This window comes from Streptomyces sp. NPDC029292 (assembly GCF_055569295.1).
The window spans coordinates 383711-441381 of sequence record NZ_JBVHXR010000001.1 but is presented as its reverse complement, the minus strand read 5'-3'; the positions used below and the strand labels follow the sequence as shown (position 1 = coordinate 441381).

The following is a 57671-nucleotide window of genomic DNA, read 5'->3' as shown; positions in this document are numbered from 1 at the left end:
GAGCTGGTCGAGGCGCGGGAATGGGTGGATCTCTATAAGGAGATCCGGCCTGTCGTGCAGCGCGGCGACCTCTACCGGCTGCGGCCCCCGGAGGGTGGACTGAGCGCGGTCCAGTACGTCCACGGCGGCGAGACCGTCGTCCTCGCCTGGCTCCAGGCCCAGCACCACGGGGAGCCGGTCGCCCCGCTCCGGCTGCGCGGACTCGACCCGACAGAACGGTACGAGTGCCGCGAAACGGGCGAAGTGCACCGCGGTGCGGTGCTGCTGCATCACGGGTTGCGTACGGGGCTGCGCGGGGACCTCGATGCGACAGTTATCCGGCTGCGTCGCATGTGACTGTTCTGTCCGAATTGGAGCCTTCGTTCCAACTGGCCCTGGAATAAAGCGTCGTGGGTCGACGTGCGTGAGCAGCGTCATATTCGTGACGATGTGTGGCGGGCCCCTTTTATCAACCTGCCCGAATTCACGGACGGGTTGAGAAGCCGGAAAGATCACCTATCCACGGAGGGTGACGGGAATTCCGGCATGGATCAAGAAAGGCATCGGCACAGAAAAGCCACATGCTTGTCGATGCGCTCTCATCTCGCTTACGTTCGGCCTCAATCCGGACGGACGCCCAATCCTGCCGCCGCCCGGAATCCGCACACTTACCCGCACACGGCAGGAGCGGGGGACCCGCAGGTACCACGCCTGTTCCGGTCTCCGGAACGGCTCGGGGTATAGCCGCGCATTCGCGTGGCCGGGCATCTCCAGCCCGCACCCGACAGCTCACCTCGCAGGCGCCGGAGAGGAATTCGTCATGCCCGCGAAGGGTAAGCACCGCCGTCCCAAGTCCCAGCGTTTCACCCGCTCGATCGCCGTGGCCGGAACCGGTGGCGCCGCACTCGCGCTGCCTCTGATGGGGGCCACCGGTGCGCATGCCGCGACCCCGACGGCGTCCGTCGCGCAGAATGTCGAGAAGACCACCACCGTCGCGAAGAAGACCGCCACCGCCGCGAAGAAGGCCGCGACGAAGACCTATGCGGTGAAGGCCGGCGACTGTCTCGCGAAGATCGCCGACGAGCAGAACGTCAGCGGCGGCTGGAAGAAGCTCTACTCCGACAACCGCACGGCCGTCGGCAGCGACCCGTCGCTGATCCACCCGGGCCTGAAGCTGACGATCGGCAAGAAGGCCGCGTCGAGCAGCGCCACCCAGTCCTCCGCGAAGACGACGTCGACGAAGACGACTTCGACCGCGCCGAAGGCGAGCACGGCCACCCAGGCCGCGGCCGCCACCAGCAACTTGGGCTACACCCTGCCGGTCGACGGCGCCACCGTCGGCACCGGCTACAAGGTGGCGGGCAGCATGTGGTCCAGCGGCTACCACACCGGCGTCGACTTCGTGGTCCCGACCGGCACCACCATCAAGTCCATCGCGGCGGGCACCGTCGTCTCGGCCGGCTGGGGCGGCGCGTACGGCAACCAGGTCGTCATCCAGCACGCCGACGGCAAGTACTCCCAGTACGCCCACATGTCCTCCCTCTCCGTCTCGGCGGGCCAGACCGTGACCGAGGGTCAGCAGATCGGCCTCTCCGGCGCGACCGGCAACGTCACCGGACCGCACCTGCACTTCGAGATCCGCACCACGCCGGACTATGGCTCGGACGTGGACCCGGTCGCGTACCTGCGCTCCCACGGTGTCGCCGTCGCCTGACGCTGTCCCTGTCTCTGAAGCCAGCACTGCCTGTCTCTGAAGGCAGCACCGCCTCCAAAGGCCGGACCCCACGATCCCCGGGGTTCGGCCTTTGGTGTTTCATGATCGATTCATGATGGGCAGATTGCGGTCTTGTGGCAGGGGTGCAAGGGGTATCGACAGCGTGCGAGAGTGACTCCACAGTGATCTCCGTAAGCGCTTTCTATGCCTCCGGAGGTCCCTGTGCCCGGCGTCGACCGACGCACCGTCATCAGGGCGCCGCAGCCGCGGCCGCCACCGCCCAGTTCTCCTGGGCGCTGTCCCGCAGCGCCGCCGCCGCTGACTCGGCCGGAGGCGACACCGAACGTGAGACCCCGAAGACTCGGCGCGGTCACCGCCGCCGCGCCCTCGCAGGCCGTCGGACCGCCCACGCGCCGCGTGGTGGAGAACCCGGACCGCGGTCTGGTCGCCGTCCCCTCCGGAAACGGCCGCTCGCCCAGAACCCCGAGTACCGCCTCGGCTGGACCGTGCGGGGCTACCTCCAGTCGACCTACGCGGACTACTACCTCGGCACCGAGACCCGACGCGTCCCGAAGCCCGCGATCACCACGACCCGTCGTACCGCCACCGAAGGAGACACCTCCCATGACGACCAGTCGTAGAACCTTCGGCGCCCTGGCCGCCGGTGCCGCGCTGGCCGCGCTCGTGCCGGCGCGGGCCGCGAGCGCCTCGCCGCGCCACCGCCGCGGACGGCTGATCGCCGCCGACGACTTCCGGCACGGACTCGGCCAATGGGTCACCGAACTCCAGGACGGCGGTACGGTCACCGCCTCACGCGGCGTCCTGGAGATCGACGTACCGAGCGGCGCGACGGTCTGGTTCAAGCGGAAGCTCGAAGGGCCGTACGTCATCGAGTACACCGCCACACCCGTCTCCGAGGGCGGCGCCAACGACCGGGTCTCCGACCTGAACAACTTCTGGAACGCCGTCGACGTCCGCTCCCCGGACGACCTCTTCGCCACGGCACGGGGCGGCGCCCTCGCGGAGTACGACTACCTCAAGACGTACTACGTCGGATACGGCGCCAACTCCAACACCACCACACGGCTGCGCCGGTACGTGGGAGAGGCGGGCGTCCGTCCGCTGGTCTACGACTACACGCAGCCGCTGCTCGTCGCGAACGAGCCGAACCACGTCAGGATCGTCTCGGACGGTTCCGTCGTGCAATGGTGGAACAAGGGGCAGTTGGTCTTCGACTACAGCGACCCGGAGCCGTACACCAGCGGGCACTTCGCGTTCCGTACGACGTGGAGTCACTTCCGGATCCACGACTTCCGGGTGTGGCGGCTGAGTCAACGCTCCTGATCAGGAGCTTATTCCGAGTTGACCAATACTTGACGAGTGGCTTATCTCACCATCCGTCAACCCCTTCCTACGGTCGCGTAGCTCACATCGAAAGGTGAATCATGGGCCGATGTGGCAGACGATTCGAAGAGTGACAACAGATCAGTGATCGGGTCGTACGTGGCGGTGGGGGACAGCTTCACCGAGGGCGTCGGCGATGCCGGTCCTGACGGGGCCTTTGTCGGCTGGGCCGACCGGTTCGCGGTACTTCTCGCGGACCGGCGGCCCGAGGGCGACTTCAACTACACCAATCTCGCCGTACGCGGCAAACTGCTCGACCAGGTCGTCGAGGACCAGCTCCAGCGGGCCAAGGAGCTCGCGCCGGACCTGGTCTCCTTCTGCGCGGGCGGCAATGACATCCTCCGGCCGGGTACCGACCCCGACGAGGTCGCCGAGCGCTTCGAGCTTGCGGTGGCCGAACTCACCTCCGCTGTCGGCACCGTCATGGTGACGACCGGCTTCGACACCCGTGGCATGCCCGTGCTGAAGCATCTGCGCGGCAAGATCGCCACGTACAACGGACACGTACGGGCCATCGCCGACCGGTACGGCTGTCCCGTCCTCGACCTGTGGTCCCTGAAGACGATCCAGGACCGCCGCGCGTGGGACGGCGACCGCCTGCACCTGTCGCCCGAGGGCCACACCCGGGTCGCGCTCCGCGCCGGCCAGGTCCTCGGCCTCGAAGTACCCGCCGACCCGGACCAGCCCTGGCCGCCACTGCCGCCTCGCGGCACGCTCGAGGTCCGGCGCGACGACATCCACTGGGCGCGCGAGTACCTCGTCCCGTGGATCGGGCGGCGGTTGCGCGGGGAGTCGTCGGGAGACCATGTGGCGGCCAAGGGGGCCCTGTCCCCGGACGACATCAAGATGCGGATCGAGTCGGTGGCCTGAGCCACCGCATTCGGCCCTGAGCCCGCTCGAGATCCCACGCCTGCTGGGCTCGACCGGTGAGGTGACGGCGCGGAGTGGCGCGGGGCGGGGCGCGGACGGCGGTGCTGGTGCGACCGCGAACCGCCCCGGCGTCCCGCCGGGCGTGACGGGTGCAACGGGCTGGCGGGCGGCGGCTCTTGCCGTGCGGAGAATCGCGGTGCCCCATGGCAGCGGACGCCCTGCCCGACGTCGTACCCGGCCAAGGTGTCGAGGAACGCGGCATTCGCATCCCGCGGCACGCTCCTCAGCGCACCGCCGCCATCAACGCCTCCCGCTCGAGCCCCAGTTCCCGCGCGAGCGCCTCGTCCACCCAGTCATGGGTCCGCGCACGCGACACCGCACCGGCGTACGCCGTCATCTGCACGGCCAGCCCGTCCAGCAGTGCCGTGAGCCGCAGGGCGGCGCCCGTGGGATCCGGGCAGCGGAACTCGCCCGCGGCCACTCCCTCCGCGATCACCTCGGTGATCGCGGCCTTCCACTGCTTGTCGAGATCACGCGTGACCTCCCGCAGCGCGGGCTCGCGCAGCGCGGCCGCCCAGCCCTCGATCCACAGCCGCCATCCCTTGGCCTGCCCGGTCGGCGCGTACCAGCGCACGGCGGTCCGCAGTCGCCGCACCGCCGACGTACGACGGCCGAGCAGCTTGCGCAGATGGGCGAGATCGTCCTCGGCGGCGTAGGTGAACGCGGCGGCGACCAGCTTCTCCTTCGTCGAGAAGTGATACAGCACCAGTGCGTTGCTCACCCCGAGGGTCGAGGCCACGTCGGCGATCCGCACCGCCGCCACGCCCCGGGCCTCGATCTGCTCGACGGCGGCCCGCAGCAACTCCTCACGCCGCTCCGCCACGCTCAACCGCACTCTCGCCACGCGGCAACCCTACACAGCCGCTGTGACACCGGCACGACAGGCGTTGACGCCCCCTTGACAGTGCCGCGAGCCAGGGACCACAGTACGGCCACTACTGACTGTTCATTCAGTTAGTAGGAGTGTGTTCCAGGCGATGTGTGCCCCGTCCGTACGTCCCCGTACCGCCGCAGGAGTCCGCCCGTGACCCAAGCACCGAGCACCCCGAAGCCCCTTCCCGAGCCGCCCGGCGCCCCCGACCTCTCCGAGGGCTGGGGCGAGCAGCGCTCCCGGCTGCGCAGGGATCTGCGCCGGCTCGATGTGCTGTTCTTCCTGATCTGCACCCTCGTCGGCCTCGACACGATCGGCTCGGTCGCCGCCCAGGGGCCGCAGGGCCTGACCTGGATGGCGATCCTCGCGCTGGTCTTCTTCCTGCCGTACGGCCTGCTCGTCGCCGAGCTCGGCTCCGCCTTCCCGGTCCAGGGCGGCCCGTACGTCTGGACGCGCCTCGCCTTCGGACGGCTGACGGCCGGCGTCAACCAGCTCCTGTACTGGATCTCCAACCCGGTCTGGGTCGGCGGCAGTCTGTGCATCATCGCGCTGACGACCTGGGAGGAGTTCTTCACCCCGCTGCCGGGCGCCTGGAAGTACACGGCCGGGCTGCTGTTCATCTGGGGCGGGGCCCTCGCCGTCGTCCAGTCGGTGCGGATCGGCAAGTGGGTGCCGATCGCCGGAGCCGTGGCCCGGATCGTACTGCTCGGCTTCTTCCTCGTCTCGGTCGTCGTGTACGCGGCCCGGCACGGCGTCCACGCGCTGCCCGCCGGCGACTTCGCACCCACGTACGCGGGCTTCGTCGCGCTCGTCCCCGTCCTGATCTTCAACTACGTCGGCTTCGAACTGCCCAGCTCGGCGGCGGAGGAGATGAGGAACCCGCGGCGCGACATACCGCTGTCGATCCTGCGCTCGGGGCTCGCCGCCCTGTTGCTCTACGGCGGCCCCATCCTCGGCATCCTCTTCGTGCTGCCGGGTGAACGGATCGGCAGCCTCGGCGGGTTCATCGACGCCTGCAAGGCCGTCTTCACCGTCTACGGAGGATCGATCGCCGCGGACGGCACGGTCACCCTCACCGGGGCGGGCGCGGTCTTCGGCGGCGTCGCCGCGGCCGGGCTCATCGTCGGTCTGCTCACGTCCGGCGTCACCTGGGCGATGGGCGCCCACCGTGCCCAGGCGGTGGCCTGCGCGGACGGGGCCGGACCGGCCTGGCTCGGGCACATCTCCGAGAAACACGGCACCCCGGTCCGGGTGAACCTGCTCTCCGCCGTCCTCGCCTCCCTCCTCTTCGTGGTCGCCCTCAACCTCAGCGGCGGCGACGGTGAGAAGTACTTCGCGGCGGGCCTCGGCCTGACCATCTGCACCACCTTCATCTCGTACGTCATCACCTTCCCGAGCCTCGCGGTGCTGCGCCGCACGTACCCGTCCGTGCCCCGGCCGTACTCCGTGCCGGGCGGACGCTTCGGCGTACGGCTGGTGAGCGCGCTGGCCACCGTGTTCGTCGCCTTCACGGTGGTGGTGCTGATCTGGCCCGGCTTCGGCGTCGGCTGGTTCGGCACGGCGGGCAGCGCCGCGGACTCGCTGCCCGCGTCCTTCGCCGGGCAGCGGCTGCAGTACACACTGAGCCAAGTGGTGCCGCTGGCGCTGTTCGTGGGCATCGGGCTCGTCTTCTACGCCGCGGGCGCGCGGACCCGGCGGGACAAGGGCTAGCCGGGACAAGGGCTGGCCGGGCCGCCACGCCCCGCGCGCGTGGGTCAGTCGACGAACTGGTAGTCCGCCGCGATCCGGCCGTCCTCACCGAGGACGAGGAACTCCAGGCCGCCGCCCGTCACGCGTCCCTCTTCCGTGTGGAAGGACTCCCAGCGGAACGTGATCACATCCCGCAGCTGCCGGGCAGCCTCCTGGACCCTGAACACGTACGTCCCCGGGGTCACGAACTCCTCGTAGGCGCGTGTCACGCGCGCGTGCAGCTCGTCGTGGCCCCGGGCCTCCAGGACGGCGGTGGTGAAGCCGAGGCCCACCGCCGTCTCGTGCATCTCCTGGGGAGGCCGCAGGATGTGCAGGCCGTCCTCCGCCCACAGTGCGTGGACGGTCTTGCGGCGGATCTCGGGGTCGGGCTCGTTCCAGACGCCTATGTAGCGCTCGATCAAGTCCTGTGCGTCGATGTCGGCGGGCATGGTGCTCCTCGTGCGGGTCGGCTGAGCGTTTTCTGACGCCACCGACTCTGCTGCGGCCCGCCTCGCGCCTCAATTCCCCGCAGGGAATGGCCGGGCTGGGCCGGCACCCCGTGCGCGTCCAGGGCGACCGCTCCGCCGGGGTGCACGAGCAGCGGGTTGACCTCCAGCTCGGCGAGTTCGGGGTGCTCGGCGGCGGCACGCGCAACGGCGCACACGGCGCGAGCCACGGCTTCCAGCCGGACGGGCGGCGCGCCGCGCCAGCCGGTCAGCAGGGGCGCGTGCCGGAGCTCGGAGAGCAGGGCACGCGCGCGTGCCTCGTCCAACGGCGCGAGGGCGAGCACCGTGTCGGCGCGCAGCTCCGCGGTGACCCCACCCAGGCCGACCATGGCGACCGGACCGAAGGCAGGGTCCCGGCGTACGCCGACGATCAGCTCATGGGCGTACGGAGGCGTCACCATGGCCTCCACCGCGTAGCGCTCCGCGCCGGTGGCGACCCGCATACGGCGGAACGCGGCCCTCAGGGCGTCCGCGTCGGAGATGCGCAGTGCCACTCCGCCCGCCTCGGTCTTGTGGGCCAGGCCCATGGCCTTGAGCACCAGGGGGTAGCCGACGGCGTGAGCGGCGTCCACGGCCTCGTCGACGGTCGTGATGAACCGGGCCGCCGGGAAGGTGAGTCCGTAGGAGGAGAGCAGCTCGCGGACGGTCTCGTAGGAGCCGTCGGGTATGCGGTACGAGGCCGACCGCGGAGCCCTGTGCGCCGCCGGGGCCAAAGACGGTGCGGCGAGGCGTGCGACTTGGGAGAGTGCCGTCGCCGCCTGATCGATGCGCTCGTACACGGGGATGCCGCGCCGGCGCAGTACGGCGAGGGCGGGGGTGTCGCGGGCCATGGTGTGCACGAGGAGAGCGCGGCCCGACTCGGCCGAGGCGTCGGCGAGTTCACCCGCGACCTCGCACTCCCGCACGGTCTGGGCCGGGTTGGCGCTCGCGTAGTCCCCGAAGTACCCGGTCAGTACGACGGCGTCGGCTTCCTCGCTGAGGAGCAGGGTGCGGGCCACGCGCGCGTAGTTGCCGAGATCGGCCTCGCCCGCGCCCGCGAGGCCGACGGGGTTGTGGCACCCGGCCCCGGGCGGCAGCACCGCCGCGACCTCGTCCGCCGTACGGGAGGACAGCTCCGGCACGTCGAGGCCGCGGACAGCGAACGCGTCGGCGGCGAGGGCGCCCTGGCCGCCGCTGTCACCGACCACGGCGACGCGGTAGGAGCCCGCGCCTGAGCGTGAAGCGGGGGCGGACAGCAGACACACAGCCGTGTCCACCAGTTCACCCGCCGAGTCCAGCAACAGCGCCCCCGCCTCCCGGCACACGGCGGCGACCGTGGCGTACGGACTGACCAGGGCGCCGGTGTGGGAGGCGGCGGCGCCTGTGGAGGCGGGGCTTCGGCCGACCGTCAGCAGGAGCACCGGCTTGCCCGCCGCGTGGGCGGCGGCGAGGGTGTGGGCGAGGCGGCGGCCGTCGCGGAAGTCCTCGATGTACGCGGCGATGACGCGCGTCGGCTCATGGGCGACCAGGGAGTCCAGGGCGTCGGCCGCGTCGATGTCACGCTGGTTCCCCAGGGAGACGAAGCGTGAAAATCCCTGTCCCGCGCGCGCGAGGAGGCGGCCTATCTCCAGGGCCAGGTTGCCGCTCTGCGAGACCAGACCGACGGCGCCCACCGGGAACTCGCCCCAGCTGAGCCGGAGTTCCGTCGTCGTGTCGACCAGGCCCATGCAGTTGGGGCCGAGAAGCCGCGCCCCGCCGCCGGTCACCAGCTCGGCGAGCGCGTGCTCGTCGGCCGTGCGGCTGCCCGAGGTGATCACCGTGAAGCAACGGGCGCCCGCGGCCAGCCCTTCCGTGACGACGGGCCGTACGAACGGGGACGGCACCGCGACGACGACATGCTCGGGCGCGTCCGGCAGGTCATGCAGACCGGACCGGAAAGGCACGCCGTCGACGCTGCCGCCGCGCCGGTTCACCAGATGGACGGCCCGGCGGCCGCGCCCCGAAAGAGCGCCCTTGGCCAGCCAGTAGCCCCACTTCTCGGGGTTGTCGGAGGCGCCCACCACGGCCACGGAGCGTGGGTCGAACAGGGCGGTCAGCGGCGCCTCGGCCGTCATCCGCTCTGTCGTCATCTGTACCACCCGAACCGTTCCGCGATCACCGGCAGCCGGTCGGCGACGATGGCGTGCGCGGCGGCACGCGGCGTCGTCCCGTCGGCCTCCGCGCGGGCCAGCATCTGGTCGATCAGGGCGCGCATCGAGCGCCGCGTGTACGCGAACGCCTCGTCCGCGTCGGCGCCGATGTCGCCGAACAGCGTCCACCACCACCAGGCGTTCGTCCCGGAGTTGACCACCACATCCGGCAGAACGGTGACGCCGCGCGCGGCGAGCAGCTCCTCCGCGTCCGCCAGCACGGGCATGTTGGCCGCCTCGACGATCCAACGGGCTGTGATCCGTCCCTGGTTCGCGGTGTCGATCGCGTACGAGACCGCAGCGGGCACCAGCACCTCGGCATCGGCGGACAGCCAGGCGTCGCCGGGGAGTTCACGGTCGGCCGGGCGCAGCACCGAGCGGTCGACCGTCCCGTACGCGTCACGAGCCGCGAGCAACGCCTCCACGTCCAGGCCCTCGGGATTCACGACCGTGCCCTTGATGTCGGCGACGGCCACGACCGTGAGCCCCGCGCGCGCGAGGAAGCGCGCCGTCGCCCCGCCCATGGTGCCCAGACCCTGCACGGCCACGCGCGTCCCGGCATACGGCATTCCGGCGCGGTCCAGGGCCGCGAGCACCGACTCGGCGACACCGCAGCCGCCGACCAGTTCGTCGAGCCCGATACCGTCCACCTCGACCGCGAACGCGTCCGCGAGCCGCCGCCGGGCCGTCGCCTCGTCGTCGAGCAGCGGGTACACGGCCTGGATGGACGAGACGAGCCCGGCCTCCTCGGCGGCCCGGTCGACCAGGTCCTGGGTGAGGCCGAGATCCTCGCCGGTGGTCCAGAAGCTCTCGATGTACGGGCGCATGGCGCGCAGATAGCGCACCAGAAGGCCGTACGCCGCCGGGTCCTGGGGATCGCAGTCGATGCCGCCCTTGGCGCCACCCAGCGGGATGTAGCGGCCCTCGGGGTTGTAGTGCAGGGCCTCCTTCATCGTCATGCCGCGGGCGAGCCCCGCAACCTCCTCCGGCGTGCAGCCGGGCCGCATCCGCAGCCCGCCGCTGGAGACGCCCCTCACGAGCCGGTCGACCACGAGAAAGCCCTGGCGACCGGTGACATGGTCCGTCCAGGTGAGCGTCATCAGGGGGGCGGTCATGGGGTCTCCTCAGGGACGACGATCAGGGTGGGGCCGGGCGTGCGCAACGCCTCGGTGAGAGCGGCGGCCAGCTCGTCCGGGTGGCACGCGCGCGTGCCGTGTCCTCCGTAGGCGCGGGCCAGGGCGGGCAGGTCGACCGGAGCGAGATCCACCGCCGTGGGGCTGTCGCCGCGGGCCGTCATCTCGTCGCGGATCTCTGCGTAGCCACCGTTGTCGAACACCACGACGGGCAGCGGCAGTCGCAGCTGTGCCGCGGTCGCCAGCTCCTGAACCGTGAACTGGAGGCCACCGTCTCCGCTGAGCGCCACCACCTGACGATCCGGACACGCCACTTTGGCACCGATCGCCGCGGGCAGCGCGTAACCGAGCGTGCCGAAGCCGGTCGGGTGAAGATAGCGGCCCGCGGGACCGAGCGGGAGGTGGGGGAGCGCGCCGTAGTAGCAGCACTGGGCGCTGTCCGAGGTGATGACGGCGTCGTCGGCGAGGACGGAGCGGATCGCCCGGAGGTACGGGATCCAGCGGGCGTCGCGTTCGGCGGTCTCGGCGTCGCGGGCCGCCCGTACGGCGTCCGTGTCGGCCGCCACGCGCGCGTGGTCCCGCATTTCCGAAAGCAGCGCCTTCAGGGAGGCATCCGCGTCCCCCACCAGCGCGATGTCCGTCGCCGCTCCCGCGTACATCTGGTCCGCGTCGATGTCGACCCTGATCAGCGTGCCGTCGAGCGCGGGCGGCCGCGACCAGAGATCGGACTCGGCCAGCTCCGTACCCACGGCTAGGACGACATCGCGACCGGTGAGCCACTTGCGCACCGACTCACTGTGCAGCGAGACCCCGAGCGACAGCGGATGCGTCTCGGGGACGATCCCCTTGCCGTTGGCGGTCGTGACGACGGCCGCGCCCAGCGCCTCGGCGAGTGCGAGACAGGGGGCCGCGGCGCCGCGCGCTCCGCCGCCGAGCACCACCGCGGGCCGCCGAGCCCCCTCCAGGGCGCGCGCGGCCGCTCGTACGGCTTCGGCGTCCGGCACCCCGGGCGCGACGGCCGGCGTGACGCGCATCGGTCCAGCGGCCTCGGCCGCCGCCAGCAGATCGAGCGGCACCTCGATGTGCACCGGGCGCGGGCGGCGCGTACGGAAGAGCGTGAAGGCGCGCGCGACGGCGGCGCCGATCTCAGTCACCGAGGACACCCGGTGGCTGAACGCGGCGATGCCCCGCAGGGCCTCGGTCTGGCTGCGCATCTCGTGCAACAGCCCCGTCGCCAGCCGGGGATGGCGCAGTGGCATCCCCGGCGAGACGACCAGCAGTGGCACGCTGTCCGAGTACGCCTGCCCGACCGCGGCCGCCGCGTTCAGCAGCGCGGGACCCGTCGTCGTGATCACCACACCCGGATCGCCCGTCACGCGCGCGTACCCGTCGGCCGCGTAACCGGCGCCCTGTTCGTGGCGCGGTGTCACATGCCGGATGCCGTACGCCGCCAAGTGCCGGTAGATGTCCAGGTTGTGGGTGCCCGGAATACCGAAGGCGCGGGTCACGCCATGTCCGGTCAGGGCGCGGACGAGGGCTTCCCCGCCGGTGAGCACCTCGTCCATCACAGTCCCCGGGAAATGACGAGCCGCATGATGTCCGAGGTGCCCTCTTCGATCTCCTCCAGCTTGGCGTCGCGCATCCACCGCTCGACCGGGAACTCCCGCGAGTAGCCCCAGCCGCCGAGCGTCTGGACGGCCGCCCAGGTGCAGTACGCGGCGGTCTCCGAGGCCGTCAGCTTGGCCATCGCGGCCTCGGTGGTCGCGTTCAGACCGGCGTCGAGGCGCTTCGCGGCCCGCCAGGTCATCAGCCGGGCCTGCTCCACGCGCGTGCGCATGTCGGCGAGGCGGAACGCCACCGCCTGGTGCTCGATGATCGGCTTGCCGAACTGGTGTCGCCGGCGGGCGTAGTCGCGCGCGTACTCGTACGCGGCCCGCGCCACGCCCGTCGCGGCCGCGCCCAGCACCGTGCGCGAGATGTCGAAGGTCCGCATCAGCCCCTGGAAACCCTCGCCCTCCGCTCCGAGCCGGTGCTCCTCGGGGACGTACGCGTTCTCGAGGAAGACCTCCCGGCAGACGATGGCGCGCTGCCCCATCTTGCGCATCGGCTCTCCGAAGGAGACACCTTCGGTGTCCTTGCGCAGCAGGAACGCGGTGACCCCGCGAGAGCGCCGGGTGGGGTCGGTCTTGGCGAAGACGACGTACTGTCCGGCCTCGCCCGCGTTCGAGATCCACGCCTTCTGGCCGTTCAGGCGGTAGCCGCCGTCGGTGCGGTGCGCCGTGGTGACGATCGACGCGGCGTCGGAGCCCGCGCCCGGCTCGGTGGTCGCCAGGGCCGTCATCGGCGTGTCGGGACCCGTGAGCGGCGTCAGCCACTCCCGCTTCTGCTCCTCGCTGCCGAGCTCCAGCACCGGGTCGGCGAAGAAGCCGTTCGAGCACAGCAGATTGCCGATGCCGAGGTCGCCGACGCACAGCTCCTCCTGCACCAGGCACTGGGTGAACACGTCGGTGAAGCCGCCCCCGCCGTACTCCTCGGGCAGCATGAAGCCGGTGATCCCCACCTTGGCCGCCTTGCGCCACAGGTCCCACGGTGTCTCGACGTCCGCCTCGTCGACCTCGCGCGCGCGTGGCCGAATCTCCTCCCGCGCGAAGGCGCGCGTCAGCTCCACGATGTCGCGTTGCTCCGGGCTGAGCGGGACCAGCTCGGTGGGGAGGTCGGACATGGTGCCTCCAGGGAGGGACGGAAGGGCGCGGCCGACGGGCCATCGGACTGTTACTGAACCCTGAGTCAGTATCGGAACCAGCCCTTCACTCTGTCAACGTACTGAACGATGGATCAGTAGAGAGCTGCCGGGCGCCCGCCCGTCCGACCTGTCGGACGCGCCCCCACGGAAGCCTCAATTCCGTGCCACGGCGGGGCCAAGCCCCTTCCGGTCGAGGCCGCCCCGCTGCCTACACTCCGCACGCGCTCGCTCCAGGCCCGGCCATCAGGGGAGGCAGCCGTGACCACGCGGACCGCAACCGAGGTCCCGGTGCGCAGCGGCGCCGGGCGTGAGGGCCTGGTCCTCGCGATCGTCCTGCTCGGCAGCTTCATGGCCATCCTCGACGTGGCCATCGTCAACGTGGCGATCCCGGCGATCCGCTCCGACCTGCACACCTCGTACGGCGGGGTCGAGCTCGTCATCTCCGCCTACACCATCACGTACGCCGCGCTCCTGGTGACCGGCGGCCGCCTCGGCGACCTCTACGGGCGCAAGCGGCTCTTCATCACCGGGCTGCTGGTCTTCTCGGCGGCCTCCGCGCTGTGCGGGGCGGCCCCCGGCGTCGCGGTACTGGTGACGGCCCGCGCACTCCAGGGCACCGGCGGTGCGCTGCTGTACCCCCAGGTCCTCGCCATCATCCAGGTCACCTTCACCGGCGAGCGGCGCGGGCGCGCCCTGGGCACGTTCGGTGCCGTCATCGGGATCGCGTCCATCGCGGGACAGCTCGTCGGCGGCGGGCTGCTCGCCGCCGACATGTTCGGACTGGGCTGGCGCTCGGTCTTCCTCGTGAACATCCCCGTAGGCCTCGTCGCCGCCCTCGCCGCCTGGCGGGTGCTGCCGGACGACGAGCCCGCCGAGGACACCCAGCTGGACCGCACCGGTGTCGTACTCGCCGCCGCCTTCCTGCTGCTGCTCTCCGTCCCGCTGCTGGAGGGCCGGGACCTGGGATGGCCGCCGTGGCTCCTGGTCTGCCTGGTCGCCGCCCTCCCCGTGGGCGCGTTCTTCGTCGCGTACGAGAAGAACCTGGGCGGGCGCGGCGGGCAGCCCCTCGTGCGCGTCGAACTGTTCCGCAACCGCGGCTTCGCGCTCGGCGTGCCCGTGGCGGCCCTCTTCATGATGTCGTACGGCGGATTCCTGCTGACGTTGGCCGTACACCTGCAGTCCGGGCTCGGCTACTCGCCCCTCCGCGCGGCCCTCACCTACACCCCGGCCGCCGTCGGCTTCTTCCTGACCTCTCTGGCCGCGCCCCGGCTCGTACCCCTGCTGGGCAGGCATGTGCTCACCTTCGGTCTGGTCACCGCGGCGCTGGGGCTGTTCGGCGCGGCGGCCACGGTCGAGGCGGCCGGATCCGGCCTGGAGGCCTGGCAGTTGGCCCCGACCCTGCTGGTCACCGGGCTCGGGCAGGGCTTCGCCATGAGCCCGCTGGTCGGCACGATGATCGCGGGCGTTCCGCCGAGTGAAGCCGGGTCCGGTGCGGGCGTGGTCACCACCACGCTGCAGACCGGCAACGTCCTCGGCGTCGCGCTGATCGGGCTGCTCTACTTCACCGTGCTGGGCGACGCGGGCACGGCCGCCGCGTCCGCGGACGCCTACGCCGTCGTCCTGCCGGTGTGCGCGGCGCTGCTGCTGGTCGCGGCGGTGCTGATGTCGAAGCTGCCCGCGCCCGTGGGAGAGGCGTCCAACGCGCTCATCGAACGACTGCCCGGCTGGGCGAGCGGCTTCGCGTACTCCATGTTCCTGATGACCGGCGGCCGGATCGGGGACCGGCTCTTCGACGACGTCCTGCGACACGTCAGGGAGCGGCGGCTGGCGCGCGTCCAGGAGGCGCCCGAGGCGTACGGCGACTTCCTCGCCTACCACTTCGACCGGCACGTAGAGGAGGACGCCGGCTGGCTCGCCTATCTCCAGCGCGAGGCGCTCGCCTACGGCAAGGGTCCGGTCCCGCACGAGGAACAGCGGACCGAGGTCCTCCAGGCGCAGGTCGGCGAGATCAGACGCCGCCAGCGTGACGGCGTACTCGGGGAGCGGCTCGACCCCGAGCTCCTGCGCATGCTGAGCTTCGCCACGGCCAGCTATCCGCGCCTGCTGCCGCAGATCACGCGGATGGTGACCGGGCTCGACCCGGACGATCCGCGGTTCCGCGAGTGGTGGGCGGAGTTTCTGCGCGCGGTGGGGGAGGCGGTGGAGGAGGCGCTGAGGGAGCGGCGCGATCCTTCTCGGTGACGTCGACGTTGCACCCGGCGCGGGCCGTCTTGGTGATGTCACGTCGCAGCCGGCGCGGTCCTTCTCGGTGACGCACGTCGCACCCATCGCGGTCCGTCGCGGAGATGTCACGTCGCACGCGGCGGGCGTGCGCATCCGTGCGGCGCCTCCGTGCCGGGCGTCCGTGGCGCGGAAGAAGCGCGTGCGCGGTGGGGTTGAGGGGGAGACAGGCCGAGGGGTCGTTGACATCCCGCTGTGACAGGGCCGACCCGGCGCTGTCAGAGGGGGCGACCATAATGGAAAGCCTGACTGACGCCACCTGGAGGCACCGTGACCGGTTTCCGTACCCTGAGCTCCGGGCTCCGCGCGCTGCGGCCCGCCGCCTTCGGCGCGGATCCGGATGGTGAGCGTCTGGAGCGCATTCGCAGGTCGCCGAACTTCGCGGACGGTGTCTTCAAGAACCCGGAGAGTGCCCGGATCCGCCCCGACGGCTCCATGTACGAGTTCGCGAAGGTCTACTTCCAGAAGGAGGAGCGCGTCCACAGGGCCCCGGCGGGCACGGTGCCGGTGCATGCCACGACGCTCGCCGACCTCGCCAAGCCCGCGGCGAGCGGGCTGCGGCTCACCTGGATGGGGCACTCCAGTGTGCTCGCCGAGATCGACGGGCACCGCGTGCTCTTCGACCCGGTCTGGGGCGAGCGTTGTTCCCCGTTCAATTTCGTCGGGCCCAAGCGACTGCACCCGGTGCCCCTGCCGCTGGCCGCGCTCGGCCCGGTCGACGTCGTCGTCATCTCCCACGATCACTACGACCACCTCGACCTGCCCACCATCAAGGCCCTGGCCGGCACGGACACGGTGTTCGCGGTGCCGCTCGGCGTCGGCGCCCACCTGGAGCACTGGGGTGTCTCGGCCGACCGCGTGCGCGAGCTGGACTGGCACGAGTCGACGAAGGTCGGCGGACTCTCCCTGACGGCCACACCGGCGCGTCACTTCTGCGGCCGAGGTCTGCGCAACGCGCAGCACACGCTCTGGGCCTCCTGGGCCGTCGCGGGCGACGAGCACCGGATCTACCACAGCGGCGACACCGGCTATTTCGAGGGCTTCAAGGACATCGGCGCCGAGCACGGCCCGTTCGACGCCACGATGATCCAGATCGGCGCCTACAGCGAATTCTGGCCCGACATCCACATGACGCCCGAGGAGGGCATGCGCGCCCACCTGGACCTCCAGGGCGGGCAGCCCTCCGGAGTGATGCTGCCGATCCACTGGGCGACGTTCAATCTGGCGACCCACCCCTGGGCGGAGCCCGGCGAGGGGACCATCTCCGCCGCGCGCGCGGCCGGTGCGCGCATCGCGCTGCCCCACCCCGGCGAGCCCTTCGAACCCACGGCCGAGACGGTCCCGTCCGAGCCCTGGTGGCGAGGTGTGGCCGTCACCCCGCAGGGCGGATGGCCCGCCGTCGCGCCGGTCACCGCCGACACGCCGGGTGACGTCGCCGATGGGGCCACGGAGGACACCGGAGAGCCGGAGACGGTGCCCGCGGGCTGACATTCCGATCGACGGCGAGGGCCGGGGAGCGAACCGCTCCCCGGCCCTCGCCGTTTTGTTCCCGACCGCTTCTGACCAGCTCTGATCGGATCGATGTCGCACGGGAACGCGCGTCCGAAAGGGTTATCGGTCTGTCGTGCGACGCCTCATACCAGAGCGGGACGCTGTCCGTGGGACTTTGTCAACTGCCCACCGCACATGATGCGTTGGCGACTACTGTCAGTTGCCGTCGGGCGACGCAGGGCCGAATTTTTCGGCTCTCTCGACCGGCACCGCGATGGCGCATGCCCGAGTCGCGCAGACCCGCGGGAGCTCCCACGTTCCCGACGCATCCAGTACGAGGACTCCGATGTCTCACCTTCGCGCACCGGCCGCACGCGCAGACCGCCGTGAGGGCGGGCGGCACGGGCGACCGGTCGCCCACACCGCCCCCTCGCTGCCCGAGACCCACCTGCGGCCGCAGCTGCTGCGGCTGGCGGTGCTGCCGCCGATCGCGGTGGCCCTCAGCGCCTGCGCGGCCGTGCTGTTCACCGTCCGCTCCACCGGAGCCCGGCCCGGCCTCATCCTGTGGGCCGTACTCGCCGGAGCCGTGGGCGTGGCCCTCGCGGGCATCCTGATCGCCGCCGTGGCCGCCGACCGAGCCGCCAAGTCCGTACGGGAGCGCATCGGCGCCCTGCGTCGCACCAGCGCCCGCACCGAAGCCGACCTGCGCACCCTCGTCGAGGGGCTGCGCCGTGGCGAGAGCCCGCCCGCACGCAAGGCGCGCCGCCAACCCGCCGCGGACGCCGACGACTTCGAACTGCTGGCTGCCGACCTCTCCCGCGCCCACGACGGTGCCGTCACCGCCGTCGTGCAGGCCGCGCAGCTCTCCAGCCACGCGGGCAGCGAACAGAAGGTCGAGGTCTTCGTCAATCTGGCCCGGCGGCTTCAGTCCCTGGTGCACCGCGAGATCTCCATCCTCGACGAGCTGGAGAACGAGATCGAGGACCCCGACCTGCTCAAGGGCCTCTTCCACGTCGACCATCTCGCCACCCGCATCCGACGCCACGCCGAGAACCTCGCCGTGCTCGGCGGCGCCGTCTCGCGCCGTCAGTGGAGCAACCCCGTCTCCATGACCGAGGTACTGCGGTCCGCGATCGCCGAGGTCGAGCAGTACTCGCGGGTCAAGCTGGTGCCCCCGATCGACGGCACCCTGCGCGGGCACGCCGTCGCCGACGTCATCCACCTGCTGGCCGAACTCGTCGAGAACGCCACGGTGTTCTCGGCCCCGCACACCCAAGTGCTGCTGCGGGCCAACCTCGTCACCTCCGGGCTCGCCGTCGAGGTCGAGGACCGAGGCCTGGGCATGCCCCTCGGCGAGCAGAACAAGATGAACGCCCTGCTCGCCGACCCCGACCAGGTCAATGTCGCCAGCCTGCTCCAGGACGGGCGCATCGGCCTGTTCGTGGTCTCGCAACTCGCCCGGCGGCACGGCATCCAAGTCCAGCTGCAGACCAATATCTACGGCGGTGTCCAGGCCGTACTCGTCGTGCCGCAGGGGCTGTTGGGTATGACGCCCGGTGCCCCCGGGGACGTGGCGCAGCACCAGGAGACGACCGAGGGGCGGCGTCCACCGGCGAGACCGCAGGCCGCGCGAGCGGTTTCGGTACCCGCGTCGTCGGGAGGCGGTCCGGTGTCCTCCGTGCCACGCCGGCCGCAGCGGGGCCAGGTACCGCCCGTCGCGCCGGGTGTGCCCCTCGCACCGGTCGCGGGCGGTGGTCCGGCGCCGCTGCCCGTGCGCGGCAGCCATGAGGAGCGGCCCAACCCCGCAGAGGCCCTGCCCGGCATCCGCCCGGACGATCGGCGCACCGCCATGGAGAACACGGCCGTGCCGCCCACGCCGCGGGGCGGCGCGGTCCGCGGCACCATGGGCAAGCCCCAACTGCCCAGGCGACGCGCCCAGGAACACATCGCACCCCAACTGCGCGACGGGCCCTCGCCCCGCCAGGACACGGAGTACGTCGCCGGTCACGACCCGGGCCTCATGGCGGCGTTCCAGCGGGGGATCGGACTCGCGGAGGCGGCCCACGCGGAGACGGCGCGAAGGGAGGCGTCGCCCAGGGAGGCGTCCCCCGGGGAGGCATCGCTCATGGATGCGGCGCGGCTGGATCTGGTGCACACGGATCCGCTGCCGCCCCTGGAGGTGGTCCGGGTGGACGTGCCGCGTGCGGGTGCGGACCACCCCATGGGTGCGGACCATCCCATGGGTGGGGATCACCTGGATGCCGGGCACATGGACGCAGTCCGCGCGGAGGCCTCGCACAGGGAGCGACCGCACATGGAGGCGCCGCACATGGATGTGCCGCATAGGGATGGGGTGGCCCAGCTCGACGGGACGTCGTCCACCGGCGCCGTCCCCAGGGACGTACGGCCGTGGGACGTGGCACCGATCGACGGACCACCCGGGGACGGGGCGCCCGGGGCGCCAGGGGCGCCCACGGGCGCGGCGCACATAGCCGACGCGCACGCGGCGCATGCGCCGGCGCCCCATGAGGCGCAGGGGGCGCGCGAAGCCGCGCCCGCGCCCGGACACGACCTCACTGCTCGGCACGACGGGAGCGCACCGGCCGGATGACCACCCCCCTCACCACCCCCCTCACCACCCCCCTCACCACCCCCCTCACCACCCCCACCTCCACCTCCACCTCCACCTCCTCCGCTCCCACAGACCTTCGTACTTCAAGGAGTCGATCCACCATGGCGAGCGATGCGCCGACCGGCCATGTATCCGATCTCGACTGGCTGATGAGCGGCCTCGTACAGCGCGTACCGCACACCACGAGCGCGGTACTCCTGTCCTGCGACGGGCTCGTGAAGTCGGTCCACGGCCTCGACCCGGACAGCGCCGACCACATGGCGGCGCTGGCCTCCGGTCTCTACTCCCTCGGCCGCAGCGCGGGCGTCCGGTTCGGGGACGGCGGCGACGTGCGCCAGGTCGTCGTCGAACTCGACTCGACCCTGCTGTTCGTGTCCACCGCGGGCTCCGGCACCTGTCTCGCCGTGCTCGCCGGCCGCGAGGCCGACGCGGCGGTGCTCGGCTACGAGATGGCGATGCTGGTGAAGAGTGTCCGGCCGTACCTCATGACCGCGCCCCGGCAGGCCACCGTCGAACCCTCGGCGTTGAGGCCTTGAGCGTGGCCGCGGCCGGCGACGGGCCTTGGCTCGATGATGCGGCCGGACGCCTTGTACGCCCCTACACGGTCAGCAACGGCCGGACCCGGCCGACCACCGCGCTCGACCTCCTGTCGCAGGTGATGGCCACCGGCGCCACCCCCCTCGGCTATCTCGGCCCCGAGCACACCCAGGCAATCGAACTGTGCCGGGCCCCCGTCTCGGTCGCGGAGATCGCCGCACACCTGAAGTTGCCGGCGGCGGTCACCAAGGTGTTGCTGTCCGACCTCGTCGACTGCGGGGCGCTCACCACCAAGTCCCCGTCCTTCCACCACAACCCCACTGACCGGTCTCTTCTGGAGGCAGTGCTCGATGGACTACGACGACAGCTCTGACCCCTTCCCCACCGCACTGAAGATCCTGGTGGCGGGAGGGTTCGGGGTGGGCAAGACAACCTTCGTCGGCGCGGTGAGCGAGATCGCGCCGCTCAGCACGGAGGAGCTGCTCACCACGGTCAGCGCCGCGACCGACAATCTCGACGGCATCGAGAACAAGGTCGAAACCACCGTGGCGATGGACTTCGGCCGCATCACCCTCGATCCGGAACACGTCCTCTATCTGTTCGGCACGCCCGGACAGGAACGGTTCTGGTTCATGTGGGACGAGCTCTCCGAGGGCGCGTTGGGCGCGGTGATCCTCGCCGACACCCGCCGCCTGGAGGACTGCTTCGCGGCCGTCGACTTCTTCGAGCAGCGCGGCCTGGGATTCATCGTCGCGGTCAACGAGTTCGACGGCTCGTACCGCTACGACCCCGAGGAGGTGCGCGCGGCCATCGATCTCGACCCCGCGATCCCCGTCGTGCGCTGCGACGCCCGGATCTCCAGCTCCGGTGTGCAGACCCTGCTCACCCTGATCCGCCACCTCCTCGCCCACGCGCCGGCCCACGCCCCCAGCCACGGAGCCCATACATGACGTACGCCCCAAGTCACGGAGCCGGTACATGAGTTATGACCCGCCGCGTCCGGCCGGTCGACTGCTGCTGACCCCTGAGGACAAGGACGCCCCGGCCCGGGTGCGGCGACTGCGCCGACTGGGCCTGGGGGAGCGCCCGGAACCCGCCTTGGACGCCTTCGCGGACCGGCTCGCGGAGGTGGCCGCGGTGCCCTACTCGATGGTCAACTTCATCGACGAGAAGCGTCAGTTCTTCGCGGGCCTGCACACACCCGACGGCACCGGCTCGGTCACCCCGACATCGGCCGTCGATGCCGGGGACGGCACCGAGCATGGTGTGGGCCGCTATATGGCCCGCGAATACGGTTTCTGCCCCCATGTGGTGGTCCGACGCAGGGCGCTGGTCCTGGAGGACGTCCGTGACTACCCGCGCTTCGCCGGGAATCCCGTCGTCGACGAGATCGGCGTCCGCTCCTACCTCGGCGCCCCGCTGATCGACCGCACGGGCATCGCCCTCGGCACGGTCTGCGTCGTCGACGTCGAGCCGCGGCCATGGGGGAAGACAGGTCTGGAGACCATCAAGTCGTTGGCGGCCGAGTTGGTCGAGCAGATCGAACAACGGGAGGACAGGCTGTTCTGACAGTGCACCGGGCAGCCGGTCCCTGGGTTTGTCCGACGTATGTGATGTGCCCGAGACGGGCACCCGGCTGTACGTCGGCTACAACATGCGCCACATGCCGGTGATCCGGCTGATGCGCGACATCGTCCGGCGCGGCGACATCGGCACGGTCAAAACGGTGTGGGTGCGCCATTTCGTCGGCCACGGCGGGGACTGGTTCTTCAAGGACTGGCATGCCGAACGCCGGTACACCACCGGCCTGTTGCTCCAGAAGGGCGCCCACGACATCGACGTACTGCACTGGCTGGCCGGTGGTTACACCCGGCAGGTGCAGGCGCTCGGCGACCTCATGGTGTACGGGGACCTGCCGCACCGGCGGGCACCGGGGGAGCCGAAGACGGCCGACTGGTACACGGAGGACGGCCACTGGCCCCCGCACACGCAGCGGGCGCTGAATCCGGTCATCGACGTCGAGGACGTGTCCCTCGTCAACCTGCGCCTCGACAACGGGGTGTTGGCCGCCTACCAGCAGTGCCACTTCACCCCCGACTACTGGCGCAACTACACCGTCATCGGTGACGCGGGCCGACTGGAGAACTTCGGCGACGGGCCCGGGGGAGTGGTGAAGGTGTGGAACGCGCGCCGCTCGGGACACCGCTCGCACGCCGACGCCGAGTACCCGGTGCCGGACGTCTACGAGGACACCGAACACGGGGGTGCTGACCCGCTGTTGATCGACGAGTTCCTTCGGTTCGTACGGGAGGGAGGGCACACCGACACTTCTCCGGTCGCCGCGCGCATGGCGGTGGCCGCGGGGGTCCGTGCCACGGAGTCGCTGCGGGACGGCGGCACCCCGCGCGAGGTGCCGCCGCTCGCCCCGGAACTGCTCGCCCACTTCGAGCGGGGGCAGGTCCGCCGGGAGGCGTGAAGGAAAGCTGGGGCCGCGCTTAAGAAAACCTCGATGGACCAAGGGCACCGCCGTACGGCAGATTTCTACGGGAATTCACCCCTCTCCCCGGTACGGGCTCCCTTCGGCGTGCCCTGCTCCGGGAACCTCACCCACAGGAGCCGTCGCGTGAAGGCGCTGGTCAAGGAGAAGGCGGAGCCCGGGCTCTGGCTCACGGACGTACCGGAGCCGCAGGCCGGCCCCGGCGACGTACTGATCAAGGTCCTCAGGACCGGGATCTGCGGCACCGACCTGCACATCCGGTCCTGGGACGGCTGGGCGCAGCAGGCCATCCGGACGCCCCTCGTGCTCGGCCACGAGTTCGTCGGCGAGGTCGTCGAGACCGGGCGTGACGTCGCGGACATCAAGATCGGCGACCGCGTCAGCGGCGAGGGTCACCTGGTGTGCGGCAAGTGCCGCAACTGTCTGGCCGGGCGACGCCACCTCTGCCGTGCCACGGTCGGACTCGGTGTCGGCCGCGACGGCGCGTTCGCCGAGTACGTAGTGCTGCCCGCTGCCAATGTGTGGGTGCACCGCGTCCCCGTCGACCTCGACGTCGCCGCGATCTTCGACCCGTTCGGCAACGCCGTGCACACGGCCCTCTCCTTCCCGCTGGTCGGCGAGGACGTCCTGATCACCGGTGCGGGACCGATCGGCCTGATGGCCGCCGCCGTGGCCCGGCACGCGGGCGCCCGCAACGTCGTCATCACGGACGTCAGCGAGGAGCGCCTGGAGCTGGCCCGCAAGATCGGCGTGAGCCTCGCCCTCAATGTCGCGGGCTCGACGATCGCCGACGGCCAGCGCGAGCTGGGCCTGCGCGAGGGCTTCGACATCGGCCTGGAGATGTCCGGCCGCCCCGAAGCCATGCGCGACATGATCGCCAACATGACGCACGGCGGCCGGATCGCGATGCTCGGCCTGCCCGCCCAGGAGTTCCCGGTCGACTGGTCCCGGATCGTCACCTCCATGATCACGATCAAGGGCATCTACGGCCGCGAGATGTTCGAGACCTGGTACGCGATGTCGGTCCTCCTCGAAGGCGGCCTCGACCTCGCCCCCGTGATCACCGGCCGCTACGGCTACCGCGACTACGAGGCGGCCTTCGCCGACGCGGCGAGCGGCCGCGGCGGCAAGGTCATCCTCGACTGGTCTGCCTGAGACCTCCCGGGACTGCCTGAGACCTTCCCGGACTGCTTGAGACCTCTCCGGACCGCTTGAGACCTCTAAGGAACTGATGATGTTCGACTCCGTACGCGACGACCTTCGCACCACCCTCGACGAGATCCGCGCCGCCGGCCTGCACAAGCCCGAGCGCGTCATCGGCACCCCGCAGTCCGCGACCGTGAACGTCACCGCGGGCGGCCGCCCCGGCGAGGTCCTCAACTTCTGCGCCAACAACTACCTCGGCCTCGCCGACCACCCCGAGGTCGTCGCCGCCGCCCACGAGGCCCTCGACCGCTGGGGCTATGGCATGGCGTCCGTGCGCTTCATCTGCGGTACGCAGGAGGTGCACAAGGAGCTGGAAGCGCGCCTGTCCGCGTTCCTCGGCCAGGAGGACACGATCCTCTACTCCTCCTGCTTCGACGCCAACGGCGGCGTCTTCGAGACCCTGCTCGGCGCCGAGGACGCGGTCATCTCCGACGCCCTCAACCACGCGTCGATCATCGACGGCATCCGGCTGTCCAAGGCCCGCCGCTTCCGGTACGCCAACCGCGACATGGCCGACCTGGAGACCCAGCTCAAGGACGCCTCCGACGCCCGGCGCCGGCTGATCGTCACGGACGGCGTGTTCTCGATGGACGGCTATGTCGCGCCCCTGAAGGAGATCTGCGACCTCGCCGACCGCTACGACGCCATGGTCATGGTCGACGACTCGCACGCCGTCGGCTTCGTCGGCCCCGGCGGCCGCGGCACCCCCGAGCTGCACGGCGTCATGGACCGTGTCGACATCATCACGGGCACCCTCGGCAAGGCGCTCGGCGGCGCCTCGGGCGGTTACGTCGCCGCCCGCGCCGAGATCGTCGCCCTGCTGCGCCAGCGCTCCCGCCCGTACCTCTTCTCGAACACCCTCGCCCCGGTCATCGCGGCGGCTTCCCTGAAGGTGCTCGACCTGCTGGAGTCGGCCGACGACCTGCGGGTCCGGCTCGCCGAGAACACCGCGCTGTTCCGCTCCCGGATGACCGCGGAGGGCTTCGACATCCTCCCCGGCGACCACGCGATCGCCCCCGTCATGATCGGCGACGCGACCGTCGCCGGACGCCTGGCGGAGCTGCTCCTGGAGCGCGGTGTGTACGTGATCGGCTTCTCCTACCCGGTGGTCCCGCAGGGGCAGGCCCGTATCCGGGTGCAGCTCTCCGCGGGGCACTCGACGGAGGACGTGAACCGGGCGGTGGACGCCTTTGTTGCCGCCCGCGCGGAGCTGGGTGCCTGACCTGAGAGAATCGGTCACATGATCGAGGCGCGGCGGCTCCACATCCTCCGTGCGGTGGCCGACCACCGCACGGTGACGGCGGCTGCCGCCGCGCTCTATCTCACGCCCTCGGCCGTCTCCCAGCAGCTGACCGCCCTGGAGCAGGAGACCGGCCACCGGCTCGTCGAGCGCGGTGCTCGCGGCGTACGGCTGACTCCGGCGGGCGAGATCCTGCTGAGCCACACCAACGCGGTCCTCGCCCAACTGGAGCGCGCCGAGGCGGAATTGGCCGCGTACAGCTCGGGCTCGGCGGGCACCGTCAGCGTCGCCTCCTTCGCGACCGGCATCGGCCTGGTCGTGGCGCCCGCGCTGGCCCGCCTCTCGGCCACGGCGCCCGGCATCCATGTCCGCGTCCAGGACGCCGAGGGCGACGCCAGCCTGCCGATGGTCCTGGACCGGCAGGTCGACATCGCGGTCGCCGTGGAGTACCGGGGCGCCCCGGACGCGGACGACCCGCGTCTCACGCACGTCTCGCTGTACGCCGAGCCCTTCGACGCGGTCGTCCCGGTCACTCACCGCCTGGCCGGCGCCGACGAGGTCCCGCTCGCGGAGCTGGCCAAGGACCCGTGGATCGGTCCGTACCCCGGCAACCCCTGCCACGACGTGGTCGTCCTGGCCTGCGAGAACGCCGGATTCCAGCCCCGTCTCGAACACTCCTCGGACGACTTCCGCGCCGTCGTCGCCCTCGCCTCGGCCGACGCGGGCGTCGCCCTGGTGCCTCGCTCGGCCCTGCGCGGCATGGACCTCGCGGGCGTGGTCGTACGCCCCGTCGACGGGATCGCGCCCACCCGGAGAGTCTTCGCGGCCGTACGCCGCGGAGCCGAGGAACACCCCTTGATCCGCCCCGTGCTGGAGGCACTGGGAGAGGCGGCACGGATTTAGCGCCCGCGTCCTGCGGAACCGCTCACCGGGCGCGCGCAGTCTGGGTTGTCATGCGTGTGACGATGATCCTTCCGGCCCTGACCGAGGCGACCGGCCCGCTCTTCCGGCCCATCAAGTACTCGCTCTTCCCGCCCCTCGGCCTCGCGACCCTCGCCGGGTATCTGGACCCGGACGACGAGGTGACGCTCTACGACGAGCACGTGGAGCGCATCGACCTGGAGGCTCTGGAGACCCCTGATCTGCTGGTGGTCCAGCCGTACATCACCTCGGCCAGACGCAGCTACGACATAGCCGACCACTTCCGCGCCCGCGGTGTCCACGTGGCCATGGGCGGCCTGCACGTGACGTCGCTCCCGGAGGAGGCGGCGGCCCACGCCGACACGATCTTCACGGGCCCCGGCGAGGACATCTGGCCCCTGTTCCTCAAGGACTTCCGTGACGGCGCCCCGGCTCGCCGCTACGACTCCACGCTGCGGACTCTGGCCGGACTTCCGCCCGTGCGGCGGGACTTGATCAAACGTCACCTCTATCTGGTGCCCAACTCGATCGTGGTGTCCCGTGGTTGCCCGCACCACTGCGACTTCTGCTACAAGGACGCCTTCTTCGAAGGAGGCAAGTCCTTCTACACACAGGCGGTCGACGAAGCGCTGGCGGAGATCGATCGCCTGCCCGGGCGGCACCTGTACTTCCTCGACGACCATCTGCTGGGCAACCAGCGCTTCGCGGAAGCCCTGTTCGACGGCATGTCCGGCATGGGGCGGCTGTGGCAGGCGGCGGGCACGGTGAAGTCCGTACTGCAGCCCGGCTTGTTGGAGCGGGCCGTGGACGCGGGCCTGCGCAGCCTGTTCGTCGGCTTCGAGACCGTCAACGACGCCAACCTCGCCGAGCGCAGGAAGAACCAGAACATCGGCACGGACTACGCGGCCGCCGTACGACGCCTGCACGACGCCGGCGTCATGGTCAACGCCAGTTTCGTCTTCGGCCTGGACCAGGACGGCCCGGACGTCTTCGACCGCACGGTGGAGTGGGCGGTCGAGCAGGGCATCGAGACGGCGACCTTCCACATCATGACGCCGTATCCGTCGACCGGCCTGTGGAAGCAACTGGAGGCCGAGGACCGGATAGTCCACCGCGACTGGGACCTGTACGACACCCGTCATGTCGTCTACCGGCCCAGGGGTATGACGCCGCGTCAGCTGGAGGACGGCTACTGGCGCGCGTACCGCGACTTCTACCGCTGCTCCAACATCTGGCGGGGATCGACGGCCCAGCCGGGCCCGCACGAGCGGCTGCGGCACCTCGCGTATGCGGGCGGCTGGAAGAAGTTCGAGCCCGCGTGGGATGTGCTGATCCGCTCACGGCGGGTGGTGCGGGCGCTGCCGATGCTGGAGCGGACGTTGGCGGCGTTCGGGGGGAGGGGCTCTGGATCCGCACCCGACCGGCGTGTTTCGAATATGGGATAGCATCCCGAATATGAGAAGCGATGGCGAGGGTGGCGGCCCGGACCCCGTCGACGCCCGGCTCGGTGCCAGGCTGGCCGAGTTGCGGGCCGAACGTGGCTGGTCCCTGGGGGAGTTGGCGGGGCGCAGCGGGGTCAGCCGCTCGACCCTGTCCCGGGCCGAGCGCGCGGAGATCAGCCCCACGGCCTCGCTCCTGAACCGCCTGTGCGGGGTGTACGGCCGGACCATGTCGCACCTGCTCAGCGAGGTCGAGACGGAACCCGCCCTGCTGGTGCGGGCGGCCGACCAGGCGGTCTGGAAGGACAGCCCCTCCGGCTTCGTACGACGATCGGTGTCACCGCCGCATGCCGGACTGCGCGGCGAACTCGTCGAGGGACGGCTCGCGGCCGGCGCCGACATCGCGTACGACCGGCCTCCCGTGCCCGGCCTGGAGCAGCACATCTGGGTCCTCGACGGAACGCTCGACGTGACGGCGCAGGACGTCGAGCACCACCTCGCCGCAGGTGACTGCCTCCGGCTGCGGGTATGGGGTCCGACACGGTTCCGGTGCCCCGGCCCCGAGGGCGTGCGCTACGCGCTGGTGGTGGTGCTGCCATGACCACCGTCTCCCGGCTGAACGCAGCCGAACTCCTCGCTTCCGTCGAGGACTTGGCCGACCTCTTGACCGACACCGTGCACGGCGGCGCCTCGATCGGGTTCCTCGCTCCGCTCGACCGCGCGGCGGCCGTCGCCTGGTGGGAGGAGCGCGCGGCCGCGGTGTCGGCCGGGCACCTCGCCGTGTGGGTGGCTCGCGGCGATGACCGCGTGCTCGGCACCGTCAGCCTCGCCTTCCCGGACAAGCCCAACAGCCGCCACCGCGCCGAGCTCGTGAAGCTGATGGTGCACCGGCACGGCCGCGGACGAGGCCTCGGCCGTACGCTCCTGACGACCGCCGAGCGGGCCGCGGCCGCGGCGGGAGTGACCCTCCTGCACCTCGACACCGAGACCGACAGCCTCGCCGAGTCCCTGTACCGCTCGGCGGGCTGGACCCGGCTCGGGGCCATACCCGACTACGCGGCGACGCCGACGGGCGAACTGCGTCCGACGACGATCTACTACAAGCAGGTGGGAGCGGCCGCCGGGAGCCGGTGAGGGCGGGCGCCGGCCTCGTCGAGAGGCCGCAGGGCGGCGCCGGCCGCTGTCCTCGCCGGTGATTGTCGGTGCCATTGGCTACGGTGCGTCTCATGCCGGATGCCGAAGATGTACGCCGTATCGCCCTCTCCCTGCCGGACACCACGGAGAAGATCGCCTGGAGCATGCCCACGTTCCGGGTCGCGGGCAAGATGTTCGCCACGCTGCCGGAGGAGGAGACCTCCATCGCAGTCCGCTGCCCGAAGGACGAGCGCGACGAACTCGCCCTGGCCGAGCCCGGGAAGTTCTGGATCGCCGACCACGAGGCGGGTTTCGCCTGGGTCCGCGTCCGTCTCGCCGCCCTGGAGGACAGCGACGAACTCCGTGACATCCTCGCCGACTCCTGGCGCCAGGCGGCCCCGCCCCGACTGCTGGAGTCCTACCCCGAGTTGGGGCTCCCGTCGGCCGACTGAAATTCCTCCGGCGTTGTCAGTGCGCCGTGGCATGATCCGGAAACAGGAGTGGAGAGCGGGAGGCTCGGCTCCGCGGGGGAGCTGGGGGCATCGGCGGTGGAGGGGCGCGAGCGGGATGGAAGGGACGTCATCGGCCGGGGAGACGCCGTGGGACGAGCCGTCGGGCAGCCCCGGCGGGGGCGGGAAGCGGGCCACAGCCGACTCGGGTGACGGGCCCCGGGGCGCCGCCGACCGGCTCGCGAAGGACACCGAGACCCGGCACAAGGAATCCGGGCCCCGGCACAAAGCTCCCGGCAGCCATGACATCGTTGCCGCGGACACGGCCCGGCCGGTCTGGTCGCGGGACTTCGCCCTGTTCTTCGTCGCGCGAGCCCTCGCCCGGCTCGGCGACACCATGCTGCCGGTGGCGCTCGCAGCGGGACTGCTGCAGTACGGGTACGGGGTGGGCGCGGTCGGCCTGGCGATGGCCGCGTCGGCGGCCTCCTTCGCGGGGCTGGTGATCTTCGGCGGGGTCATCGCCGACCGGTTCAGCACACGCAAGCTGATGATCGGCGCCGACCTGGTCCGGCTGGTCACCCAGTCCCTCGCCGCCGCACTCTTCTTCACCGACCACGTGGTCCTCTGGCTCCGCCCCCGCACCCGTACCGCGGCCGCGCACGACCGCGGCAATACCCGAACCGGCACGACGGCAGCTCCGCTGAGCCGCGCTCCGGAGCGGTCGTGAGGTCACGCGCGCACGCGGCCACGTGCGGGAAGCCGGCGGTTGCGCGCGGACGGACGCTGGGCGGGCGGGACAGTCTGCGGTCACCTGTGCCCGCAGACTCCGCCCCGTGGTCACACCCGGACCCGCGCTCCCAGGAAGCCGCCGATCCGCTCCCGCAGTGACGCCGCGTCGAGACCGTGCGCGGCCACGTGCTCGTCGATGACCCCGTACCGGCGCAGCTCACGGCGGCCCACGCCGAGACCGAGGACGCGATGGGGTACGTCGGCGAGCGCGTCGTTCGCGGCGGCCGTGGATGTGCCGGCCAGGTACGGCTCGACGAGGACGACATCGGCGCCCGCCGTCTCCGTGGCCCGGCGCAGCGCGGCCGAGTCGAAGGGCCGGACGGTGGTCGCGTACAGCACGGTGACGTCGAGCCCCTCCGTCGCGTCGAGCACCGCGTCGAGCATCGGCCCGACGGCGACGAGCACACCGGCGCGCCCCTCGCGGACGGTGTGGAAGCGCGCCCCGTCGACCGCGAGCCCCTGCGCGTTGGACTGCGCGGACAGCCGGACGTACACCTTGTCGTCCCCGGCGGCGACCGCGTGACGCAGCAGCGTCTCGGCCTCGTCCGGGTGGCCGGGGACATGCACGGTCCAGCCGTCCAGCGTGTCGAGCAGGGCCACATCGCCGGGCGCCATGTGCGTGAAGCCGCCCGCGGGCCAGTCGAAGGACGCGGCCGCGCTGACGAGCACCGCGCCCGCGTTCTGGTGCCCGAGGTCGAGCTTGACCTGCTCGAAGGGCCGCTCGACGAGAAAGCTGGCGAAGGTGTGCACCACGGGCCGCAGCCCGGTCAGTGCCAGGCCCGCGCCCGCCCCGATCAGGAGCTGTTCGCGAATGCCGACGTTGATCACACGATCCGGATGCCTGCGCCGGGCCTCCGCGAAGCCGTCCTTGCCGATCTCGGCGAGGACGACCGCGACGCGCGGATCCTCGTCGAGCAGCCGCGAGACGACAGGGGCGAATCGGTCACGCATGGTGTCCATGGGATGTCGTGTCCTTCCAGGGGCGTACGGATGACGGGTGCTGTGTGTCTGCGAGGTGACGCGTGCCGCCGCACGGCATGACAGGCGGCTCCGGGGGAGGGAGGGGGGCTCAGGCGGACTTCGGCTCGACCTGGGCGACGACCACGCGAGGGCGCCCCGGATGAGGGGCGGTGAAGGCGGCGTACAGGGCTGCGTGGTCACGGCCGTCCGCGGTCGCCGCGGACCAGCCGGCCGCCTCGAACCGGGCCGCGATCCCGCCCGGCCGGGCATGGCTCGCGGAGGAGTTGTCGATCACGACGGTGTGCAGCCGTTCGAGACCGGCCGGCCCGGCGTACGCGATCGCTTCGTGGTTGCTGCCCTCGTCGAGCTCGGCGTCGCCGATCAGCACCCACACGCGCGGCTCGTGGAGCCCCTGGGCCCGCAGCCCGAGCGCCGTGCCGACGGCGATCGGCAGCCCGTGCCCGAGCGACCCGCTGCCGATCTCGGCGCCCGGTACCAGCACCCGGTCCGGGTGGTGCCCCAGCGGCGAGTCGTACGAGCCGAATCCGGGCAACCACGCGACGGGCACGAAGCCCTTGGCCGCCAGCACCGCGTAGTACGCCATCGGCCCGTGCCCTTTGGACAACAGGAACCGGTCCCGCTCCGGATCGCCCATCCGCCCGGGCGTGACCCGCAGCACCCGGTCGTACAGCACCCACAGCGCGTCCAAGGTGGACGTCGCCGCCGGTCCGTGCTTCTCGTCGCCCGTCATCAGCCCCATCAGCCGGGGCAGATCCGCGTACTCATAGCTCTGTTCCGCTGTGATCGTCATGCCGACGATCGTGCAACCTCAACCAAACTTCAGGTCAACCCCGACCCGCGCCGCCCGTCAGCCCCGAATAAACGAGTGCGCGACCACAGGTATGAGTGCGGTATTGTTTCGGTGCACGTTCGGCCAGGGGAAACCCCAGGTCAGATGGGCAACGGGACGTGGCGCAGCTTGGTAGCGCACTTGACTGGGGGTCAAGGGGTCGCAGGTTCAAATCCTGTCGTCCCGACTGTTCGAACTATCGGACGTCGCAGGTGAAAGGCCGTTTTCGAACGGCCTTTTTCTGTTTTTCCGCCCGCTCCAAGGTGGGAGCGGGGGTCGGTGGGAGCCCGCTCCCACCGACCCCTTGCCTGTTTGCTCCCACTCGTCACGCTGCGCGCATATTCGATTCCTTGCGTGCCCGTTTTGTGACCGGGGTCCGGCCTCGATCGGGTGGGGTTCTGGTTACGGGCTTGCGCTCTTGCTGCTGGTCAGGGTTGCTCCCAGTGGGAGTGGGGTCGGGAGCGGCGACCGCTTGGCTTGTTCCGGGGGTATGGGGACGGGCGAAACCTTGACCGCTCGTGGGCGGTCAGTGAGCGGGGGATGACGCGGCGAGGAACGTCACACAGTCAGGGTTCGGCACGGGGAGGGACGCGCCGGTGCCGGTCAGCTTGCCGGTGTGCCGGTCGACGCCGAAGACGTCGACCGTGTTGCTGAGCTGGTTCGCGACCAGGAGCCATTTCCCGCTGCGATGCAGGGAGAAGCTCCATGGGGAGACGCCCCCGCAGGGGATGCGCTGAACGAGTGTGAGTCTGCCGGTGGCCCGGTCGGCGGCGAAGACGACGAGGGTGTTCTCGCCGCGGTTGGAGGTGTACAGGAAGCGTCCGTCCGCGCTCATGGCCAGTTCGGCGCCGCTCTTGGTGCCGGTGAAGTCGGGGGAGTCTGTCGACAGGCTCTGGCGGAGCACGAGGGGTGTCTCGCGTCGGGGGTTCCAGTCGAGGACGTGGAGGTCGGCGGTCAGCTCGTTGAGCAGGAAGAGGTGGCGACCGTCGGGGTGGAACCGGATGCGGCGGGGGCCCGAGCCGGGGGGTGTGGCGTAGGCGCGTTGTTCGGCGCTCGGGTCCGTGGACAGTTCGCGGGTGTCGCGGTCGAAGTGGTGGACGAAGACGCGGTCGGCGCCGAAGTCCGCGACCAGGGCGTGACGGCCGCTCGGGTCGACGGCCACGTGGTGCGGGTGCGGGCTCTTCTGGCGTGGGCTGGGACCGGATCCGGTGTCGGCCACGGCGGACGCCGGGGAGCCGAGCGAACCGTCGCGGTGCAGCGGCAGTGCCGCGGTGAAGCCCGCGGCGAAGTTTGTTGCCAGGAGGGTGCGGGACGGCGGGTCGATGCCGATGTAGGACAGCCCGCCGGGTGTGGCGGCGCTGTCCGTCGCCACCCGGTTGATCAAGCTCAGGGCGCCACTGGCCCTGTCACTGCGGAAGGCGGAGACGGTGCCGCCCGCGTCGCCGCTGCCGACGTAGAGGATCGGGTCGGTCGGGTGCGGCGTCTGCCAGCTGGAGTTGACCTGGGCCACGACGCCGAGCGGTGTCAGGGTGCCGTGGTCGGGGTCGAACCAGGCCGCGTTGACCTGGGTGCCCTGCCATGTGCCGATGTAGACGAGCTCGGGAGCCCGACCGGTCGAGGCCTTCGCCGCCGGGGCGAAGCCCAGTGCCGGTACGGCCGCGGCAGCGGTGGACGCGGCGATCGAGCCCAGCACGTGTCTGCGGGACGGCCGCGCAGGGGGTGTGGTGCGTGAGGTTGTCGTGGGGGCGTGCTCGGGATTCTGCATGGTGGATGCGGCCCTTCGCTGCTCGGGAGGAGAACAGGTCGGGGGACCGGTAGGTGCTGCGTGCGCCAGACGCCAACTCGCCACGTGGGGCATCAGTCTGGGGCAGGAGGGGCGGCGCGTCCAGAGCGGGGACGTATTCCGAGGCGGCACGCGGCGCAACATAAGGCTTCCCGTTTCACTGGGCCGGCGCCGTGACGACTTCGCGTCATCCTTAGGCCGCACGGCAGGCCATGCCGAGCGTGTCCTCGCCGCAGGTCACGAACTGGATTGTCGGACAAGTGGTGGCAGTTGAGTGCTTGCGATCGTCAAATACCTCTCTACGCAGGGGGCTTGTAGATCCAGGAAGAGCGCTGTTACGTTCCTCGCCATTGCTTGTCCGACAATGATGTCTCAAATCGGCGAGCGAGGGGACCGGTGCATCGACGCCAGACGCGCCCGCCACGAGCCATGCCACAGCACTGAAGAAGACCCTGTACTGAAGAACACCCTGTGCGGAGGTGCACGTTGTTAAGACACCGTCGACCGTTCGGTCGCAGGACTTGTACAACTTCGAAGACCGCCTGGAACGTGACGAAGGGGAAGCCGGGAACATCGCAGTGGCTTCTCGTCTCGACACTCCATGACTACAACAGCCTGTTGAGCCTCCTCCCCGGAGCGGAGAAGGTCCTTGGCGCGAACGCCGGTTGATATCCGACGAGCCTCGCCTTGTGCCGTGCGCCGGCGAGGGGCCGGGGCGGCCGGGCAGTTTTGCCTCGCTCAGGATCGGGAACTACCGGCGCTTCTCGGTCGGTCAGTTCACTTCCGTGGTCGGCAACTGGATGCAGAACGTTGCCGTCGGCTGGCTGACCCTCGAACTGACCCACAGTGGAACCGTGTTGGGCATCGTGACCGGCGCACGGTACCTGCCGGTTCTGCTCCTCGGGGCCTGGGGCGGCCTCGTGGTCGACCGCCACGACACCCGTCGGCTGCTGCTGGTCACCCAAATCTGCTTCGCCGTCCAAGCTGCCCTGCTCACCGTGCTGTCCTGGACCCACCTCGTGACGTTGCCGCTGCTCATCGTCTTCATGGTGGCGCTCGGCCTCACGAACGTCTTCGACAACCCCGCGCGTCAGAAACTGATCAGCGAACTTGTCGAGGCGGACCACCTGAGCAACGCCATCGCGATCAACTCCACCTTCATCAACACGGCCAAACTGGCCGGCCCCGGCATCGCCGGGGCCGTGATCGCAGCCCTGGGGGTAGCCCCGTGCTTCGCCCTGGACACCGTCTCGTTCCTGGCCGTCATCGTCAGTCTGCTCAGGCTGCGGACGGCGGAGATGTATCCGGCCGAGCGCGAGGTGCGCGCGAAGGGACAGATCCGTGCCGGTCTCGCCTACGTACGCCGCACACCCGAGCTGCTGTACCCGATGGTCATGGTGTACGTGACGGGCATCCTCACCTGGGAGTTCCCGGTGAGCCTGCCGCTGCTGACCACGTCGGCGTTCCGGGCGGGGCCGGCGGGTTACGGCACGGCGATGGCCGTCATGAGCATGGGCGGGGTGCTCGGCGGACTGGCCGCGGTGCGCCGCCGCCGCCATGGCACGCGGTCGCTGTCGGTGTCGGCGGTGGTCTGGGGAGCCTTGATCTGCGCCGCGGCGCTGGCGCCGACCCTCCCCGTGGCGCTGGTCGTTCTCGCGTTCGTCGGCTCCGCCTCGATCACATTCAACTCATCCGCCAAGACCTTGATGCAACTGGCGGCCGCGCCGCAGATGCGCGGGCGGGTGCTGTCGATCTGGTCGATCGGCTGGCTGGGCGGCACCGTCGTCGGCGGGCCGGCCGTCGGATTCGTCGGCACGGCGTGGGGAGCCCGCAGCGCGCTGTTCGTCGGAGGACTCGCAGCGGCCGGTAGCGGCCTCGCCGTGCTGGCCCTGTCGGTGGCCGGCCGCTCGTCCCGGCGCCGCTGACCCGGGCGGCGCTTCGGCTCAGTGCGGCGTCGGCCATCTCCTCGTGTCGCACCGTCCCGGCGCGCCCCAACTGCCCCGTCGAGCCGCCCACTTCGGGTCTACGCTGTACCGATGCCCGCATCTTTGTCTGACAATTTCTCGTCGGGTCCTATCGGGTCTACCCGTAAGAGGCAGGTACTTCCCGCAGGCTTCTTGTTTCACTCAGGTGACGGTGTTACGTTCCCCTCACTGGTTGTCAGACAATCTTGGCGGTGGAGGGTATCGCCGGAGGTTGCATCAGCCAGAGGATCAGTCGCACCACTGCCATGCAGGTGAGCAGTTCACTGCACCGCCATCCATGAACGCCGCCACAGGCGCGAGCGCACGGCCCCCGCTGAATCTCGTAGTGAGAGGAAGGCCGAGGAGACAGATATGTCGACCACACAGCGCAATTCCCACTCGGAGCACTCGGAGGCACTGCGTCTCGAGCGCGTCACTCTGCAGTTCCCCGCTACGCACAGGCCGGCGATCGAGGACGTGTCGTTCAAGGTCGATCGCGGCAAGGTCGTCGCCGTGATCGGGCCCAGCGGGTGCGGGAAGAGCACCATTCTCAATCTGGCCGCCGGACTGCTCACGCCCACGCAGGGGCAGGTCCACTACGCCGGCGAACTGGTCACCGCCGTCAACTCCGATGCGGCGTACGTGACTCAGCAGTCCCACCTGCTGCCCTGGCTGAGTGTCCGGGCCAACATCGGCCTGGCGCTCAAGTTCCGCAAGGTTCCCAAGGAGGAGCGCGAGGAACGCATCGCCCACTGGGTCAAGTTGGTCGGCCTGACCGGCTTTGAGGACCACTTCCCCCGGGAGCTGTCCGGCGGTATGCAGAAGCGCTGCGCGATCGCGCGGGCGCTGATCTACAACCCGTCCATCGTGCTGATGGACGAGCCGTTCGGGCCGCTCGACGCCATCACCCGGCTCAAACTCCAGCAGGAGCTGCTCAACCTCTGGCAGGAGCAGAACGGGACCCTGATCTTCGTCACGCACGACCTCAACGAGGCCATCTACCTGGCCGACGAGGTCATCGTGATGTCGCGTGGGCCGGGCACGATCCGCCGTGTCATCCAGGTCCCCTTCCCGCGCCCCCGCAGCATCGGTTCCCTCGTCGAGACCCGCGAGTTCTCCGAGCTCTACAACGACCTCTGGGGCCTGTTCGCCTCCGAGCAGGAGGAAGCCGCCTGAGCGGGCCGTACCGCCGCTCTCATCGAGCCCGCCGAGCGAGCGGGCTCCCGGGCCCGACGCCCGGTGCATTCCATCCGCGCCACCAGCCGCCACGCAGCGTGTGCCGCCATGCCCGGCTTCGGCATGCCGTCCTGCTGCCGCCGAATGAGGTTCACAGCGTTGCTATCGATCACGGAAGAGATCGCCGTACCCAGTCCGCCCGGACGCGTCTGGGAAGTCATCTCCAACCCCCAGGACGTCGTGTCGTGCATCGGCGGGGCCGAACTCGGCCCGTCGCACGACGACGGGTCCTTCGACGGAACACTCGTCGTCCGGTTCGGCGGCATCAGAGTCAAGTTCGGTGCCCGCGTCGCCCTGGACCTGGACGAGTCCGGACACGAGGGCCGACTGACGGCCCGGGGCAAGGACGGGCAGGGTGCCACTCGCTTCCGTGCCGAGGCCACCTTCCGGGTCGTCGCGGGGGAGACCCCGGACACGGCGCGGGTCGCGGTCGACGGAGAGGTCCAACTCAACGGCAAGCTGGCGAAGTTGATCGAGTCGGGCGCGGGTGCGGTGATCTCGCGGATGACGGAGGAGTTCTCCGCCCAGCTGGTCCACAAGTGCGCCCCGCCCGCCGAGCCGCTCACGGCCGCGCCCCGGCCGAGGGGCCTGTTCGCCCGGCTGCGTGCGTGGTGGGCAGGGCGACGCGCCCGGCGCCAGGTGCAGCCGCCGCAGGTGGCACCAGGTTCCGCGAACACATCCGCTGAAGCACTCGGACGAGGAGGCCGTCGGTGACAACGTCCAGGCTCAACAAGGTGATCGGCGCCCTGGACGCGGGGCAGCACGTCTTCGCGACCTTCTCGGCGGCCGATCCGGCGGCCGCGATCGAGCTCAGCACCACGCACTACGACGCGGTGGTGTTCGAGATGGAGCACAAGCCCTGGGACGTCAACGCGCTCCGGGACAGCTTCCAGTATCTGCTCAGCCGGCGTCAGATCTTCAGCGCCGACAGCCTCGCCCCGGCGGTCACCCCGTTGGTGCGCATCCCCGCCAACGGCGCGGAGAAGGCGCAGTGGCACGCCAAGCAGGCCCTCGACCTCGGCGCGTTCGGCATCATCTGGCCGCACATCTCCACGGTGGAGGAGGCCCGTAACGCCGTGGCCGCCTGCCGCTACCCGCGGCTGCCCGAGGCCCCGCTGTACGAGCCCGCGGGTCTGCGCGGCGACGGCCCGCACGCGGCGACACGCTACTGGGGCATCTCCAACATCGAGTACTACGCCCGGGCCGACGTCTGGCCGCTCGCCCCGGACGGCGAGATTCTCGTGGGCCTCATGATCGAGGACCAGCTCGGCATCCAGAACCTGCCGGACATCCTCGACCAGGTGCCGGGGATCGGGCTGATCCTCATCGGCGAGGGCGACATGAGCCAGGAGCTGGGCTTCCCCCGCCAGTACGAGCACCCGCGCGTCCTCGCATGCAAGCGGCGGATCCTCGACATCTGCGGGGAGCGCGGGATCGCCGTCGGCCACCCCCATGTGACGGCCGACAACGTCAAGCAGGTCCTCGACGACGGCTACCGGTTCCTGATGCCGGCGCCGGTGCGTACCTACCCCGGCCTGGACAAGGCCCGGGAGCTGACCGGCCGCGCCTGACGGCGCATCCCCGAGCCGGGTGCACACCACGCGGCCACCGCAACGCGAGCTTCGGAGCACTTCGTGATCATCGACAGTCATGGCCACTTCACCACGGCGCCGCCCGCGCTGGGGGAGTGGCGGCAGCGGCAGATCCGGGCGTTCGAGGAATCGGGCACCCGAGTGTCGCCCGCCGAACTCCACATCACCGACGGCGAGATCCGCACCGCCATTGAGCAGGGCCAGCTGAAGCTGCAGATCGAGCGCGGCACCGACCTGACGCTCTTCTCGCCGGGCGCGGGCAAGATGGCCCACCACTACGGCGACGAGCGGACCAGCCTCGACTGGTCCCGTGTCAGCAACGACCTGATCGCCCGGGTGTGCGGTCTCTTCCCCGAGCGGTTCGTCGGGGTGTGCCAGCTCCCGCAGTCCCCGGGCGACGCGCTGGCCGCCTCCGTAGCCAACTCCGTCACCGAACTGGAGCGCTGCGTAGAGGAGTTGGGCTTCGTCGGCTGTCTGCTCAACCCGGACCCGTCGGACGGGTACTACCAGGCCCCGCCACTGACGGACCGGGTCTACTACCCCCTCTACGAGAAGATGGCCGAGCTCGACGTCCCCGCGATGGTCCACGTCGCGATGTCGAGGAACCCGGCGATGCAGGGCACCTGCGCCCACTATCTCGCCGGTGACACCGCGGCGTTCATGCAGCTGTGCGAGTCGGACCTGTTCAAGGACTTCCCGACGCTGAAGCTGATCCTGCCGCACGGCGGCGGCGCCGTTCCGTACCACTGGGGCCGCTACCGCGGAATGATGCAGGACCGCGGCCGGCCGCCGCTGGAGGAGTCGGTCCTGCGCAACGTCTCCTTCGACACCTGCGTGTACCACAAGCGGGGCATGGAGCTGCTGCTCGACATCATCCCGGCGCAGAACGTCCTGTTCGCCTCGGAGATGATCGGCGCCGTCCGCAGCGTGGACCCTCAGACCGGGCGGCGGTTCGACGACACCAAGTACACCCTCGACTCCATCGACAGCCTGAGCGACGCCGACCGGCAGGCGGTCTACGGGGGTAACGCGCTGCGGGTCTTCGCACGCCTCGACGGCGTCCTGAAAGCGCGGGCGACGGCCGCGGCGAACGTGAAGGAGACCCGGAAGTGAAGGTCTACGAAGCACTGGCCGAGGCGTTCGTCCGCGAAGGCACCAGCGATGTCTTCGGCATGATGGGCGACGCCAACATGCACTGGATGGCCGCGCTCGCCGACCGCGGCGTGCGCCTGTACGAGGTGCGGCACGAGGGCTCCGGCCTTGGCATGGCGGACGGCTGGGCCCGCGGCGCCGGACAGCCGGGCGTGGTCACCACGACCAGCGGCCCCGGCGTCTCGCAGCTGGCCACCTCGATGATCGTGGCGAGCCGGGCGCGTACGCCGCTGGTCGCCTTCTGCGGGGAGACCCCGCTGGGCGACGAGGGCGCCACCCAGTACCTCGACCAGCGGCGCTTCGCCGCCGCGATCGAGTGCGAGTTCATCCAGGTCACCCGGCCGGAGAACGCGCAGGAAGCCGTGCGGCGCGCCTTCTACCTGGCGCGTACCGAGTCCAAGCCGGTCATGATCAGCGCACCGTTCGATGTGCAGGTGGCCGAACTCGACGACTACGACGAGGACTACGTACCGTCCACCGCCCTGATCGAGAAGTCCCGGATGCTGCCCGATCCGGCCCGGCTGCGGGCCGCCTGCGACCTGATCCAGGACGCCAAGCGCGTGGTGATCATCGCGGGGCGGGGGGCGCGCGGCGCGGACGCCGGCGAAGAGATCCTCGCCCTGCAGGAGCGCACCGGCGCCCTGCTGGCCACCACGCTCCAGGCGAAGAACTGGCTGTGCGACCGCACCGACTTCCACGTCGGCCTGTCGGGCCTGTTCGGCGACAAGGCGTCGATGGAGCTGCTCCAGGAAGCCGACTGCGTCATCGCGGTGGGCGCCAGCCTGAACCACTACACCATCGAGAGCGGCTACCTCTATCCCGAGGCGAAGTACATCCAGATCGACACCGCCCCGCACCTGGTGATGGGCAATGGCAAAACCGCGGACTGCTATCTGCAGGCGGACGCGGTCACCGCCCTCACCGAACTGACCCGGGTGCTGACAGAGCGGTCCGTCCGTCTCGCGGGCTTCCACACCGACCAGGTCAAGGAGCACCTGACCGCCCGGCTCCAGCAGCCGGAGTACGTGCGCGAGCCCGGACGGCTCGACCCGCGCGAGGCGATCTGGATCCTCGACCACGAACTGCCGGGCGAGATGGGCCTGGTGCTGGGCAGCGGGCACCAGACCGACTTCGGCACCATGCTCTTCCAGCGCTCCCGTGACGTGCTCTCCAACTACGGAATGTTCGGCGCGATCGGCCAGGCGCCGCTGATCGCCCTCGGCCAGCTGATCGCGCAGGGCAACAGGCCCGGCTTCGTGGTGGAGGGCGACGCCAGCTTCCTCATGCACCTGTCCGAGTTCGAGACGGCGTGCCGCTACGACGTGCCCCTCCTCGTCGTCGTGATGAACGACCAGGGCCTCGGCGCCGAGTACCACAAGGCGAAGGCGAAGGGCCTCGACCCGGACCTCGCGACCATCTCCACTCCCGAGCTGGGCTCGGTCGCCCAGGCACTCGGCGGCGGCGGGGCCACGGTCCGTACGGCACAGGAACTGCGCGACGCACTGGCGGAATACGTGCGCGAACCCCGCCCGACCGTCATCGACGTCCGCATCACCCGCGCGGTGCTGAGCACCCCGTACCGCCGCATCCAGTACGGGGAGGACGTGTGAGCGGCATGAGCGGAGCACGGGGGGCGACACCGCTGAGTGTGGTGCTGGGTGATCACCCCCACACACGGCCGCTGAAGGACGGAAGCGTCCCCGCCGACGGGGTGGACTGCCACTACCCGGAGTTCTCTCCGCTGCCGCCGGCCTTCGCCCGCATGGTGCGTGAACTCGCCTATGACATCTGCGAGATGCCGATGGCCACGTACCTCCAGGCCCGGGACGTAGGGGTGCCCGTGACACTGCTGCCGGTGGTGCTGGTGGGAAGCACCCACCACCGCTCCCTGACCCGGCTGCCCGAGGGGCAGGAGCTCAGCCCCCGCGGGCTCGTCGGCCGGCGCGTGGGTGTGCGCTCGTACGGCCAGACCACCGGCCTGTGGGTCAGGGGGTGGCTGCGCGAGGAGTACGGCGTCGAGTCCTCGGACGTCACCTGGGTGACCACCGAGGACCCCCATGTCGCCCAGTACCGGAACCCGGCGTACGTGGAGCGGTCGAACACCGGACGGGTCGCGGACCTGCTGCGCGCCGGGGACGTGTCGGCGGCGGTGCTCGGCCCCAAGGCGATCGGCGGGCAGGGCGCGGGACTCGTCCCGCTCGTGGCCGATGCGGAGGACGCCGGGCAGGCGTGGATCGAACGACATGGGACGGTCCCGGCGAACCACCTGCTGGTGGTGCGGGACGACGTCCTGCGGACCCGGCCCGACGACGTACTCGCCGTGTACCGGGCGCTGAAGGAGGCGATCACGTCGACCGCGGACCAGCGCGGCGGCTCACCGGCCGGACGCGCGGTGGCAGCCGGCTGGAGCGACTCGCTCGCCGCCTGCCTGGAGATCGCCGGGCAGTACGCCCTGGAGCAGGGCCTCATCGGGGAACCGGTGGATGTCGGGGCGATCGAGGAGAAGGCGGCCCTCTTCGACAAGTGAGAGGCGATCGGACCAGGCGTGCCGCCCGGCGACGCGCGCACAAGGACATCGAAAGGGAGGAGCAGCGATGGTAGCGCTGCGCAAGCGGGGCAACGCGCCCACGCGCAAGCCGGAGGTCTGGACGCCCGACCTGCTCGAAAAGGTCGCCTGGCGGGTGAAGGCGGCGGACGAACCCTTCCAGGGAGTGGGCACGTCAAGCGGCATCCAGCCAGGACTGTTCCCGCTGCGCAGCACGGGCGCGGACGTGCGCCCGGTGTACCGGGCCGCGGAGGACTACCTGGCGGGTCTGACGCAGGAGCAGCTTGCCGAGGGCCGGTTCCCCATGGACGACGTGAGCTGGCGGCACTGGAACAACGGCGCCCGCTACTTCCTGCGCCACGGCATCTGCCTGGAGGAACTCGACGACGCCCAGCGGCAGCAGGCCATGACCGTCATCCGGGAGAGCCTCAGCGCGGACGGGTACGGCCAGATGGTCGACCTGATGCACCTCAACCGCACCATCGGCGAGCTGAGCGGCAACGAGGACGGGCTCAACGAGTGGCTGTACTGGTTCTCTCTCTATGGAGAGCCCGAGAACGGCGGCCCGTGGGGCTGGCAGCTCGACGGGCACCACGTCAACGTCAACTGCGTGTTCGTCGGGGACCAGATGGTCCTCACCCCCTCCTTCCTCGGTGCCGAACCGGTGATCGCCGGGTCCGGGAAGTACGCCGGGACCGTCGCCTTCCGGCAGGAGGAGGCACTCGGCCACGAACTCTTCACCGACCTCGATCCCCGGCAACGAGAGCGGGCCGTCATCGCGGACACGCTGCCCGCGGAGCTGTTCGTCGGGGCCTTCCGGGACAACTTCGAGCTCAACTACCAAGGGCTGCCGCTGACCCGGATGTCCCCCGGACAGCGGGACACCGCGCGCCGACTCCTCGACGTGTACGTGAACCGGGCCGGCGACCACCACGCCCGGGTGCGCAGGGAAGAGGTGCTGGCCCACGAGGGCGACACCCACTTCGCCTGGGCCGGGGACCCCGACGGCACCTTCTACTACCGGTTCCACAGCCCGGTGATCCTCGTCGAGTTCGAGCACATGCCCGGCGTGATCTTCGGTAACGACTACCCGTCGCGTCGGCACATCCACACCATCGTCCGCACCCCCAACGCCGGTGACTACGGCGTCGACCTGCTGCGCCGGCACCACGAGCGGCACCACACGCCGCCGACCGCGCACCCCGACCGGCAGGCCTGAAGCGCTCCATCGGCCCCTGTCCGGCCACCCCCCACTCACAAGGAGAGAGAGAAATGAAGTTGGTGCTCGGCCGTGACGATCTCGCGGCCGCCGCGGTGTCAGCCGTCCGCGAGGCGGGCACGCAGCCGGAGCGGCTCGACATCAGCCCGGTGCACAAGGCCTCGCGCGGTTTCGTGAACGCGTCGGACGCGGACCTGTGCGAGGTGGCGATCGCCACCGTTCTGCAGGCCGTCGCCCACGGCAAGCCGGTGCTGCTGCTGCCGGTCACCACCCTGGGACGTCACCAGCACCAGACCCTGGTGACCCTCGGCGAGCTGTCGGTCGCCGACGTCGAGGGACACAGCGTCGGAGTCCGCTCCTGGAGTCAGACCACCGGGGTGTGGATGCGCGGCTTCCTCACCGAGCAGTACGGCATCGACCTGCGCAAGGCCGACTGGACGACGTACGAGGGCAGCCACGTCGACGGCGCCGACGACCCGTCCTGGGTGAGGCGGGCCCCTCAGGCGGCGAAGCTGCAGGCGGACTTCCTCGAAGGCCGGATCGACTTCGGGATCATGGGCAACGGGCTGCCCTCCGACGACCGCATCCGCACCGCCGTCGACCACGCCCACGACACCGCCGAACAGTGGGCGAAGGACCAGGGGTTCATCCCGGTCAACCATGTGGTCGGCGTGTCCGAGCAGGCCGCCGCGGAGCACTCCGCCGCGATCCTCGCCGCGTACGACGCGATGCGGTCCGTCCTCACCGCCCAGGCCGACCCCGGTCCTGTGCCCCTGCACCCCGTGGGCTTCGACGCCCTGCGCGGCGCCTTCACCAAGGCGGCCGCCTACGCACTGGAGCAGGGCGTGATCCCGCGGGCCGTGGACTACGACGAACTCGTCGAGCGGTCCTGCGCCGCACTCGGTGTGCCGCCGGCCCGCCTCGGCGGCTGAGGCCGCGGCGCCCACCGCCGGACCCCTTACAGCAGCGACACAGAAGATGGTGAAGCACAGCATGGACAAGCTCACGACGGTTCTCGGTGAATTCCCGCACGGGCAGCCGCTGTTGGACGGCGACGTCACGATGGACGGCTACCTGGTCGAGCCGGTGGAGGTCAAGCCGGTCATCGGCGCCTACCGGCGGATGATCCGGGACCTGGAGTTCGACGTGTGCGAACTGGCACCGGTCTCCTACCTGATGGCACGCCAGGAAGGCATACCGCTGACCGCGGTGCCGGTCTTCCTCAACCGGCGCTTCCACCACGGCGACGTCCAGTGCGCCGCCCGGTCCGGCATCCGCGTGCCACGGGACCTGGAAGGCCGCCGCGTCGGCGTGCGCGCCTACTCGGTGAGCACCGGCGTGTGGGTACGGGGCGTCCTGCGCGAAGAGTACGGCGTGGACATCGACAAGATCACCTGGGTAGTGGACGACGACGACCACATCGAGGGCCGGGCCCCGGCCAATGTCGAGCGGGTCACCGACGGCCGCTCGCTGGGCGAACTGCTGCGCGCCGGGGAGATCGACGCCGCCCTGACCGGCAACGCCGGGACCGGCCGGGCGGGTTCGCCGCGGGCCGGCTGGACGGCGGCGCCCGACCCGGAGCCCGGCGCCGACGACAGCCCGTACCCCCTCTTCCCCGAGGCCGGCACGCTCGCCGCGGACTGGTACCTGCGAACCGGCGTGTACCCGCTGCACTCACTGATCGCGGTGCGTTCCGAGCTCGTGGAGCGCGACCCGAACCTGCCGACCGCGCTGTACGCGGCGTTCGCGGACAGCAAGCGCCGGCACCTCGACGCCCACCCCGACTGGTCGGCGGTGCCCCGACTCGCCCGCCAGGGACGCCAGATCGGCAGCGACCCCGTCCCGTACGGCATCAAGGTCAACGAGCCCAGCCTCAGTGCGATGGTGCGCTTCTCCGTGGACCAGGGGCTGCTCGATCCCGGCTTCCCCACCGACGCGGAATCGCTGTTCGCCGCGGGTGACTACCCGGACGCCTGAGCCGGCGCACACCGAAGACACCGAAGGCACGGAAGAGACAAGGGAGCACCCATCGTGGACGTCGTCGACGCACACTGCCACATCATCTCCGAGGACCTCACGAGCTACCCCCCGGCGCCGATCGGCGGCAAGCAGTCGCAGTGGGCCGCGACCCGGCCGGTCACTGCCGAGGGCCTGGTCAGCCGCATGGACGAGACGGGCATCGACCAGGCCGTTCTCGTCCAGGCCACCACGAACTACGGCTACGACAACGCGTACGTCCTCGACAGCTGCCGCCGCCTGCCGGAGCGCTTCGTCGCCGTGGGTACCGTCGACCCGCTGCGACCGGACGCCGCCGCCTCGCTCAAGGCCGCGGTCGGCGAGGGCGGCCTTGCCGGGGTGCGCCTGTTCACCAGCGGCAGCACGGTGCCCACGCAGGGCGAGTGGTTCGCCGCGCCGGAGACCTATCCCTTCTGGGAGCAGGCCGCGGAGCTGAACCTGCCGGTGTGCCTCCAGATGCGCCTCGGGTCCGCCACCCAGCAGCTGGTGGAACTCCTGGAGCGGTTCCCCGATGTGACGGTGCTGCTCGACCACATCGGCTACCCCGACATCGCCGCCTCGCCCGCCCGCGCCGGCGCCGAAGTGGCGGCACTCGGCGTGCATCCGGGCCTGCACCTCAAGCTCACCCACCGCAACCTCGAACGACTGCAGGACGCGGGAGAGTCGGCCGGTGACTTCATCGGACCGGTCGTCGAGGCGTTCGGAGCGGGGCGGATCGCCTGGGGGTCGAACTGCCCGGCGGCCGAGCAGTCCCTGCCCGAACTCCTCGCTCTCGCCCAGGAGGTCCTCGCGGACCTGCCGGAGCGGGACCGGCAGGAGATCTTCGCGGGCACGGCCCGGCGCCTGTACGCGTCCCTGGACGGATAGGGAGCTGACCTGACATGCCGTCGGCTACTGTTCCCGCCTCGGTCCTCATCTCCACGGAACGTAAAGGCGGTCAAGGTGAGCAGCTCGGACAGCTACAGGGTCGGTGCCGAATCCGGGGCGAAGGCGTCGGGCACGCGCTACGGCCAGGCCTACGAGGGGCTGCGCTCCCTGCTGCTGTCGGGAAGCATCGCCCCCGGCACACGGCTGACCGAGGCCGACCTGACCCGGATGTTCGACGTGTCGCGCAGCACCATGCGCACCGCGCTGGCGCGGCTGACGCAGGAGGGCTACGTCACCAGCGAGGTCAATCGCGGGGTGCGCACCAGGAGCTTCTCGGTCGAGGAGGCGGCGGACATCCTGGAGGCCCGCGAGATCCTGGAGGCAGCGCTGGCCGGCAAGGCGGCCGAGCAGGCCACGGCGGAGGAGGTCGAGGAACTGCGCCGCACCCTCCAGGACATGGAGGAGGCGCAGTCCCGCGGCGACCAGGACGCCTATTCGCGCGGCAACCGGCGCTTCCACCAGCAGATCAAGGACGCCGCACACCAGCAGACCCTGACCCGCGCCTACGACACCCTGCTGTATCCGCTGGTGATGCGCCAGTTCCGCAATCTCTCCGCGCAGCACCCCAGGTCCGGGTCGCTGGAGGAGCACCAGGCCATCTTCCTGGCCGTCGTCACGCGCAACCCCGACGCGGCGACGGCGACGATGCGCCATCACGTCGGCTCCGCCCGCCGGGCGCTGCTGCTCGACAAGTCCCCACAGCCGCCGGTGGCCTGACCGGCCGGTGGGGCGGAAAGGACCGAATGCGCCGCCCCACCGCGGACACCGAAGCGGGACCCGTCGAGGGCGTCCCCTGCCGGGACCGCTCCGTCACCGTCTTTCGCGGCATCCCCTACGCCGCCCCGCCCGTCGGCGACCTGCGCTGGCGCCCTCCGCAGCCACCGCTGCGGTGGGAGGGCACCCGGCGGGCCGACCGGTTCGGCCCGATGTGCCCGCAGGCACCGACCGAGGCGGCCGCGACCGGCGTCGACGTACCGATGAGCGAGGACTGCCTGAATCTGAACATCTGGACGGGCGCGGCTCACCGCGAACAGCGGCGCCCGGTCCTCGTCTGGATCTACGGCGGCGGCTTCCGCGAAGGCACCGGGGCCCACCCCCGCTACGACGGCGAGAACCTGGCACGCTGCGGCATCCTCGTCGTCACCTTCAACTACCGTCTGGGCGCCTTCGGTTTCCTGGCCACACCCGAGCTGAGCGACGAGTCGGGACACGAGTCGTCCGGCAACTACGGGCTGCTCGACTGCGTCGCCGCCCTGCGCTGGGTGCGCGACAACATCGCGCGCTTCGGTGGCGACCCCGACCGCGTGACCATCGCCGGCCAGTCCGCGGGCGCCGGCATGGTCAACTTCCTGGCCATGTCGCCGCTCGCGAAGGGACTGTTCCACCGGGCGATCGCCCAGAGCCACACCAGGTACTCCCGCGACCCCGAACTGCGCTACCTGTCCACCTCCTACCGCCTGCCCGTCGACGCCGAGAGCGCGGGCAGCCAGTACATGCGCGAGCACGGCGCACGCAGCATCGGTGAACTGCGCGCGCTGCACTGGCACAAGCTGATCGACGGCCACCACTCCGTCGACACGAGCGTCGAGACCGGCGGCGCCGCGGGGCCGCCGCTGCTGCGTCCCGTCGTCGACGGCTGGGTGATCCCCGCCGGCTACGACGCGACGTACACCAAGGGCCTGCAGAACGACGTCGACTACCTCACCGGCAACAACCTCGACGAGAGCGGCGCCGTACCCGAGTCGATGGTCGCCGCGCTGCGCACCGGACGGCGGACGGTCCGGCCCGGATCACCGCCCGTCCACGTGACGCTCGACCAGCATGTCGCCGCGGCACGACGGAAGTTCGGGCCACTCGCCGACGAGTTCCTGCGCCTGTACCCGGCTGCCACCGACGACGAGGCGGCGCGGGTGAGCAGCAGCGCGGCGCGCGACAACTCCCGCCTCTCCACCTACCTGTGGGGCGTCGACTGGAGCCGCCACACCACCCGCGGCCTGCACACCTACTTCTGGACCCACCGCTCGCGGGGCGCCGGACCGCGCGGAGCCGGCCACGGTTCCGAGATCGACTACGTCTTCCAGAACCCCGCGATCGGCATCGACACGTGGACCGAGGAGGACCACGAGATCGCGCGCGTCCTCTCCTCCTACTGGACCAACTTCGTCGCCACGGGCGATCCCAACGGCACCGGCCTGCCCCCTTGGCCCGCCTTCTCTCCGGACGCCGGCTCCGTCATGGAGATCGGCGCGAACTTCCGGCCCCTGCACATCGCGGACCCGGCACGCACCGACTTCTGGCTCCGCTTCTTCCGTACCCAACAGTCTTGGTGAACAAAGGAGTTCCCATGCAATACCAGACACCTTCACGCCTCTTCGCACTGAGCGCCGCCGCGCTGCTCGGCGCCGCGCTGCTCAGCGGTTGCGGCGACGAGGGGTCGGCCTCGGTCGGCTCGGACGGCAAGACGACCGTCTCGGTCGGCGTGAGCGGCAACATCTTCGACCTGTCCATACGGGTGGCCGAGGAGAACGGCTACTTCGACAAGCAGAACATCAAGATCAAGTACGTGACGCTGACCGCGTCGACGGCCACCTCGGCCCTGCAGTCGGGTTCGGTGCAGGTCCTCAACTCCAGCCCGACCAGCTTCGTGACCGCCCTCGCCAAGGGCCTGCCGGATCTGTCGATCGCCACGAACGGCGGGGGCAACCCGCTCGGCATCGTCGTCAGCACCGCCTTCGCGAAGAAGCACCAGCTGACCGCCGACACCCCGGCGGACCAGGTGGCCAAGGCCCTGGCCGACTCGACGGCCGGTGCCAGTTCCGCCAACACCAAGGCCGAGGCGGGCATCTTCCTCAAGGCCCACGGTGTCGACCCGGCCAAGCCGAAGTGGGTCTCGCTACCGAGCCCGGCCGCCGACAAGGCCGCCCTCGTCAAGGGGGAGATCGACTGGTTCATCACCTCCGAGCCGATCCCGCTGCAGATCCAGCACGAGGGCGACGGCATCGTGGTCGCCGACCCGGTCAAGGTGCCCCAGTGGTCCTTCGAGGAGGCCGGATACGGCCAGGCCGTCGTGGTGAAGAAGAGCTTCGCCAAGGCCAACGCCAAGACCGTTAAGGGATTCGCCACCGCGGTCCAGCAGGCGACCGCCTACCTCGCCACGCACAAGTCCGATGACAAGAACGTACTGGACGCGGCCCGCAAGACGCTCCCCGGCATGCCCGACAGCGTGCTGAGCGCCTCCGTCGCACAGGTGGACTGGCCCCAGAGCGCCAAGCAGGACGAGGCCGGCTGGGAGAAGACCGTCGCCTTCGTCAAGAACATCGGAGCGGTACCGAACCCCGCCGTCACCACCGACGACTGGACCAACACCTACCTGCCGTGAGCCCGGCCGCCCCCGACCGCAAGGAGCAGAGCATGGCAACCGTCACCGACAAGGCCGTGACCAAAGCCGCGGCACCACCTGCCCCGAAGGCCCCCGCCCGCTGGCGCGGCACGGCCACCGTCATCGCGCTGCGCATCCTGGTCATTGTGCTCGCCGCCGTCCTGTGGCAGGTGATGAGCGGCCCCGTCGTGCCCGAGTACGCGGTCAGCAAGCCCACCGACGTGTTCGACGCGCTCACCAGGATGCTCGGCTCGGCTTCCGGCTGGACCGACATCAAGGTGACCGCCATCGAGGTACTGGCCGGCTTCGGTCTCGGCGTGGCCGCCGGAACGGTGATGGGCCTGGTCCTCGGCTCGTTCCCGCTCCTCGGGCGGGTCCTCGAACCGCTCGTCGCCGCCCTCAACGGGATCCCGAAGATCGCGCTCGCCCCGCTGTTCCTGCTGTTCTTCGGCATCGGCTCCTGGTCGAAGATCACCATCGCCATGACCGGTGTCGCCTTCGTGGTCTTCTACAACATCTATCTCGGCCTGCGGTTGCGGGAGCGTGAACTCGTCGAGGTCGTCCAGGTGATGGGCGGGCGCAAGCATCACGTACTGGGCTACGTCACGATCCCGACACTCGCCGCGCCGTTCTTCGCCGCACTCAAGACGGGCGGACCGCTGGCCATCCTCGGTGTCATCGGCGGTGAGTTCATCGCCTCGACCGATGGCGTGGGCCACGAACTGTTCACCGCGGCCCAGAATCTGGATGCCGCCAGCGAGTTCGCCGGCCTGATCATCCTCGTCGTACTCACCCTCACGCTCAACGGCGTGCTGACCGCCCTCGATACGTACGCCCTCAAGCGCCTCGGACTGACCCCGCGCCGCAGCCCGGCGCAGGACCACAGCTGAGACACCGCCGGGCTGCGGACACCTCCCCGTCCGCAGCCCGGCGCTTGACCCACCGCTTGACGGCTCTTCGGTCACCTCAAGAGAACGAACCCGCAAAGAACCCGAAGGAAGAAGTGGTATCGCGATGGCAACTGACATAAGACGCAGAGCATTTCTGGCGGCCGGCGCGGCCGTCGTCGGTACCGCCCTCATGCCCAAGGCGTTCGCCGTGGCGGCGGCGGCCGACGGCAAGAAGGGCGTGATGCTGATGAACCGGATCGGCCCCTCCTCGTCGGACCTGTACATCTGCGACCTCGACGGCTCGAACGAACGCAAGCTCCTGGAGACCGCGGGTTTCGACTACCACGCCGCCCCATCGGCCGACGGCACGTCGGTGATCTTCACCTCGGAACGTGTGGGCGACGGCAACGGCTCCCTCTACCAGGCCGACGTCACCGGCACCAACATCAAGGCCCTGGCTGCCAGTTCGGCCATGGACGACAGCGGCGTCCTGTCACCCGACGGCACCAAGGTGGCCTTCGTCTCCACCCGCGGCGACCACAAGGCACACATCTGGGTCCTCGACCTGAGCACCAACGCGCTGAAGAACCTGACCAACAGCGTCACGGTGGCAGGCGATCCGGCCAGCCCGGACGGCCACTTCCACCCGGCCTGGTCGCCCGACGGCCAGTGGATCGCCTTCTCCAGTGACCGCAACACCACCTGGCGCGGCCACAACGACGGCCACGGCTGGGAACACACCCAAGAACTCAGCATCTACGTCATCCGCCCGGACGGCACCGACTTCCGCCAGGTCGCCACCAAGGAGGGCTACTGCCTCGGTTCGCCGAGCTGGTCCCCGGACGGCAGCCGGATCGTCTTCTACGAGATCACCACCGAAGGCACCTGGCTCGCCCACCGTCCCGAAGGCATCGGCATCGCCGAGTCCCAGATCGTCTCGGTCGACGTCACGACCGGCGAACGGACCGAGCACACATCGGGCTCGTACCTGAAGGTCGCACCGCAGTACGTGAACGCCACCGAGATCGGCTACCTCATCAAGGGCGGAGCCGACGAAGGACTCGCCTATGTCTCCGGCACCCTGCCGGCCCTCAATCGGGCGCTGCGCTCACCGGTGTGGACCCCGGACGGACAGTCGGTGATCTACGAGAAGGTCAGTTTCACCCCGCGTCCCCTCGACACCGAGCTCTACAGCTGGGACGCCGACTGGGACTACCGCTCCACCGACGTCTTCCCGGTCCTGTCCCAGCAGGGACGCCTCGCGATGACGAACAAGCAGCTCGGCAACTCCTCCATTGTCACGATGCGCCCCGACGGCTCCGACCAGCAGGTCGTCTTCGACACGACGGGCAAGGGCCTCGACGCGGTACTGGTCGCCAAGGGCCTCGCCGGAGCCTTCCGGCCGGCCTGGTCCCCGGACGGCGAGTGGATCGCGTTCGGCCTGGGCGGCTGGTTCCAGGAACGCGCGGAGATGACGGCCGTGGTGGCCCGGGTCAGCAGCGACGGCTCGGCCTGGGAAGTCCTGACGGACGGCACGACCAACGCAGGCTTCCCCAGCTACTCGGCCGACGGCGACCGGATCGTGTACCGCGTGTGGGGCGAGACGGACAAGGGCCTGCGCATCCTCGACCTGGCGACGGGGGAGACGACGGTGCTCACCACCGAGTACGACAACCTGCCCGACTGGTCCCCGGACGGCACACTCATCCTCTTCACCCGCAAGACCAGCGCCACCAACTTCGACGTCTGCACCATCCGCCCCGACGGCACCGGCCTGAGCGTGCTCACCAGCAGCGGCGCGAACGAGGGCCACGCCGTCTGGAACGACGACGGATGCATCCTCTACAGCAGCGGCGAGTACGGCTTCCGCGGCGAGGCCGCCCTGTACGACAACACCTTCCAGCCCTACGGCCAGATCTTCAGCATGAACGCGGACGGCTCGGACAAGAAGATGCTGACCGACAGCCTGTGGGAGGACTCGATGCCGCTCTACCTCTCCCAGGATGTCCTGTCCGCGTGACGTGAGCCGGTTCAGTCGGCGAAGTACACGAGCTTGCCGCACACATGACGGCCACTCAGCTCGGCCAGCGTCGCGGGCATCGCCGGCAAGTCCGCACGGGCGTGCTCGTCGCCGTGGCTGTGGGCGGCACCGACCGTGTCCACCACCGCGTCGACCCCTCGCCCACCGGTCAGTTCACGCACGCGGACCGGTACGTCCTGGGTGAGTTGGTCGACGACCTCGTGCTCCCAACTCCCTTACTTACGAGGCGTTGCGCGCGGGCGCGGTCGCGCTCACGCGGGCTCCGGCGCGGGCAGTGAGCTGGACGGCGAACCCGCCCGCGAAAGCCCTCAACCCATCTGGTCCTCGGCGGACAGGTGTTCCACGGTCGTGCCGGTCTCGGTGAAGGTCCGGGTCACGTGCCCGGACGAGTACACCCACAGGATGCGCAGCGGCACGTCGCCGACGTTGCGGAACAGGTGCGGGATCAGCGTACGGGTGGGGCTTCCCGGGGCGAGCCGGTGGCGGAGAGGGGCTGGCCCCGCATCGCCGAACTGGTCGCGCGGTACCGGGACTTCCCGTTCGGTCCCACGATGCTTCCGTCATCGTTGCGGACGAGCGCTGGGGGGCAAGGGGTCGCAGGTTCAAATCCTGTCGTCCCGATTGTTCGATTCATCGAAAGTCGCAGGTGAAGGGCCGTTCTTCGAACGGCCCTTCACCGTTTCCGGCCCGCTCCCGTATGGGAGCGGCGGGGTGGGAGCCCGCTCCCACCGACGCCTTGGCTGTTTGCTCCCACTTGTTACGCTGCGCACATAGTTGCAATGGTCCGCGACAACTCCCCGCGCATCGCCCGCAAAAATCCGGACGTGGAGCTCACTCGGGCTTCGGACGCCTTGGTGCCACGCGTCATCGCGCTGACTGAATTCCTGGTGGACGTGCTCGGCGTCACGGATGTCGGCGCGTACTACCCGCACAAGGTGACGTACCACCCCTCCTGCCACGGCCTGCGCTCCCTGGGCCTCGGCAACCGCCCCACTCAACCCCTCGGGGAAGTCAAGGGATTTGAGCTGGTGGAGCTGCCGGGCGCGCAGGAGTGCTGCGGTTTCGGCGGCACGTTCGCCGCGCCGCCCCCGGACCGACGGAATCGCATCCAGCAAGGGCAGAAGCTGGGTGACGTCGTTCCGGTTGCTGCTGGTGGGGAGGACCGCGAGCGGGGTGCCATGTCCGTCAGTGCAGTGATCAAATGGCGCTTGGAGCGGGCCTGGCCTCGACCGGCGACGGGCCCGTGTGGAGCCCCTTTTGGCGCCCTGACGTGGGAGGCGTCGACCGTCCAACCGCGCTGCCTTCGCCGGGGAGCCCCTTGTGGTGGTCAGGGACAGCTGATGCGGGTGGCGCCCGTGTCGGTTGTGCAGGTGTCGGTGCCGGAGCCTCCGTTGGCGGTGTCGTCGCCGTAGCCGCCGTTGAGGGTGTCGTTGCCGCTGGTGCCGATGATCGTGCAGCCCCGGGAGTTGTTGACGGTGGTGGTCGCGGTGGAGGGACAGGTCGACGCCGGTGGGCGGGGGCGGGGTGCCGGCGCCGCCCTCGGTGGCGGACCAGAGCGAAGTCGGTGTTCGGGCCGCCCTGACCGGCGGCGACGATCTTGCCGTCGGGCTGGACCGCCACGCCGCGAACCTGATCGCTGCCGCCGAAGTCGGTGGTCACCAGGCCGCCGGTGCCGAAGCCGCTGTCCAGGCTGCCGTTGGTGTTGTACCGCAGGACCGCGACGTCGCCGCCGGGCCCGTTGCTGCCAGCGACGACGATCCTCCCGCCGGGCTGCAGCACCACGTCCTGGGCCCCGCCGCCACCGGAGGTGAGGACCCGGCCGGCGTTGCCGAAGGTGGCGTCCAGGCTGCCGTTGACGTTGTAGCGGGCTAGCGCGAACCAGCCGCTGTTGGTCCCACAGCTCCTCGGGTGTGCGGTCACCGAAGGTGTTGAGGTTCTCGGCAACCAGGGCGGCCTCCTCCCGCAACACGACCTTGCCGACGGTGAGCAGGAAGTCCAGGTCGGACCTGGACAGTTCGAGACCGTCGACGTCGAGGGCCTCCTTGGCCGGCAGGATGCCAAATGCCAGACCTGCCGGAACGAACTCCTTGACCGCACCTTGATCTGGAACCAGCGGCATCTCCTGCATGCCCTGCGGGAGTTCGAGGACTTCTACCACGGAGTACCGACATACTGCTTGCCCAGCACGGATGATGTGTCGGCACCCGCAGGGTCCCGCCCCTCTCAGAAGTCCAGCACGTGCGGCAGCCTCAGCCGATAGCGCACCCGGTCGGCGGCCTTGAGCTCCGCGAAGCCCGGGGGCTCGGCGCCGGTGAAGAGGCGGACCTCGTCGGCGCCGTCGGCTCCGGCCGCGGCCAGGACGCCGTTCGCGGCGCGGCGGCCCGCTTCGTTCGCGGTCTCCATGCACGTGAAGTCGACGTTGCTGTAGGTGCGGACGTGGTCGCCGGCGAGGAAGAGGTTGGGGACGGCGGTCACGGCCTCGCAGCGCAGCTCCCAGGACGAGACGTCGTTGAGGAAGTACGTGTCGTCGTTGGCGAGTTGGCCGTTCGCGGCGCGGGTGACCGCCGGGTCGAGGAACCAGGAGTGCACGATGCCGTCGGGCAGGACGACGTCCCCGTTGTCCTCCAGGCCCGCCTTCATCTGCGCCCAGACCTCCTCGGCGATCTCCTTCGGAGTGCACTGACGGGCGGGCCGCCCGTACAACGCGCCCGGAGTCTCCCAGTCGGAGATGACGACGGACAGGGACTCGGCGGCCACCCCGTCGCCCCAGGTCCCGGTGAAGGGGTCCGACCAGAAGCGGGACTGCCCGACCGGGCACAACGCCCACGGCGAGTCCATCAGGCTGAGGTGGGCGAGCGGCCCGCGGAACGTCTCCTTCAGGTAGAACACGATGCCCTGGCACCACGCCGTGCGTAGCCGGTCCATCGCGGCGAGGCGCGGATCCGCCGCCCGGATCTCGGCGGACCACAACTGCCGTACGCGGTCCACGGGGAGGGCCGCCACGAACCAGTCGGCGTCGACACGGGCGGGCCCGGCCGCGGTACGGGCATGGGCTGCGGCGATGCGTCCGTCCGAGCCGAGTTCGAGGGACTCGACGTGATGTCCGGTGACGAACCGGACCCCGATAGAGGTCAGGTGCCGCACCCACGGGTCGATGAAGCGTTCGCTGGTGGGGCCGTCGAGGATCCGGTCGAAGGGACCGTCGGGCCCCATCCCGAGCAGGGCGTAGAGGATCTTCGAAATGCCCTGCCCGCACGTCCGCGTGCTGGCGGTCTCGGGGCGCAGTGCCTGGATGACCTTCGCCGAGCCGCCCCACATCACCTGGTAGAACTCCGACTTGCCGGCCGCCTCGATGAACTCCAGCCACTGCGTGTGCTCCCACTGCCCGAACTGTCGCTCGTCGCAGCTCGTCATGAGGATCGCCAGCTTGCGGGCGAGCAACGCGACCTCCTGCGGCAGGAGTTGAGGCATGATCCGCAGCAGTCCCTCCAGGACGGCAGGCAGGGTGCCGGGGTCGAGGGTGCGGGTGCCGGGCGGCAGCGTGGGCAGAAAGAGGTCGCCCTTGCCCTTGTCCCTGTTGAACCCGAGGTAGGGGACGGTGGTCAGGTTGTCCCAGACGCCGTGGGTCTGATCGCCGAAGGGGACGCGGCGCATCGTGTCGGGGAGGTTGGCGTAGAAGCCGAAGAAGCCCCGATGCCCGTGCTCACCGGGCAGGTCGCGGCGGCCACCGGTGGCGGTGCCGGTCACCGGGATGCTGCGCGCCTTGCCGCCCCACGTGGCACGCCGGTCGTACACGGTGACGTCGAAGCCGCGCTCGGCGAGTTCGTGCGCGGCGGTCAGCCCGCCGACCCCGCCGCCGAGCACGGCCACTCTCGTACGAGACCGTTGTGCCGCTGTCGCCCGAGCCGGCCGCAGCCCGAGCGTCCCCGCGGCCGCCAACGACCCGCCCAGACCCAGTACTTGCCTACGTCCCGGCATCGCGCCCTCCCCGCTCTCCCACCGGACAGTGGTGTCGCTGGGACGGTAGAGGCGCCGGCGCACGATGGGAACGTGCGGCTCGGCATGTTCGCAGGGTTCACACGTCGGTGAAGTCGCGGGAGCCGGGCGGGTCACCGCTCACCGCCCGGGATCCGCATCCAGAATCACCAGGGCCGCATGCAGCCCGGTCCGCTGCGGCCCCGATTCCAGATCGCAGCCGAGGAGCCGCTCGATGGCGTGCAGCCGCTGGTAGAGCGCCTGGCGGGAGAGTCCGGCGCGCTTCGCCGCGACGGACGTGTTTCCCGAGGCGGTGAGGTATGCGCGCAGCGCGTCGATGAGGTGGCCGCCGTGCGGGGTGTCGTGCTCAGGAGGCCGCGGCGGAGGTGACGGCCGCACAAGGATTTCCTGAGACCGGCCCGGCGGCCGTTCAGACCGAACAAGCGCTGTCGACCAATTGCCGTCTGCCATTGGTTGGGTGCTGTCCCCATGGGGGTACTGACAGTGTCCCCAGCGGCTGTGTCGTGCGCCTAGAGTTCCCCTGTCGCTTCGGTGGTTTTCGTCGATGTGGTTGCGAAAGTGGGTCAGGGCCGTGCCCATCTATGCGCTTTTGGTTGGAATCGATGCGTACGTTCCTCCCGTTGGGCCGCTTCGAGGTGCCTGCAACGACATTCGGGCCACGGTCACGTTCCTCGAGGGAAACTTCTCGTCGGCCGACTGCTCCGTGCTGTGTCTGACGGACGCGGACGCCACCAGGGCGGCGGTGATCGACGGATTCCGTCGGCACCTGGGGCAGGCGGGGCCCGGTGACAGCGCGCTGTTCTGGTTCAGCGGCCATGGATCACAGGCCCCGGTGCCGACGGAGCTGGCACGGCTGGAGCCCACCGGCACTTTGCAGACGATCCTGTGCGCGGACAGCCGCCAGGACGGTGTGCCGGACCTGTACGACAAGGAACTGGCGGTCCTGATCGGCGAGATCGCCGCTCGTGACGTTCATGTCGTCGCGGTGATGGACTGCTGTCACTCCGACAGCGCCACCCGCGAAGCGACGAACATCCCCTCCCTCACGGCACGGTGGGAACCCGCCGCGACCACGCCGACGCCGGTCACGCTTCTGCTCGAGGGAGTCCTGGACCGGCCCGAGCGGGAAGTCCGCCCGGATTCCGCGGTCTTGGGCGCTGTCGCGGCCGATCACGTGGAACTCGCGGCATGCCAGACGCACGAGGCGGCGTACGAGACCGGCACGCCCGCCGGTCCACGCGGGCTGTTCAGCCTGGAACTGCTGGGACAGCTGGCCGCGTTGGGCCCCGGAGCCACGTACCGCGAACTGATGACCGGGACCCGCTGCGGT

General features: G+C 70.5%; 50 protein-coding genes, 1 tRNA gene, 7 pseudogenes and 1 riboswitch (2 of these 59 running past the window's edge). Of the genes and pseudogenes, 42 read left to right on the top strand and 16 right to left on the bottom strand.

Annotation, left to right across the window (positions count from 1 at the left end; genetic code table 11):
- The 5 genes from ACZ4WS_RS02065 to ACZ4WS_RS02045 all read left to right on the top strand — a co-directional run.
- Positions 1-336, top strand: the 3' portion of a protein-coding gene (locus tag ACZ4WS_RS02065; protein WP_467976283.1) for an alpha-galactosidase. Its footprint begins 1734 nt before the window's first position; the window shows 336 of its 2070 coding nt (coding positions 1735-2070); its start codon lies beyond the left edge, outside the window; it ends in the stop codon at positions 334-336.
- 298 nt (positions 337-634) lie between these two features.
- Positions 635-795: riboswitch (cyclic di-AMP (ydaO/yuaA leader) on the top strand.
- Between the two features lie 4 nt (positions 796-799).
- Positions 800-1693, top strand: a complete 894-nt coding sequence (locus ACZ4WS_RS02060) for a M23 family metallopeptidase (RefSeq protein ID WP_467976282.1) — start codon at positions 800-802, stop codon at positions 1691-1693.
- 506 nt (positions 1694-2199) lie between these two features.
- Complete coding sequence (locus ACZ4WS_RS02055) at positions 2200-2334, top strand: hypothetical protein (RefSeq protein ID WP_467976280.1); 135 nt, start codon at positions 2200-2202, stop codon at positions 2332-2334.
- Positions 2318-3037, top strand: a complete 720-nt coding sequence (locus ACZ4WS_RS02050) for a DUF6250 domain-containing protein (protein WP_467976279.1) — start codon at positions 2318-2320, stop codon at positions 3035-3037. Before ACZ4WS_RS02055 ends, ACZ4WS_RS02050 begins: the two co-directional genes overlap by 17 nt.
- 144 nt (positions 3038-3181) lie before the next feature.
- Complete coding sequence (locus ACZ4WS_RS02045; protein WP_467977138.1) at positions 3182-3967, top strand: SGNH/GDSL hydrolase family protein; 786 nt, start codon at positions 3182-3184, stop codon at positions 3965-3967.
- 283 nt (positions 3968-4250) lie between these two features.
- Here the strand turns inward: ACZ4WS_RS02045 and ACZ4WS_RS02040 are convergent, their stop codons facing one another.
- Entirely contained in the window at positions 4251-4871 is a 621-nt protein-coding gene (locus ACZ4WS_RS02040; RefSeq protein WP_467976277.1) for a TetR/AcrR family transcriptional regulator, read from the bottom strand.
- A 180-nt stretch (positions 4872-5051) separates the two neighbouring features.
- Here ACZ4WS_RS02040 and ACZ4WS_RS02035 point away from each other — a divergent pair, with 180 nt between their 5' ends.
- Positions 5052-6608, top strand: a complete 1557-nt coding sequence (locus ACZ4WS_RS02035; RefSeq protein ID WP_467976276.1) for an APC family permease — start codon at positions 5052-5054, stop codon at positions 6606-6608.
- Between the two features lie 44 nt (positions 6609-6652).
- Here the strand turns inward: ACZ4WS_RS02035 and ACZ4WS_RS02030 are convergent, their stop codons facing one another.
- From ACZ4WS_RS02030 to ACZ4WS_RS02010, 5 genes are read right to left on the bottom strand one after another with little or no spacing between them, the layout of a single operon-like run.
- Positions 6653-7075, bottom strand: coding sequence for a hypothetical protein (locus ACZ4WS_RS02030; protein WP_467976274.1), 423 nt, complete (start codon positions 7073-7075; stop codon positions 6653-6655).
- Complete coding sequence (locus ACZ4WS_RS02025) at positions 7045-9240, bottom strand: acetate--CoA ligase family protein (protein ID WP_467976272.1); 2196 nt, start codon at positions 9238-9240, stop codon at positions 7045-7047. The genes ACZ4WS_RS02030 and ACZ4WS_RS02025 overlap by 31 nt, the downstream gene beginning before the upstream one ends.
- Complete coding sequence (locus ACZ4WS_RS02020) at positions 9237-10415, bottom strand: glutamate dehydrogenase (RefSeq protein WP_467976270.1); 1179 nt, start codon at positions 10413-10415, stop codon at positions 9237-9239. The genes ACZ4WS_RS02025 and ACZ4WS_RS02020 overlap by 4 nt, the downstream gene beginning before the upstream one ends.
- On the bottom strand, positions 10412-11998 hold the full coding sequence (locus tag ACZ4WS_RS02015) for a 5-guanidino-2-oxopentanoate decarboxylase (protein WP_467976269.1): 1587 nt from the start codon (positions 11996-11998) through the stop codon (positions 10412-10414). The genes ACZ4WS_RS02020 and ACZ4WS_RS02015 overlap by 4 nt, the downstream gene beginning before the upstream one ends.
- On the bottom strand, positions 11998-13155 hold the full coding sequence (locus ACZ4WS_RS02010; protein WP_467976267.1) for an acyl-CoA dehydrogenase family protein: 1158 nt from the start codon (positions 13153-13155) through the stop codon (positions 11998-12000). Before ACZ4WS_RS02010 ends, ACZ4WS_RS02015 begins: the two co-directional genes overlap by 1 nt.
- A 279-nt stretch (positions 13156-13434) precedes the next feature.
- On the opposite strand from ACZ4WS_RS02010, the gene ACZ4WS_RS02005 reads away from it, so the two are divergent.
- From ACZ4WS_RS02005 to ACZ4WS_RS01930, 16 genes and pseudogenes are all read left to right on the top strand, one after another.
- On the top strand, positions 13435-15417 hold the full coding sequence (locus tag ACZ4WS_RS02005) for an MFS transporter (RefSeq protein WP_467976266.1): 1983 nt from the start codon (positions 13435-13437) through the stop codon (positions 15415-15417).
- 309 nt (positions 15418-15726) lie between these two features.
- On the top strand, positions 15727-16944 hold the full coding sequence (locus tag ACZ4WS_RS02000; protein WP_467976265.1) for an MBL fold metallo-hydrolase: 1218 nt from the start codon (positions 15727-15729) through the stop codon (positions 16942-16944).
- Positions 16945-17293: 349 nt separating this feature from the next.
- Positions 17294-19558 (top strand): sensor histidine kinase, encoded by a 2265-nt coding sequence (locus tag ACZ4WS_RS01995; RefSeq protein ID WP_467976263.1) that lies wholly within the window; start codon positions 17294-17296, stop codon positions 19556-19558.
- A 122-nt stretch (positions 19559-19680) separates the two neighbouring features.
- Positions 19681-20115: a roadblock/LC7 domain-containing protein gene (locus ACZ4WS_RS01990; protein ID WP_467976262.1), complete on the top strand. Its 435-nt coding sequence runs from the start codon at positions 19681-19683 to the stop codon at positions 20113-20115.
- Between the two features lie 2 nt (positions 20116-20117).
- Positions 20118-20489 (top strand): DUF742 domain-containing protein, encoded by a 372-nt coding sequence (locus tag ACZ4WS_RS01985; protein ID WP_467977136.1) that lies wholly within the window; start codon positions 20118-20120, stop codon positions 20487-20489.
- Complete coding sequence (locus ACZ4WS_RS01980; protein WP_467976260.1) at positions 20467-21066, top strand: GTP-binding protein; 600 nt, start codon at positions 20467-20469, stop codon at positions 21064-21066. Before ACZ4WS_RS01985 ends, ACZ4WS_RS01980 begins: the two co-directional genes overlap by 23 nt.
- Positions 21067-21094: 28 nt before the next feature.
- The gene (locus tag ACZ4WS_RS01975; RefSeq protein WP_467976259.1) at positions 21095-21685 is read left to right on the top strand and encodes a GAF domain-containing protein; all 591 of its coding nucleotides are present in this window, start codon (positions 21095-21097) and stop codon (positions 21683-21685) included.
- 52 nt (positions 21686-21737) lie between these two features.
- A pseudogene (locus ACZ4WS_RS01970) lies at positions 21738-22592 on the top strand (Gfo/Idh/MocA family protein); the annotation flags it as partial.
- A gap of 147 nt (positions 22593-22739) precedes the next feature.
- The gene (tdh, locus tag ACZ4WS_RS01965; protein WP_467976257.1) at positions 22740-23768 is read left to right on the top strand and encodes an L-threonine 3-dehydrogenase; all 1029 of its coding nucleotides are present in this window, start codon (positions 22740-22742) and stop codon (positions 23766-23768) included.
- 79 nt (positions 23769-23847) lie between these two features.
- Positions 23848-25041 (top strand): glycine C-acetyltransferase, encoded by a 1194-nt coding sequence (locus ACZ4WS_RS01960; RefSeq protein WP_467977134.1) that lies wholly within the window; start codon positions 23848-23850, stop codon positions 25039-25041.
- Between the two features lie 18 nt (positions 25042-25059).
- Positions 25060-25962, top strand: a complete 903-nt coding sequence (locus tag ACZ4WS_RS01955) for a LysR family transcriptional regulator (protein ID WP_467976256.1) — start codon at positions 25060-25062, stop codon at positions 25960-25962.
- A 50-nt stretch (positions 25963-26012) separates the two neighbouring features.
- Positions 26013-27425, top strand: coding sequence for a B12-binding domain-containing radical SAM protein (locus ACZ4WS_RS01950; RefSeq protein ID WP_467976254.1), 1413 nt, complete (start codon positions 26013-26015; stop codon positions 27423-27425).
- Positions 27426-27435: 10 nt separating this feature from the next.
- Positions 27436-28020 (top strand): helix-turn-helix domain-containing protein, encoded by a 585-nt coding sequence (locus tag ACZ4WS_RS01945; RefSeq protein WP_467976252.1) that lies wholly within the window; start codon positions 27436-27438, stop codon positions 28018-28020.
- Positions 28017-28553, top strand: coding sequence for a GNAT family N-acetyltransferase (locus ACZ4WS_RS01940; RefSeq protein WP_467976250.1), 537 nt, complete (start codon positions 28017-28019; stop codon positions 28551-28553). Before ACZ4WS_RS01945 ends, ACZ4WS_RS01940 begins: the two co-directional genes overlap by 4 nt.
- Before the next feature lie 92 nt (positions 28554-28645).
- On the top strand, positions 28646-29005 hold the full coding sequence (locus ACZ4WS_RS01935; RefSeq protein ID WP_467976249.1) for an MmcQ/YjbR family DNA-binding protein: 360 nt from the start codon (positions 28646-28648) through the stop codon (positions 29003-29005).
- Positions 29006-29309: 304 nt separating this feature from the next.
- Positions 29310-29630, top strand: a pseudogene (locus ACZ4WS_RS01930) (MFS transporter); the annotation flags it as partial.
- A gap of 209 nt (positions 29631-29839) precedes the next feature.
- On the opposite strand, the gene ACZ4WS_RS01925 reads toward ACZ4WS_RS01930, so the two are convergent.
- Both ACZ4WS_RS01925 and ACZ4WS_RS01920 read right to left on the bottom strand, forming a co-directional pair.
- Positions 29840-30751 (bottom strand): transketolase family protein, encoded by a 912-nt coding sequence (locus ACZ4WS_RS01925; protein ID WP_467976247.1) that lies wholly within the window; start codon positions 30749-30751, stop codon positions 29840-29842.
- 109 nt (positions 30752-30860) lie between these two features.
- Positions 30861-31562, bottom strand: a complete 702-nt coding sequence (locus tag ACZ4WS_RS01920; protein WP_467976245.1) for a transketolase — start codon at positions 31560-31562, stop codon at positions 30861-30863.
- Positions 31563-31714: 152 nt separating this feature from the next.
- Between ACZ4WS_RS01920 and ACZ4WS_RS01915 the strand changes: the two genes are divergently transcribed.
- Positions 31715-31788 (top strand) — tRNA-Pro (locus tag ACZ4WS_RS01915).
- A 339-nt stretch (positions 31789-32127) separates the two neighbouring features.
- Here the strand turns inward: ACZ4WS_RS01915 and ACZ4WS_RS01910 are convergent.
- Entirely contained in the window at positions 32128-33366 is a 1239-nt protein-coding gene (locus tag ACZ4WS_RS01910; protein ID WP_467976243.1) for a lactonase family protein, read from the bottom strand.
- A 707-nt stretch (positions 33367-34073) separates the two neighbouring features.
- Here ACZ4WS_RS01910 and ACZ4WS_RS01905 point away from each other — a divergent pair.
- The 16 genes from ACZ4WS_RS01905 to ACZ4WS_RS01830 all read left to right on the top strand — a co-directional run bounded on the left by ACZ4WS_RS01905 (position 34074) and on the right by ACZ4WS_RS01830 (position 52324).
- The gene (locus ACZ4WS_RS01905; RefSeq protein ID WP_467976241.1) at positions 34074-35309 is read left to right on the top strand and encodes an MFS transporter; all 1236 of its coding nucleotides are present in this window, start codon (positions 34074-34076) and stop codon (positions 35307-35309) included.
- Positions 35310-35720: 411 nt separating this feature from the next.
- Positions 35721-36524 carry an ABC transporter ATP-binding protein gene (locus ACZ4WS_RS01900; RefSeq protein WP_467976239.1) on the top strand — a complete coding sequence of 268 codons (804 nt, stop codon included), beginning with the start codon at positions 35721-35723 and terminating at the stop codon, positions 36522-36524.
- A 159-nt stretch (positions 36525-36683) separates the two neighbouring features.
- Complete coding sequence (locus ACZ4WS_RS01895; protein WP_467976237.1) at positions 36684-37298, top strand: SRPBCC family protein; 615 nt, start codon at positions 36684-36686, stop codon at positions 37296-37298.
- Positions 37295-38155, top strand: a complete 861-nt coding sequence (locus ACZ4WS_RS01890) for an HpcH/HpaI aldolase family protein (RefSeq protein ID WP_467976236.1) — start codon at positions 37295-37297, stop codon at positions 38153-38155. The genes ACZ4WS_RS01895 and ACZ4WS_RS01890 overlap by 4 nt, the downstream gene beginning before the upstream one ends.
- A gap of 63 nt (positions 38156-38218) precedes the next feature.
- Positions 38219-39289, top strand: coding sequence for an amidohydrolase family protein (locus tag ACZ4WS_RS01885; RefSeq protein WP_467976235.1), 1071 nt, complete (start codon positions 38219-38221; stop codon positions 39287-39289).
- Positions 39286-40938 (top strand): thiamine pyrophosphate-binding protein, encoded by a 1653-nt coding sequence (locus tag ACZ4WS_RS01880; protein WP_467976233.1) that lies wholly within the window; start codon positions 39286-39288, stop codon positions 40936-40938. Before ACZ4WS_RS01885 ends, ACZ4WS_RS01880 begins: the two co-directional genes overlap by 4 nt.
- Positions 40939-40943: 5 nt before the next feature.
- Positions 40944-41855 (top strand): substrate-binding domain-containing protein, encoded by a 912-nt coding sequence (locus ACZ4WS_RS01875; protein WP_467976232.1) that lies wholly within the window; start codon positions 40944-40946, stop codon positions 41853-41855.
- A 67-nt stretch (positions 41856-41922) separates the two neighbouring features.
- Positions 41923-43092, top strand: a complete 1170-nt coding sequence (locus ACZ4WS_RS01870) for a DUF3500 domain-containing protein (protein WP_467976230.1) — start codon at positions 41923-41925, stop codon at positions 43090-43092.
- Between the two features lie 53 nt (positions 43093-43145).
- Positions 43146-44024: a substrate-binding domain-containing protein gene (locus ACZ4WS_RS01865; protein ID WP_467976228.1), complete on the top strand. Its 879-nt coding sequence runs from the start codon at positions 43146-43148 to the stop codon at positions 44022-44024.
- A gap of 61 nt (positions 44025-44085) precedes the next feature.
- Positions 44086-45069: an ABC transporter substrate-binding protein gene (locus ACZ4WS_RS01860; RefSeq protein WP_467976227.1), complete on the top strand. Its 984-nt coding sequence runs from the start codon at positions 44086-44088 to the stop codon at positions 45067-45069.
- Positions 45070-45123: 54 nt separating this feature from the next.
- Positions 45124-45975 (top strand): amidohydrolase family protein, encoded by an 852-nt coding sequence (locus ACZ4WS_RS01855; RefSeq protein WP_467976225.1) that lies wholly within the window; start codon positions 45124-45126, stop codon positions 45973-45975.
- A 75-nt stretch (positions 45976-46050) separates the two neighbouring features.
- Complete coding sequence (locus tag ACZ4WS_RS01850; protein ID WP_467976223.1) at positions 46051-46752, top strand: GntR family transcriptional regulator; 702 nt, start codon at positions 46051-46053, stop codon at positions 46750-46752.
- A 26-nt stretch (positions 46753-46778) separates the two neighbouring features.
- Complete coding sequence (locus ACZ4WS_RS01845) at positions 46779-48365, top strand: carboxylesterase/lipase family protein (protein ID WP_467976221.1); 1587 nt, start codon at positions 46779-46781, stop codon at positions 48363-48365.
- A 14-nt stretch (positions 48366-48379) separates the two neighbouring features.
- The gene (locus ACZ4WS_RS01840; protein WP_467976220.1) at positions 48380-49414 is read left to right on the top strand and encodes an ABC transporter substrate-binding protein; all 1035 of its coding nucleotides are present in this window, start codon (positions 48380-48382) and stop codon (positions 49412-49414) included.
- A 32-nt stretch (positions 49415-49446) separates the two neighbouring features.
- Positions 49447-50304, top strand: coding sequence for an ABC transporter permease (locus ACZ4WS_RS01835; protein WP_467976219.1), 858 nt, complete (start codon positions 49447-49449; stop codon positions 50302-50304).
- A 124-nt stretch (positions 50305-50428) separates the two neighbouring features.
- Positions 50429-52324, top strand: coding sequence for a hypothetical protein (locus ACZ4WS_RS01830; protein ID WP_467976217.1), 1896 nt, complete (start codon positions 50429-50431; stop codon positions 52322-52324).
- A gap of 11 nt (positions 52325-52335) precedes the next feature.
- Here ACZ4WS_RS01830 and ACZ4WS_RS01825 read toward each other — a convergent pair whose 3' ends face one another.
- Positions 52336-52506, bottom strand: coding sequence for a hypothetical protein (locus tag ACZ4WS_RS01825; protein ID WP_467976215.1), 171 nt, complete (start codon positions 52504-52506; stop codon positions 52336-52338).
- Between the two features lie 618 nt (positions 52507-53124).
- On the opposite strand from ACZ4WS_RS01825, the pseudogene ACZ4WS_RS01820 reads away from it, so the two are divergent.
- Positions 53125-53376, top strand: a pseudogene (locus ACZ4WS_RS01820) ((Fe-S)-binding protein); the annotation flags it as partial.
- Positions 53377-53421: 45 nt separating this feature from the next.
- Here ACZ4WS_RS01820 and ACZ4WS_RS01815 read toward each other — a convergent pair.
- The 4 genes and pseudogenes from ACZ4WS_RS01815 to ACZ4WS_RS01800 form a co-directional block, all read right to left on the bottom strand.
- A pseudogene (locus ACZ4WS_RS01815) lies at positions 53422-53630 on the bottom strand (transposase); the annotation flags it as partial.
- A gap of 42 nt (positions 53631-53672) precedes the next feature.
- Positions 53673-53792, bottom strand: a complete 120-nt coding sequence (locus tag ACZ4WS_RS01810) for a hypothetical protein (protein WP_467977132.1) — start codon at positions 53790-53792, stop codon at positions 53673-53675.
- Between the two features lie 128 nt (positions 53793-53920).
- Positions 53921-54265, bottom strand: a pseudogene (locus tag ACZ4WS_RS01805) (hypothetical protein); the annotation flags it as partial.
- Positions 54228-54404, bottom strand: a pseudogene (locus tag ACZ4WS_RS01800) (phosphoenolpyruvate carboxykinase domain-containing protein); the annotation flags it as partial. The pseudogenes ACZ4WS_RS01800 and ACZ4WS_RS01805, both read right to left, overlap by 38 nt.
- Before the next feature lie 6 nt (positions 54405-54410).
- Between ACZ4WS_RS01800 and ACZ4WS_RS01795 the strand changes: the two are divergent.
- Positions 54411-54503 (top strand): annotated as a pseudogene (locus tag ACZ4WS_RS01795) (integrase core domain-containing protein); the annotation flags it as partial.
- 65 nt (positions 54504-54568) lie between these two features.
- Here ACZ4WS_RS01795 and ACZ4WS_RS01790 read toward each other — a convergent pair.
- Together ACZ4WS_RS01790 and ACZ4WS_RS01785 are read right to left on the bottom strand one after the other, a co-directional pair.
- Positions 54569-56323 (bottom strand): hydroxysqualene dehydroxylase, encoded by a 1755-nt coding sequence (locus ACZ4WS_RS01790; protein WP_467976214.1) that lies wholly within the window; start codon positions 56321-56323, stop codon positions 54569-54571.
- Between the two features lie 138 nt (positions 56324-56461).
- The gene (locus ACZ4WS_RS01785) at positions 56462-56719 is read right to left on the bottom strand and encodes a helix-turn-helix domain-containing protein (RefSeq protein ID WP_467976212.1); all 258 of its coding nucleotides are present in this window, start codon (positions 56717-56719) and stop codon (positions 56462-56464) included.
- A 166-nt stretch (positions 56720-56885) separates the two neighbouring features.
- On the opposite strand from ACZ4WS_RS01785, the gene ACZ4WS_RS01780 reads away from it, so the two are divergent.
- Positions 56886-57671 carry the 5' portion of a caspase family protein gene (locus ACZ4WS_RS01780; RefSeq protein WP_467976211.1) on the top strand. The gene runs 1248 nt beyond the window's last position, so 786 of the gene's 2034 nt are visible here — the first part of the coding sequence; it begins with the start codon at positions 56886-56888; the stop codon falls past the right edge of the window.

Coding starts and splice junctions, on each gene's coding strand:
- ACZ4WS_RS02060 (WP_467976282.1), top strand. CDS start 800: ATGCCCGCGAAGGGTAAGCACCGCCGTCCCAAGTCCCAGCGTTTCACC.
- ACZ4WS_RS02050 (WP_467976279.1), top strand. CDS start 2,318: ATGACGACCAGTCGTAGAACCTTCGGCGCCCTGGCCGCCGGTGCCGCG.
- ACZ4WS_RS02030 (WP_467976274.1), bottom strand. CDS start 7,075: ATGCCCGCCGACATCGACGCACAGGACTTGATCGAGCGCTACATAGGC.
- ACZ4WS_RS02025 (WP_467976272.1), bottom strand. CDS start 9,240: ATGACGACAGAGCGGATGACGGCCGAGGCGCCGCTGACCGCCCTGTTC.
- ACZ4WS_RS02020 (WP_467976270.1), bottom strand. CDS start 10,415: ATGACCGCCCCCCTGATGACGCTCACCTGGACGGACCATGTCACCGGT.
- ACZ4WS_RS02015 (WP_467976269.1), bottom strand. CDS start 11,998: ATGGACGAGGTGCTCACCGGCGGGGAAGCCCTCGTCCGCGCCCTGACC.
- ACZ4WS_RS02010 (WP_467976267.1), bottom strand. CDS start 13,155: ATGTCCGACCTCCCCACCGAGCTGGTCCCGCTCAGCCCGGAGCAACGC.
- ACZ4WS_RS01995 (WP_467976263.1), top strand. CDS start 17,294: ATGTCTCACCTTCGCGCACCGGCCGCACGCGCAGACCGCCGTGAGGGC.
- ACZ4WS_RS01990 (WP_467976262.1), top strand. CDS start 19,681: ATGGCGAGCGATGCGCCGACCGGCCATGTATCCGATCTCGACTGGCTG.
- ACZ4WS_RS01980 (WP_467976260.1), top strand. CDS start 20,467: ATGGACTACGACGACAGCTCTGACCCCTTCCCCACCGCACTGAAGATC.
- ACZ4WS_RS01975 (WP_467976259.1), top strand. CDS start 21,095: ATGAGTTATGACCCGCCGCGTCCGGCCGGTCGACTGCTGCTGACCCCT.
- ACZ4WS_RS01960 (WP_467977134.1), top strand. CDS start 23,848: ATGTTCGACTCCGTACGCGACGACCTTCGCACCACCCTCGACGAGATC.
- ACZ4WS_RS01955 (WP_467976256.1), top strand. CDS start 25,060: ATGATCGAGGCGCGGCGGCTCCACATCCTCCGTGCGGTGGCCGACCAC.
- ACZ4WS_RS01950 (WP_467976254.1), top strand. CDS start 26,013: ATGCGTGTGACGATGATCCTTCCGGCCCTGACCGAGGCGACCGGCCCG.
- ACZ4WS_RS01945 (WP_467976252.1), top strand. CDS start 27,436: ATGAGAAGCGATGGCGAGGGTGGCGGCCCGGACCCCGTCGACGCCCGG.
- ACZ4WS_RS01940 (WP_467976250.1), top strand. CDS start 28,017: ATGACCACCGTCTCCCGGCTGAACGCAGCCGAACTCCTCGCTTCCGTC.
- ACZ4WS_RS01935 (WP_467976249.1), top strand. CDS start 28,646: ATGCCGGATGCCGAAGATGTACGCCGTATCGCCCTCTCCCTGCCGGAC.
- ACZ4WS_RS01925 (WP_467976247.1), bottom strand. CDS start 30,751: ATGGACACCATGCGTGACCGATTCGCCCCTGTCGTCTCGCGGCTGCTC.
- ACZ4WS_RS01920 (WP_467976245.1), bottom strand. CDS start 31,562: ATGACGATCACAGCGGAACAGAGCTATGAGTACGCGGATCTGCCCCGG.
- ACZ4WS_RS01910 (WP_467976243.1), bottom strand. CDS start 33,366: ATGCAGAATCCCGAGCACGCCCCCACGACAACCTCACGCACCACACCC.
- ACZ4WS_RS01900 (WP_467976239.1), top strand. CDS start 35,721: ATGTCGACCACACAGCGCAATTCCCACTCGGAGCACTCGGAGGCACTG.
- ACZ4WS_RS01875 (WP_467976232.1), top strand. CDS start 40,944: ATGAGCGGAGCACGGGGGGCGACACCGCTGAGTGTGGTGCTGGGTGAT.
- ACZ4WS_RS01870 (WP_467976230.1), top strand. CDS start 41,923: ATGGTAGCGCTGCGCAAGCGGGGCAACGCGCCCACGCGCAAGCCGGAG.
- ACZ4WS_RS01865 (WP_467976228.1), top strand. CDS start 43,146: ATGAAGTTGGTGCTCGGCCGTGACGATCTCGCGGCCGCCGCGGTGTCA.
- ACZ4WS_RS01860 (WP_467976227.1), top strand. CDS start 44,086: ATGGACAAGCTCACGACGGTTCTCGGTGAATTCCCGCACGGGCAGCCG.
- ACZ4WS_RS01845 (WP_467976221.1), top strand. CDS start 46,779: ATGCGCCGCCCCACCGCGGACACCGAAGCGGGACCCGTCGAGGGCGTC.
- ACZ4WS_RS01840 (WP_467976220.1), top strand. CDS start 48,380: ATGCAATACCAGACACCTTCACGCCTCTTCGCACTGAGCGCCGCCGCG.
- ACZ4WS_RS01835 (WP_467976219.1), top strand. CDS start 49,447: ATGGCAACCGTCACCGACAAGGCCGTGACCAAAGCCGCGGCACCACCT.
- ACZ4WS_RS01830 (WP_467976217.1), top strand. CDS start 50,429: ATGGCAACTGACATAAGACGCAGAGCATTTCTGGCGGCCGGCGCGGCC.
- ACZ4WS_RS01790 (WP_467976214.1), bottom strand. CDS start 56,323: ATGCCGGGACGTAGGCAAGTACTGGGTCTGGGCGGGTCGTTGGCGGCC.